General features: G+C 61.2%; 32 protein-coding genes and 2 pseudogenes (1 of these 34 cut by a window edge). 10 read left to right on the top strand and 24 right to left on the bottom strand.

Translation table 11 applies throughout. The annotated features are described in order from the left end of the window. The 3 genes and pseudogenes from AWB66_RS32895 to frc all read right to left on the bottom strand — a co-directional run. Window positions 1–146: pseudogene (locus AWB66_RS32895) on the bottom strand (oxalate/formate MFS antiporter); the annotation flags it as partial. Window positions 147–377: 231 nt separating this feature from the next. Next, complete coding sequence (locus AWB66_RS09360) at window positions 378–827, bottom strand: PAS domain S-box protein (protein WP_087629997.1); 450 nt, start codon at window positions 825–827, stop codon at window positions 378–380. An 80-nt stretch (window positions 828–907) separates the two neighbouring features. Then, window positions 908–2158 (bottom strand): formyl-CoA transferase, encoded by a 1251-nt coding sequence (gene frc / locus AWB66_RS09355; RefSeq protein WP_087629996.1) that lies wholly within the window; start codon window positions 2156–2158, stop codon window positions 908–910. Between the two features lie 225 nt (window positions 2159–2383). On the opposite strand from frc, the gene oxc reads away from it, so the two are divergent. Next, a complete protein-coding gene (oxc, locus tag AWB66_RS09350) occupies window positions 2384–4123 on the top strand; it encodes an oxalyl-CoA decarboxylase (protein ID WP_087629995.1) in 1740 nt (579 codons plus the stop codon). A 245-nt stretch (window positions 4124–4368) separates the two neighbouring features. Further along, a pseudogene (locus AWB66_RS09345) lies at window positions 4369–6012 on the top strand (alkaline phosphatase family protein). Between the two features lie 83 nt (window positions 6013–6095). On the opposite strand, the gene AWB66_RS09340 reads toward AWB66_RS09345, so the two are convergent. From AWB66_RS09340 to AWB66_RS09325, 4 genes are all read right to left on the bottom strand, one after another. After that, window positions 6096–6485 (bottom strand): hypothetical protein, encoded by a 390-nt coding sequence (locus AWB66_RS09340; RefSeq protein ID WP_125469694.1) that lies wholly within the window; start codon window positions 6483–6485, stop codon window positions 6096–6098. Between the two features lie 178 nt (window positions 6486–6663). After that, window positions 6664–8313, bottom strand: coding sequence for a cellulase family glycosylhydrolase (locus AWB66_RS09335; protein ID WP_087629993.1), 1650 nt, complete (start codon window positions 8311–8313; stop codon window positions 6664–6666). 218 nt (window positions 8314–8531) lie between these two features. After that, window positions 8532–10823 (bottom strand): polysaccharide biosynthesis tyrosine autokinase, encoded by a 2292-nt coding sequence (locus tag AWB66_RS09330; protein ID WP_087629992.1) that lies wholly within the window; start codon window positions 10821–10823, stop codon window positions 8532–8534. Between the two features lie 621 nt (window positions 10824–11444). Beyond that, window positions 11445–12341, bottom strand: a complete 897-nt coding sequence (locus AWB66_RS09325) for a glycosyl hydrolase (RefSeq protein WP_235021057.1) — start codon at window positions 12339–12341, stop codon at window positions 11445–11447. Here AWB66_RS09325 and AWB66_RS34325 point away from each other — a divergent pair, their 5' ends adjacent. Both AWB66_RS34325 and AWB66_RS09320 read left to right on the top strand, forming a co-directional pair. After that, on the top strand, window positions 12342–12599 hold the full coding sequence (locus tag AWB66_RS34325) for a hypothetical protein (protein ID WP_235021056.1): 258 nt from the start codon (window positions 12342–12344) through the stop codon (window positions 12597–12599). A gap of 844 nt (window positions 12600–13443) precedes the next feature. After that, window positions 13444–14592: an acyltransferase family protein gene (locus AWB66_RS09320; protein ID WP_087629990.1), complete on the top strand. Its 1149-nt coding sequence runs from the start codon at window positions 13444–13446 to the stop codon at window positions 14590–14592. Between the two features lie 224 nt (window positions 14593–14816). Here the strand turns inward: AWB66_RS09320 and AWB66_RS09315 are convergent, their stop codons facing one another. Both AWB66_RS09315 and AWB66_RS33660 read right to left on the bottom strand, forming a co-directional pair. Next, complete coding sequence (locus AWB66_RS09315) at window positions 14817–16019, bottom strand: hypothetical protein (protein ID WP_235021055.1); 1203 nt, start codon at window positions 16017–16019, stop codon at window positions 14817–14819. Window positions 16020–16501: 482 nt separating this feature from the next. Further along, a complete protein-coding gene (locus AWB66_RS33660; protein WP_200818955.1) occupies window positions 16502–18004 on the bottom strand; it encodes a tyrosinase family protein in 1503 nt (500 codons plus the stop codon). An 849-nt stretch (window positions 18005–18853) separates the two neighbouring features. Here AWB66_RS33660 and AWB66_RS09305 point away from each other — a divergent pair. Continuing rightward, a complete protein-coding gene (locus AWB66_RS09305; RefSeq protein WP_087629988.1) occupies window positions 18854–20107 on the top strand; it encodes a flippase in 1254 nt (417 codons plus the stop codon). A 122-nt stretch (window positions 20108–20229) separates the two neighbouring features. Here AWB66_RS09305 and AWB66_RS09300 read toward each other — a convergent pair whose 3' ends face one another. The 4 genes from AWB66_RS09300 to AWB66_RS09285 all read right to left on the bottom strand — a co-directional run bounded on the left by AWB66_RS09300 (window position 20230) and on the right by AWB66_RS09285 (window position 24125). After that, window positions 20230–21432 (bottom strand): glycosyltransferase family 4 protein, encoded by a 1203-nt coding sequence (locus tag AWB66_RS09300; RefSeq protein WP_087629987.1) that lies wholly within the window; start codon window positions 21430–21432, stop codon window positions 20230–20232. A 163-nt stretch (window positions 21433–21595) separates the two neighbouring features. Further along, complete coding sequence (locus AWB66_RS09295) at window positions 21596–22711, bottom strand: glycosyltransferase family 4 protein (protein ID WP_087629986.1); 1116 nt, start codon at window positions 22709–22711, stop codon at window positions 21596–21598. Between the two features lie 57 nt (window positions 22712–22768). Further along, a complete protein-coding gene (locus tag AWB66_RS09290; RefSeq protein ID WP_087629985.1) occupies window positions 22769–22966 on the bottom strand; it encodes a hypothetical protein in 198 nt (65 codons plus the stop codon). Window positions 22967–23150: 184 nt separating this feature from the next. Beyond that, window positions 23151–24125 carry a GlxA family transcriptional regulator gene (locus AWB66_RS09285; RefSeq protein ID WP_087629984.1) on the bottom strand — a complete coding sequence of 325 codons (975 nt, stop codon included), beginning with the start codon at window positions 24123–24125 and terminating at the stop codon, window positions 23151–23153. A 728-nt stretch (window positions 24126–24853) separates the two neighbouring features. On the opposite strand from AWB66_RS09285, the gene AWB66_RS09280 reads away from it, so the two are divergent. Then, the gene (locus AWB66_RS09280) at window positions 24854–26365 is read left to right on the top strand and encodes a mannose-1-phosphate guanylyltransferase/mannose-6-phosphate isomerase (protein WP_087629983.1); all 1512 of its coding nucleotides are present in this window, start codon (window positions 24854–24856) and stop codon (window positions 26363–26365) included. A gap of 419 nt (window positions 26366–26784) precedes the next feature. Then, on the top strand, window positions 26785–27519 hold the full coding sequence (locus tag AWB66_RS09275; protein ID WP_087629982.1) for a Crp/Fnr family transcriptional regulator: 735 nt from the start codon (window positions 26785–26787) through the stop codon (window positions 27517–27519). 99 nt (window positions 27520–27618) lie between these two features. On the opposite strand, the gene AWB66_RS09270 is transcribed toward AWB66_RS09275, so the two are convergent. After that, window positions 27619–28497, bottom strand: coding sequence for an ATP-grasp fold amidoligase family protein (locus AWB66_RS09270; protein ID WP_087629981.1), 879 nt, complete (start codon window positions 28495–28497; stop codon window positions 27619–27621). Window positions 28498–29092: 595 nt separating this feature from the next. Between AWB66_RS09270 and AWB66_RS09265 the strand changes: the two genes are divergently transcribed. Beyond that, the gene (locus AWB66_RS09265; RefSeq protein WP_087629980.1) at window positions 29093–30313 is read left to right on the top strand and encodes a glycosyltransferase family 4 protein; all 1221 of its coding nucleotides are present in this window, start codon (window positions 29093–29095) and stop codon (window positions 30311–30313) included. Window positions 30314–30380: 67 nt separating this feature from the next. On the opposite strand, the gene AWB66_RS09260 is transcribed toward AWB66_RS09265, so the two are convergent. The 4 genes from AWB66_RS09260 to AWB66_RS09245 form a co-directional block, all read right to left on the bottom strand. Further along, a complete protein-coding gene (locus tag AWB66_RS09260) occupies window positions 30381–30971 on the bottom strand; it encodes a phosphatase PAP2 family protein (RefSeq protein WP_087629979.1) in 591 nt (196 codons plus the stop codon). A gap of 75 nt (window positions 30972–31046) precedes the next feature. Then, window positions 31047–32420: a UDP-glucose dehydrogenase family protein gene (locus AWB66_RS09255; protein ID WP_087629978.1), complete on the bottom strand. Its 1374-nt coding sequence runs from the start codon at window positions 32418–32420 to the stop codon at window positions 31047–31049. 366 nt (window positions 32421–32786) lie between these two features. Beyond that, window positions 32787–33452, bottom strand: coding sequence for a response regulator transcription factor (locus tag AWB66_RS09250; protein ID WP_087629977.1), 666 nt, complete (start codon window positions 33450–33452; stop codon window positions 32787–32789). Window positions 33453–33476: 24 nt separating this feature from the next. Next, complete coding sequence (locus AWB66_RS09245; protein ID WP_087629976.1) at window positions 33477–34415, bottom strand: S1C family serine protease; 939 nt, start codon at window positions 34413–34415, stop codon at window positions 33477–33479. A 249-nt stretch (window positions 34416–34664) separates the two neighbouring features. Here AWB66_RS09245 and AWB66_RS09240 point away from each other — a divergent pair, with 249 nt between their 5' ends. Beyond that, window positions 34665–35429, top strand: coding sequence for a glycosyltransferase family 2 protein (locus AWB66_RS09240; RefSeq protein ID WP_087629975.1), 765 nt, complete (start codon window positions 34665–34667; stop codon window positions 35427–35429). Between the two features lie 14 nt (window positions 35430–35443). Here AWB66_RS09240 and AWB66_RS09235 read toward each other — a convergent pair whose 3' ends face one another. Continuing rightward, window positions 35444–36136: an aspartate/glutamate racemase family protein gene (locus AWB66_RS09235; protein ID WP_087630022.1), complete on the bottom strand. Its 693-nt coding sequence runs from the start codon at window positions 36134–36136 to the stop codon at window positions 35444–35446. A gap of 138 nt (window positions 36137–36274) precedes the next feature. Here AWB66_RS09235 and AWB66_RS09230 point away from each other — a divergent pair, with 138 nt between their 5' ends. Next, complete coding sequence (locus AWB66_RS09230; RefSeq protein ID WP_087629974.1) at window positions 36275–36913, top strand: LysE family translocator; 639 nt, start codon at window positions 36275–36277, stop codon at window positions 36911–36913. On the opposite strand, the gene AWB66_RS09225 is transcribed toward AWB66_RS09230, so the two are convergent. The 5 genes in view from AWB66_RS09225 to AWB66_RS09205 are tightly spaced (at most 11 nt apart) and all read right to left on the bottom strand, a layout consistent with a single transcriptional unit that may run on beyond the window. Next, window positions 36910–37620 carry a TetR/AcrR family transcriptional regulator gene (locus AWB66_RS09225; protein ID WP_087629973.1) on the bottom strand — a complete coding sequence of 237 codons (711 nt, stop codon included), beginning with the start codon at window positions 37618–37620 and terminating at the stop codon, window positions 36910–36912. The two genes, AWB66_RS09230 and AWB66_RS09225, sit on opposite strands and share 4 nt — an antisense overlap. Then, on the bottom strand, window positions 37621–39051 hold the full coding sequence (locus AWB66_RS09220) for an efflux transporter outer membrane subunit (protein ID WP_087629972.1): 1431 nt from the start codon (window positions 39049–39051) through the stop codon (window positions 37621–37623). Between the two features lie 11 nt (window positions 39052–39062). Beyond that, the gene (locus AWB66_RS09215) at window positions 39063–40193 is read right to left on the bottom strand and encodes an ABC transporter permease (RefSeq protein ID WP_087629971.1); all 1131 of its coding nucleotides are present in this window, start codon (window positions 40191–40193) and stop codon (window positions 39063–39065) included. A gap of 8 nt (window positions 40194–40201) precedes the next feature. Further along, window positions 40202–41146 carry an ABC transporter ATP-binding protein gene (locus AWB66_RS09210; RefSeq protein ID WP_087629970.1) on the bottom strand — a complete coding sequence of 315 codons (945 nt, stop codon included), beginning with the start codon at window positions 41144–41146 and terminating at the stop codon, window positions 40202–40204. Then, window positions 41143–41473 carry the 3' portion of an HlyD family secretion protein gene (locus AWB66_RS09205; RefSeq protein WP_087629969.1) on the bottom strand. Its footprint extends 674 nt past the window's final position, so the window shows 331 of its 1005 coding nt (coding positions 675–1005); its start codon lies beyond the right edge, outside the window; it ends in the stop codon at window positions 41143–41145. Before AWB66_RS09205 ends, AWB66_RS09210 begins: the two co-directional genes overlap by 4 nt.

The following is a 41473-nucleotide window of genomic DNA, read 5'->3' as shown; positions in this document are numbered from 1 at the left end:
TTGGCATCCATCGGCACGACGAAGAGCGTCCACGCGTATTGCAGATTCGCGACCAGGCCCATGCAGATGATGCCGATGACGAGCTGGGCCCAACGATTCGGGCTTTTGGCCGCTCGCAGGGGGTCAGGGGTAAAGGTGTTTGCCATGTCTGTACGTCTCCTTTATTGACCCGGGTCGGCGCTTTAGCGCCTTACTCGGGTCCCATGCAAGCTGCAATCGACCCGAATCGGCGCTTTAGCGCTCTGCCCGGGTCCCATGCAAGATGGTTGCATTGTTGCGCTCGATCGGCGCCCTGGATGCAATTGAGCGGGTGATCTGTCTGTGCGGCGGGTCCTCGACGTTTGGATGAGTTGAAGAAAACCGGGCCAGTGCAGCCCTTAAGAAGCGCTTGCCTTTGCTTCGAGTTCCGTGATGCGCTTGCGCAAATCGCGCTCTTGCTGGAAGCGTTCCGTCTCGTCGCGAATCACCGCGACGATGCCCGATACCGCGTTGTCCGGCGCATGCAGCAGCGCGACGGTGAACGCGATCGACATCGAACGGCCTTCCTTGTCGACGGCAGGCACGCGCAGCACGTCATGGCCGTAACGCGTCTGACCCGTCGCCATCGTTTTTTCATAACCGGCCCAGTGACGTCCGCGAAGACGTTCCGGGATAATGATGTCGAGCGACTTGCCGAACGCTTCGTCCTGCGTGAACCCGAACATGCGTTCTGCCGCCGGATTCCACAGGATGATGGCGCCGGCCGCATCGGAGATCACGATCGCGTCGCCGATGGCGTCGATCAGTTGCCCAACATCGATGGCGCTATGTTGTGAGGTGCTGGTCATATGTGGGTCGCCATGTTCTGATGCTGCGATTCAATGCATCGCACCGGCCGCCATGCTGGCCGGCCGGTGCGAGTTCCGCGTCAGACTGCCTGTGCCTCGCGCAGACGCGCGATCTCGTCGTTGCTGTAGCCGAGGCTTGCGAGCACTTCGTCCGTGTGCTCGCCGAGCAGCGGCGAACCCGTGATTTCCGGCTTCAGGTCCGAGAACTTGATCGGGCTGCCGACCGTCAGGTACGTGCCGCGCTCCTTGTGCGGCACTTCCGCGATCGTGCCGCTCGCGCGCAGCGATTCGTCGGCGGCCAGTTCCTTCATGCTTAACACCGGCGAGCAGGGGATGTCGAACTTGCGCAGGATGTCGACCGCTTCGAACTTCGTCTTGTCGGCCAGCCACTCTTCGATGGTCTTGAAGATTTCGAAGATGTGCGGCTGACGCGCCTTCGGCGTGTTGTACTCCGGATCTTCGATCCATTCCGGCTTGCCGAGCGCGCGGCAGATCGGCGCCCATGCGTGGCCCTGGATCGTGAAGTAGATGTACGCGTTCGGGTCCGTTTCCCAGCCCTTGCACTTCAGCACCCAGCCCGGCTGGCCGCCGCCGCCGGCATTGCCGCCGCGCGGTACGACGTCGCTGAACGTGCCGTGCGGATACTGCGGATACTCTTCGAGGTAACCGAGGCGGTCGAGGCGCTGCTGGTCGCGCAGCTTCACGCGGCACAGGTTCAGCACGCTGTCCTGCATCGAAACCGCCACCTTCTGACCCTTGCCCGTCTTCTGGCGGCCCATCAGCGCCGTCAGGATGCCGATCGCGAGGTGCATGCCGGTGTTGCTGTCGCCGAGCGCAGCGGCGCTGACGGTCGGAGGACCGTCCCAGAAGCCCGTCGTCGATGCCGCGCCGCCCGCGCATTGCGCCACGTTTTCATAGACCTTCAGGTCGTCGTAGTGATGGCCGTCGCTGAAACCCTTCACCGAGGCGACGATCATCTTCGGATTCAGCTCGCGGATCGTGTCCCACGAAAAGCCCATCCGGTCGAGCGCGCCCGGGCCGAAGTTTTCGACCAGCACGTCCGATTCCTTGATCAGCTTCTTGAGCACTTCCTTGCCTTCCGGCTTCTTGGTGTCGAGCGTGAGGGACTTCTTGTTGCTGTTGAGCATGGTGAAGTAGAGCGCGTCGACATCGGGAATGTCGCGCAACTGGGTACGCGTCACGTCACCGGCGCCGGGCCGCTCGACCTTGATCACGTCCGCGCCGAACCAGGCGAGCAACTGCGTACACGCCGGACCTGCCTGAACGTGCGTGAAATCGATGATCTTGATGCCTTCAAGCGGCTTCGTCATGGCTTCTGTCTCCTGACAGCTTTGGTTGAATGAGGACTTCCTGAACCTTCGTGTGATATACAATATTCCATACATCGTATTCAAATAATCAACGTTAACCCGCTTAGGGTTTCCCGTAGCGCTCGAAACTCGACAAATACGACGGATGTGATAGCTTGATAAATATTGTGTCTGTAATACTGTATATCACCACGAGACAACAACACCCGCCGACAAGGAGACGTCATGGCAGATGTGCTTGAGATCACCCCGCAGGCCGCGCAGGCGGAAGACACGCAGAAGCAAACGGACGGGTTCCATCTCGTCATCGATGCGCTGAAACTGAACGACATCGACACGATTTTCGGTCTGGTCGGCATTCCGATCACCGACCTGGCGCGCCTCGCGCAAGCCGAGGGCATGCGCTTCATCGGTTTCCGCCACGAGCAGCACGCGGGCAACGCCGCGGCGATCGCCGGCTATATGACGAAAAAGCCCGGCATATGCCTGACGGTGTCGGCGCCGGGTTTCCTGAACGGTCTGACCGCGCTGGCGAACGCGACCACCAACTGCTTCCCGATGATCCTCATCAGCGGGTCGAGCGAGCGTGAGATCGTCGATTTGCAGCAGGGCGATTACGAAGAGATGGATCAGCTGAACGCCGCGAAGCCTTATGCCAAGGCCGCGTATCGCGTGCTGCATGCAGAGGACATCGGCGTGGGCGTGGCGCGTGCGATTCGCGCCGCCGTGTCGGGCCGTCCTGGCGGCGTGTATCTGGACCTGCCGGCGAAACTGCTCGCGCAGACCATCGACGCGGTGAAGGCGCAGCAGTCGCTCATCCGCGTCATCGATGCGGCGCCGGCGCAGTTCCCCGGACCGGAATCGGTCAAGCGCGCACTCGACGTGCTGAAGGGCGCGAAGCGTCCGCTGATCCTGCTCGGCAAGGGCGCAGCCTACGCGCAGGCCGACGACGAGATCCGCGCGCTGGTCGAGCAGACGGGCATTCCGTATCTGCCGATGTCGATGGCAAAGGGCCTGCTGCCCGACACGCATGCGCAGTCGGCCTCGGCGGCGCGCTCGTTCGTGCTGGCGGAAGCGGATGTCGTCGTGCTGATCGGCGCGCGCCTGAACTGGCTGCTCTCGCATGGCAAGGGCAAGACCTGGGGCGCTCCGAAGAAGTTCGTGCAGATCGACATCTCGCCGACCGAGATCGACAGCAACGTCGCGATTGCAGCGCCGGTGATCGGCGATATTGGTTCGTGCGTGTCAGCGCTTCTGGGCGGCATCGACGCGAGCTTCCCGAAGCCGTCCGCCGAATGGACCGACGCGATCAACGAGCGCAAGAGCAAGAACCTCGCGAAGATGGCCGCGACGCTCGACAAGAATCCGTCGCCGATGAATTTCCACAGCGCCCTGCGCGCGATCCGCGACGTGCTGAAGGAGCATCCGGACATCAACGTCGTGAACGAAGGCGCGAACACGCTGGACTACGCGCGCAGCATCATCGACATGTACCAGCCGCGCAAGCGCTTCGACTCGGGCACGTGGGGCATCATGGGCATCGGCATGGGCTTCGCGATCGGCGCAGCGGTGACGAGCGGCAAGCAAGTGGTCGCGATCGAAGGCGACAGCGCGTTCGGCTTCAGCGGCATGGAGCTGGAAACGATCTGCCGCTATGACCTGCCGGTCTGCACGATCGTCTTCAACAACAACGGCGTGTATCGCGGCACCGACGTGAACCCGACTGGCGGCAAGGACGTCGCGCCGACGGTGTTCGTGAAGAACGCGCGCTACGACAAGATGATCGAAGCGTTCGGCGGCATCGGCCACCACGCGACGACGCCGGATGAACTGACGAAGGCGCTGAAGGAAGCGATTGCATCGGGCAAGCCGACGCTCATCAACGCCGTGATCGACGAAGCCGCCGGCACGGAAAGCGGACGTCTCACGAACCTGAATCCGCAAAGCGCGGCCATGAAGAAGTGATTGACGGCGCGGGCCAAGGCTCGCGCTCACATGACCGGATGGCCCGCGAGATTCACGGCTCGCGGGCTTTTTCTTTGGTATTACGCGTCCATTCACAGCACCTGCTTACGCTTGGCCTTTAGCGTAAATCGAGTGTAACGGCCGGGAAAGCGGTCGCAATGTTCCCGTAACGCGTGTGACTCGCGCACCACGCACACTGTTGCCCAGTTTTGACCACTCAACGTAGTCGAAGATACTGGAGACCGATAGTGAACGTGCGATCCCACGCTGCACCCGCCTTAAGTTTGATTGCCGCGCTGACGCTTGCCGCGTGCGGCGGGTCGAATCACAACGATACGCCTGCGAACGCCATAGCCGGCGCGCAGCACGTGCTGCTTGTCAGCATCGACGGATTGCATCAGCAGGACCTGGCGAACTGTGTCGCGGCCAAGACGTGCCCGAACATCGCGGCGCTCGCGAACAACGGCGTGACCTACACGAACGCATTCACACCGGGACTCTCCGATTCGTTCCCGGGACTTGCCGCGCTGCTCACGGGCGGCTCGCCGAAATCAGCGGGGCTCTTCTACGACGTCTCCTACGACCGCACGCTCTACGCTCCGAGCGACACGCAATGCAACGGCGCGCAAGGCTGGAACGTGGTGTTCGATGAGACCACCGGTATCGACGGGATGAACGGCGGCGCGCTCACGCACCTCGACGGCGGCGGCGCGTTCAACCCCCAGGCGATCCCGAATGCGAAGGTGAACGGCGTCTGCACGCCGGTGTATCCGCATAACTACATCAAGACGAATACGGTATTCGAAGTGGTCAAGCAGCAGGTGGCGAATGCGCGAACTGCGTGGGCCGACAAGCACGCGTGGGGCTATGACTGGGTCAACGGGCCATCGGGCAAGGGCGTCGACGATCTGGCGCGCACCGAGATCAACTCGATCGACCCCGCGACGCAATCCGACTACACAGACGTGTACACGCACACAGAGCTCTTCGACAATCTGCACGTGCAGGCGATCGTCAACCAGATCGACGGCAAGGATTCGACCGGGGCGTAGAGCGTCGCCGTGCCGACCGTCTTCGGTACCAACTTTCAGACGCTGAGCGTCGCGCAGAAGGCGACGAACGCGAGCGGTGGCGGCTACACCGACGCCCAGTTCACGCCGGGCCCGCAGGTCGCGGGCGCGATCACGTATGTCGACGGGGCGATCGGCAAGATGGTGGCGGAGCTCAAGGCGAAGAACCTGTTCGCTTCGACGGTGTTCATCGTGACCTCGAAGCACGGCCAGTCGCCTGCCGATCATACGAAGCTCGTGAAGAACGGCGACACGCTCGCTGCGCTCCTGCAGGCGAACAATTATCTCGATCCGAAGGGCAACTACGGCCAGGCCGCGACGAAGACTGGCAGCCTGAACGACGGATCGGGGTTGGTCGGCACCGGCTTCGAACAGAGCGACGACGTCGGGCTGATCTGGTTGCGCGATCCTTCGCAAACGACGAGCGCGGTCGCCACGCTGCAGGCGAACCTCGGCTGCACTAAGACGGGCATCTGCGCGGACGGCGCGCAAGCATCGATTCTTTCCGGAGCCGCGCTCACGGCGAAGTTTGGCGATCCCGCGCAGGGCCGCACGCCTGACATCATCGTGCAGCCGAATCCGGGTGTGATCTATACGAGCAGCAAGTCGAAGGACGCGGAACACGGAGGCAACGCGCCCGACGACAGCCACCTGGGCCTGCTCGTCGCGTATCCCGGTCTGAAGGCGGCGACGAACGCGACGACCGTGAGTACGACGCAGGTCGCGCCGACGATACTCAAGTCATTGAACGTGAATCCGGGCTTGTTGCAGTCGGTTGCGGCGGAGGGCACGCAGGTACTGCCGGGGCTGGGCTTCTGAGTCTGCGGGAGACGATCGACGCGCCATGCAGGCGGCCGGGCGGCCGCTTGCGTCGGCCGTTTGAGCGAAACGAATGCGTGCGCCTAGCGCGCCCGCTGGATGAGATCGCGTGCTTCTTGCGTCGCCATGCCTGCGTAGAGCTCGGCCCATTTGCCGAGCAGCGCACGGTCGTTGGTCAAGAAGAGCGGTGCAATGGCCCAGCTCACCACCTTGTCTCCGGCGCGCGCCGTTTCGAAGATGCGCAACTCTTCGTCCGTGCTGATGCCGGCCTTCACGAGTTCGTCATACGACGCAGGCGTGTCGAATTCGACTTCATGCGGCGGCGCGCCGTACAAAATGGCGAGCGTATTGCGGATCTTGCGCGACGCGTGATCGCGGCTCGGCGCCAGGACGAACACGACGCCTTCCATCGGCCCGTATGCGAACGTGCGATACAGATCTCGTTTGTTCAAAGCTTCTTGCTGAGTTGTCATCGAATACCTCCGGCTCAACGGGCCATCGATTCTGGGCTAGGATCGATCGACATCGAGTCGACGCTGCCGGGTTGAGCAAATTTGGGCGAGCCCTCAACAAACGTTAAGTAAGCGCTAAGAGGGTCTATTCTAGATCACATCCCTTACTTTCGTTCTCGCCCGCTCAACGCTCAGGCGCTCAATTCGACTGCCCCGCCGGAGTCAGGTACTTCGGCAGCGCGCCGAGTTGCCACTGAAATCCGCCGCTCGGGACCGTGACGGTCGAGGTGGCGCCCTGCCAGTCCCGCTGCGTGTACTTGCCCGGCGGAATCTGCACCGATGCCGCATTCTCGCTCGAACCGGTTTGCCAGCCGACGTAGACCGGATTATCCGTTCCATACTGATAGACCTTCACGTCGCGGCTGTCGATCAGCGCGCGCGCCCACTTTCTCGCGCCGAGCGTCTTCATGACGACGGACGCGGCCACGTAAGCGGGCTTCGGCGTCAGGTCCGCGCGCAGCATCCCGAAGTTCGACTCCTTGTTGTTCGGATCGACGCCGTCGTCGACGAAGTCATACCAGAACACGCCCTCCGTTGCTTCATCATAGCGGCGCGAGAGCAAATAGGTGCGCGCGATATTCGCCGCTTGCGAAGGCTCGCTGAGGCCGGCCGATTGCGGGCTCGACGGCCAGCCGATTTCCGTGATCCACACCTTCAGCTTGCCGTGGCCCTCCCTGGGGTTTGCATTCATCATGCGCGCAAGATGAGGCCAGACGTTGGGAATGTTCACTGGATTGACGGGCGCGCCTTTTGCCGGATAGCCGGAGTCCGGGTCGTGCGGCGACATGTACGGATGGATGCTGAAACCGTCCTGATAGTCGAGGACGCCCGCCTTGATCAGCGCCACGATGCAGTCGCCGCCGGGGCCGCCGCCTGCGCCGCCGCCGCCGCAGGAGATGACGGTCGAGTCGGGGCTCACCTTCTTGATCGCGGGATAGACATCCTTCAGCAACGCCGCGTAGTTTTCGTAGGTGACTTTGCCGAAGGCGGGCTCGTTCCAGACTTCCCAGTGCTTCACCTGCTTGCCGTACATGCCGACGAGCTTTTGCGCATAGCGTACAAAAAGATCGCGTTCCTGCTGGTTCACCGGAAAACCTTGCGGCCCCTTGAGAAGGTTCGGATACGCCTTGCGGTTGCTGTAATCGAGAATGATCAGCGGCTTGAGGTTGAGCTTGGCGGCCTGCGTGACATAGTTGGTGTAGTCGGCGGGAAAGCTGAAGTTGCCCGCCGTCTTTTCGACTTCGCTCCAGTACAGCTCATCGCGGATCCAGTTGAAACCCGCCTTCTTGACGAGCGGCAGCACGACAGCCGGATTGCCCTTGTGCTGTCCGAAGTGCGTAATGACGCCGGCGTCGGTGAATCCGGCGCCACCCGCCGTGATCGCCGCCATGTTGATCTTCAGTTCGGCGCCGGAACCGCCCGCCGATTGCAGTTTCGTGTCGAGCAGATAAAGCCCGTAGGCCGGAATCGCGACGTTGAATGAAGCTTTCCCTCCGCTCGCCGACGCCTGATAAGTCGTCACCGGCGTGTCCGACGGCTTGCCGTCCTCATCGTATCGATACAGCGTCGCGACGAGGTTCGTGCCCGCACCGGCTTGCGGCGCGACCTGGATGTCGACCCGTTTCGTGCCGGGACCCTCCATGATGAGCGACCCCGGGGCGTTCAGCACGCGCATCGCGGCATCGGCGGCGAAGGCGGACTGCGCGGTGCTGGCTAGCGCGGCGAACGCGATGACTCCGGCCAGCCGGCCGGAGCGTGACAGGGCGTGCGAGGTGAAGACCGCTGGCATCGTGGCTTCCTTGTGTATGGCGCTGCTTTGGGGGATTTGAAGCGGCAACGCTCGACCGGTGCGGACGAGCGCCGCGAAAGTGACGAAGACCCGCGTGAGCGGAGGGGCGTGAGGCCCGGTTCGTCCATTCGCGATCGAGGTCCTGCGCGAAGCATCCACGGCTTGCGTTGCAAGGTGGTGCTTCGGCAGGGCCGTCGCTTCACATGAGGCGGTCGACGTCAGGCGTCGCGCTGCGTGACGTTGGGCGCATACGCGCTCGCGTAGGCGTACGTGCGCTTCTCGCTGCGACGCTTCGGCACGGCGTTGAAGATCACGCCGGAGATGCGTGCGCCAGTGAGATCGAGACGCTTGATCGCCTGTTCCAGCTCGCTTTCGCTTTGCGCGCTCGGGCGTACCACGACGACCGTGGTGCCCGCGTTGCTCGCGATCATGTTCGCGTCGCTGACCGCGAGGACAGCAGGCGTGTCGATGATGATGAGGTCGTACTGCGGGCTCAGGTATTCGAGCAGCAGCGGCAGGCGAGTCGTCGAGAGCAACTTCGACGGATTCGGCGGGAAGCGTCCAGCCGTGATGATCGAGAGACCCGGCACATCGGATGCGCGGATCGCGTCGTCCGCTTCGAGCTGGCCGGCGAGCACTTCGGCGAGACCGCTCTGGCGCGACTGTCCGAAGATCGAGGCCATGCGGCCGCGGCGCAGATCGCCATCGATCAGAAGCACGCGCTTGCCCGACTGTGCATGCAGTGCCGCGAGGTTCGATGCGACGAACGTCTTGCCCGTACCGGGCGTCGCGCCCGCGACGGCCAGAATGTTGTTCCTTGCGCGCTCGATGTCGATCATCAGCGAAGCGCGCACGGCTCGCAACGTTTCCACGGCCATGTCGTCGGGACCGTCGTCCGAGAGCAGGAAATTGGCGCCATTGCCATCGTGCGACGCCCCGTTGGCGAGCGCGGGCTCGTCGGCGCCTCGCACCTTGCCGGGCAAGAGCGATGCAGGCGTTGCAGAACGGTCCAGACGCGCCTGTTCGTTGCTGTACATCACCGCGCCCAGAACCGGCAGGTTGAGATGGCGTTCGACGACGTGCGGACTTTCGACATTGCGCGAAAGCTGGTTGCGGAAGAACACGAAGAGCACGCTCAGGACCACACCGGCGGCACCGCCCGCCGCGATCACGATGAGGCGCTTGGGCTTCGCCGGTTCCGTCGGGAACACGGCCGTATCGATGACATGCACGTTGCCGATCGTGCCTGCGCGCGTCACGGCAAGCTCGCTCGCCTTTTCGCGCATTGCGACATAGATGTCCTCGGCGACCTTGGCATCGCGCGTCAGATCGGCCGACTTGCGCTCGGAAACGGGCAAGCCGCTGAAGCGCTTGTCGAACGCTTCCTTCTGCGCGGTAAGCGTGGTGATCTGATCGTCGATCGTGCGCACTTCGCGGCTCGACGGCATGAAGCGGCTCGCGACCTGCTGACGCTGCATCTTGAGCGCCGCAATCTGCTTCTCGAGATCGAGGCTGCCTTGAAGATACGACGCTGCTTCGGTGCCGGGCGTCATCGAGCTTGCATCCGTGCGGTACTTGCTGAGTTCGGACTCGGCACGCTTCAGCTCGGATTCGAGACGGGGCAGTTCGCCGATGATGAAGTCGCGCGTGACGCTCGCTTCCTGACGATGCTGGTCGATGTGAGCGGCAATGTAGGTTTGCGCGATCGCGTTGGTGATCAGTTGCGCGAGCTTGGGATCGTCGTTTTCGTAGAGGATCTGGACGACGCCCGAGTCCTTCGCCGACTCCTGCACCTTAAGCTTCTTCAGGAAGCGCTCGACGGCCTTGTATTCGCTAAAGCGAGTCACGGCGAATTCGGTGTCGGGGCGTGCCGCCAGATGGCTGACGAGGATCGAGATGCCGTCCGCGCTCGCGACCTGGCCGACCGTGCCGTGCAGCAGCGCATTGCCGTCATGGTCCATCAACTGGTAGGCGTTGCCCGGCAGGACGCGCAGCGTCAGTTCCTTGTTCTGCAGGCGTCCCGGTACCTGAAGCGAGTCGATCGCGACATCCTCGCCGCCCCACGCAAACGACTTCAGCCCGAAGATGGCCGGCATCGGATCGCCTTGCGTCGCGAACAGCGACGAGACGCGTCCAAAGAACGGCACCTGATGCGGCGTGACGAGAATGTCCTGCTTGTACTTCTTGATGACCGGCAAGAGCACGGTCCGGCTCTGGATGATCTGGATTTCGGCGTCGGTGGGCAGCGTGGACGGGACCATCTGCTGCTGCGTCTGCGAATTGACGCCGAGCACGTTCGGGTTCGGGTAGTCGACTTTGACGAGCGCGTCCGCCGAGAAGCTCGGCGTGGCGAGATACGCGTAAAGAGTCGCGGAGCCGGTCACCAGCACGATGATCAGAATCACGAGCCCAACGTTGTCGACGATGAGCCTCCACAGTTCCGCTGCGGAAAACCCGTCGTCGCTGTTGCGCGTGCGACCGGGATCAAAACCTAGAGCAGGTGTATTCATCTGACGCTTTCCTCATTCATTCGAGAATCGGTACGCGGCATGTCCGCATGCCGCTGCCGGTGTCACCAAGCCGTAACGCGCCAGGCTGGTGGGCTGTGGCGCGGCCTTCGACATCGACAACGGTACGGATCGGACGCCGCCTGCTAGCGACGCAAATCTGTTTTCGTCGGATTGCGCAGTGCCTTGAAAGCAATTTTCCTGCACGGATCAGAGCAGCGCGCCAAAGCGCGAAGTCTGGGCGACAGGAGAAGCGGTGTCGGCACTGCCTGGGCAATCCGTACCTTCCGGATTCGACAAGACAGCGTATGTTCACTACCGCACACGAGTAAAAAACCGGCGGAAGTGCTAGTGCCTCGATCGTTTTTATTCGATTTTTTATTTGTCTTACGTTTGAGGCCCGCTTGTGCCTTGATCTGAAACGCATTCGATTTGATGCGCAATCGTTTGGCGCGTGCCCGGGACGGCAAGAAGATCGCTAAAAGCGCCACGTCGTGCGCTCGTGCAAAAACCGCGCTTCGTTTAGGCGGCTCCAAGCAGCGTAGTAAATTTTGCGAGTAATGCAAGTCGAATTGACCGTGCGCCGGCAATCGCTGCCGGCGCACGGCGGTCGCTGATCGCTGATCAGACCGGATTCGCTCGGGTGAAATTCTTGAATGCGTCGTAAGCTGCGGTCTTCGTGACGCCATCGGTCTTCACCAGACCGTAATTGTCGTCGATGACTGCGTAAAGCATGACGCACTGGATGTTGTACTTGTCCTTGACCGACTTGTACTGCGTCATCGCGCTCGTCACATACGCCGCCGCCGATGCATTCGTGTCCTGCGAGCCCGACCAGCCGAATTCCGTCAGCCAGATCGGCTTGCCGAACGAGTCCTTGAGGATCTGCAGAACGTCGACGGAAGCCGTGCGGCCGGCGCGCTGGATGTTGTACGAGCTCTTGTACCAGTGGTACGTCGTGAAGTCCCAGCGCACGAGCGCCGCGCCGCCGCGACCGGCCGCCGTGCCATTCGGCGAGATGCCGTTCCAGAGCATCTGGAGCGCGCGATACGCCATCGGGATGCCGACGTTCACGCCAACCTGAATCGACGAGTCGATCGCCTTCACGCCGTCGATCATTCCGCGGATCACGCCACGGAACGACGGCCAATAGGACGCATTCCAGTCGGTAGTCGCGCTGCCGTCGCCGCCGATTTTCAGCGCGACGTCGAGTTCGTTGCCGCATTCGATGTACTTAACGAGGCCTTTGAGCGGCCGCGTGCAGTTCACCGCGAGGTTGTAGCCGAGCGTGTACGCCGCCGATTCCGAACTCTTGACGTCATAGCCGGCGGAGCGCGGGTTCAGCACCGGCAGGATGATGATGCCGCTGCCCTTGAACGCGCCGTTGAGTGCCGTTGCCAGGACTTGCGCCATGCCGCCGCTTGCGACGTCGGCGCGATAAACCGTGGCGCCCAGATCCTTGAGGATCTTGACTTGATTCGCCTGCGTCACGTAGCTGTAGATGCCGGAGTTGTACGCCATGTGACCATTAATGCCATAGAACAGCTTCTGACCGGTCGTTGCCGCTTTCGCCGTCGCTTCTATTTCGGCGCTCTTGGCGGTCGCGTCGGCGAGGTCGCTTTCTGCGCCGCCGCCGCCGCAAGCGGACAGGGCAACGCTACCGGCCCCAGCCGCCATTGCCGACAGGAATTTCCGACGAGGAAACTTCAGTGCGGCCTGCGATTCGATTTCAGGAAATTGTTGCTGATCTTGATGGTTTTGCTTGGTCGACATGGGTAAGTAATTACGGGTTTCTATGGGCGCTGAGTATAGTCGTACCTTTTGGCTGAAGCCTGTAACTCGATGTAACAGTTCCGGCTTTAGGGAAATTGTTCTTTACTACTATCGTATGAAATAAAAATTTTTCCGATGTTTGGTAGATTAAGCATGCATGGCCTTAATTCATCCGCGTGCAGCACGCAAAAACCGGCACTGACAGTAGGACTATTTCGAAAATGGATAAACGGTAAGCGTATTCGTAGGATGAAATGACCGGTCGATGACGTCATTTCGGTAATTGCGAAGGGGTACGAAGGGAGTTTGCAGGGATTTCCCTATGCGGTATTTATGTCTCGCTAACTGAGCGATGGACACCGCGAGCGAATTCGTTTCCAGTGCATGTTTCGTGCGGAAGCATTGATTACCGCGGCATGTCGGAAGCTATTCCAACGCGCGAGTGCACGTTGTCTGGATGACGGTTATGCTTGCGAGCGTCCGGGCCATGAGCGCTCTGGCTCGATCGCGCGTCGGACACGACAACTTTTCTAGCCCGCCTCTGGTCCTTTTGGCCGATCTTTACTCGTGTGCGCTAGTGAACATACGCGCGCTTAACGGTGCGGAAATGTAGGCGGTCGTAGAAGGGTCCGCGCGACGGCTCAGTCATGGCGTCGCAAGATGATCGTGAATGTCAGCCGGGCCGCAGGCGAGAATTCGACGTCGAGGGCAGTCTCGTAACGAATCCTTTGGCGTCATCGAATGACGGAAGCGGCCCGTTCGCGCTGGGAAGCGGGTGCGCAATCGATGACGGTCTTTCGCACCAGGAGAATAGCCATTGAAGACACCAGCCGCCGTATTGCCTAACCGTATGTCCCACATCGATGCGATCCGGGCCGTCGCGGTCTTGTTCGTGATGTGGATGCATTACGCCGAAGTCTTCTCCCGCATCGCAGGCTCGGGAGAATGGCTGCACAAGCTGCCGTATTACGCAAACTTCGGGCGCATCGGCGTCGTCGTGTTCTTTGCGCTGAGCGGCTTGCTGATTCCCAAGAGTCTGTATGGGCCGCTTGCCGCCGGCACGCGCCGGTTCGTCATCAGGCGGTTCTTCCGGTTGTATCCGGCGTTCTGGGTGTCGATCCCGTTGGGGTATCTCGCTTACCGTTTTCTCTTCGACAAGCCGACAGAAGCGGCCATGTGGCTCGCGAATGCGACGATGCTGCCCGACGCACTCGGTCATCCGGAGATGATGGGGCATTACTGGACGCTCGAAACTGAACTGGTGTTCTATGTACTGTGTCTCGTGCTGTTCTGGCAGGGCGGGCTGCAGCGGATGCGGGACCTGTGCGTCGTTTGCGTCTCGCTTGGTGCCGCGTTCGTTATCACGTCCGCGCTGAAGATGGTTCCGGCCAGCGCGCTCGGTCAGTACAAGGGCATGCTGTATCACTTGTCGATCATGTTTTGGGGCGCCTGCTTCCGGCAGGTCTATGACAATCCCGACGCGCGCGTGGTGTTCAGCCTGCCGGGTGTACGAGGATGCAAGCTCGACTGGTCGTACCGAAAGGCGTTCATCGCTGTCACCGGTGTGGTTGCCAGCATCTCGGTGCTGACCTTTGCGGTCGCGATCATCCAGCACGATCCCGAGCACGTCATCAATTCAGTGAGCTACCTCATTGGATTGGCGGTCTTCGCGCTGCTGGCGACGGTCTGGAAGATCCACCTGCGATTCTTTGCGTGGATGGGCGAGATCAGCTATTCGCTTTACCTGCTGCACGGCGTGCCGGTCTATGTGCTTTACTGGGCCTGTCAGCGATGGGGCTGGGATGGCGGCCCGCTTGGTCTCTATATGGCGATCAGTGCCGTGTTTGCGATCGCATTGTCGTGGCTCAGCTTCCGTCTGGTCGAGGCGCCTTGCATCCGGCTTGGACATGCATTGACGTCGAGTCGCCGCGCGGCGACGGCCGCGCCCGCTGGCGTTTATATCGGCGAGCCGGCGCCCGATAAAAACGGTCGCCGCTGATTGCAGGCGGCTTGCCCTGACTAACGGTTGTTAAGCGAGGTGCGCCCAACGGCGCGCCTCTTTCGTTTGCGCAGACGAATCGCGGTTGCCGCGACCCGCGTATGCTCCGCCAGAACGTCGAACGGAAATGGAAAAGCCCGGTTCGATTCGCATCATCGTCGATGCGGGCAGAACCGGGCTCGTGTGTGACTACAGCGCGGGGCGCCTATTGCGAAGGAAGCTGCTCAGGTCCTCGATAAAGCCGCTTGCCGCCCCGCACGGCGGAACCGGTTCAGCGGATTCTTCGGCGTCTGCTGCTCGTCTGCAAGCTGTTGCATGCGTTGAGCGCGATAAGCGCAGAAGCGCGGCCAGTAGAGCACGACATACGCGATCGGCACAAACGACGTCACGCTGGTAATGCTGACCGTCGACGTGATCAGCAGGAGCAGCGCCATGACGAATCCGTCGCTTGCCGTGAACGCGACGACGCCAAAGAGAAGCAGGGCGCTGAAGAGTCCCATGTCCGCGACGCTGGCAGGGAGGCCGGCGAACGGCACGCCGGCAAGCGCTTCGGGCTCGACCATACGGATGTACGGCAAATACTTGTAGTGCGCGAGCACGTCCGCCGGCGTGATCCCGAAGAGTAGATCCTCAAGCCGCGCATCGTACATGAACGGATAACCGCCGAACCGGTGGGCGAACGTCTCCGAGCCGAAGAAGCCGTGATCCGCCAGATAGATCGACATGAGGCTCACCGACCCTATGAATGCCACCAGGATCACGAGCGGATGAACCGCCCGCAACTTGTGACGGAACGGATACAGGGCCGCGAAGATGAACAGCAACATCGACGACTTCGAGAACCCGATGAAGAGGCCGAAGAAGTAGACGAAGACCATCTTCTTGTTCACCTTTTCGGTGAACAAATAGAGGACCAGCGAACTCAGCAGCAGCGACGAGAAGAAGCCCGCTTCTCTCGAGAAGCCCGACACGCGAGCGAAGTAGAAGATCTCGAAGAAGTTGGTGAATGTCTTGGTCGCGTACGGGCCCCAGATCGTCTTGGCGAGCTGCGTCGGCCCGAGTTGCCACGCGAGGCCCTTGTCCACGTAATACAGCGTGAATTGCACCAGGGCGAATCCGACGTTGATCGCCATCCAGTGATGCAGATAGTTGATGCGACGACCCATCGTATAGAGGATGTAGCCGATACAGATCGCGAGCGAAATGACGCGCACCGCCACGCTCGGCGATCCCGTCAGACTAAGGAGGACGGCAACGAGCAGCGGCACGCTCCAGCGACGGACCGTGGACGCGAGGAACCGCGAGAATCCCGGATCGAGGAACGGAATGAACAGATAGAAGTAGATCGTGAAGCCGTTCACCTCGGGATTGAAGATCACGCAGGTGAAGAACATGTAGAACAGTGCGGAGACTATCCTCGGATACATTGATTGCTCCATCTTGGAATGCACTGATTATCGCGGATCGCCAGGCGCGCGTGCTGAGCGGTCGTTAAGACGCGGTCCTTATGGACGACGTGAGGCTGGCGGTGGTGGGCGCCCGCTACGCAGATCGTCGCCCAACAAAAAGCAATGCATAAAAGGCAAATTCCCCTTTCTCGCGATCGGTAAAAGTGGGTTGTCTTGCACGGGAAGCGGTCGAAGCTACTCGACAGAGGATCGAATCCCGGCGCACGTGACGCAGCGTACTTTAGCGCAACCGGGGTCGCGCCAAAGAGTGCTGGAACATATAGATTTCAACATCGGATAGCTACGGTATGTTGACTAGCGCACACGAGAATAGATCGAGCGGAAGCGCTAGCGCCGCGTGCATAGCGTTATTTTATTTGTATTACGGCTTACCGTGGGCGGCCATCGTCGGGCGCGGGAAACAAAAAGGAAGTCCGGCAAAAGCCGGACTTCCTTTCGCTTTAGTAGGCGTCGCCCGGCTTGCGGGTACCGGCCGGTGAAACGATGTACGGCGTTTCAGTCGACAGTTCGACGCGGACTTCGCCAATCGACAGCACCTGCCCCTTCGGCGCGTTCGGACCGTCCACGCGAACGAGCGAAACGACATACTCGCGCGCGTTTCCGACACCCGCTCTCAGAAGCGCCGCCGTCGCCGGAAACTCAAGCATCATCATTCCGTGATGCGCCGCGCCGGCGAGTTCGAAGGCCCCGAACGTCCCGATGAAATACCTCGAGCGTGCGGAATCGATGTCGATGCCTTCGGGCAGATTCAAGTAGACGTTATAGAAGTAGCCGCCGGAAGCGCCGGCACGCGTTATCGCGATGTCGTCGAATACGATCTTGATGGACTTGTATTGACTCGTGCTCTTCTGCGCCAGTGCAGATGCCGCCGCCGACCCCTGCGCCGCCGCGTCGAAGCTCTGGGCGGTTGCCGACAGCATGTCCTGCAGCGGCTTGACCGAATTTGCTTCTCCCGTCACGCGAGCGCTCACCGACTCTTGTGCCAGTGCGAGGCCTTTGACACCGCCAATCGAACGCTGGCCGGCCGCGATTGTGCGTGCGGGTGTGGCGGCAAAGGACCTGATCGCCGGGCGTGTGCGGATCGGCGAAATCTGCGCCTGGACGCGGATGATGCGACCCGCTTCCGCTTGGCGCGGCAACGCCGTCGGCCTCGTGGTATTCGCGTAGTCATAGCCGAGCCGACTGCGGTTCGAATACGTTTGTTCCTTGTTGATGGTCAGGCCATTGGCGTAGGTGAACGTTCCGGCCCAATACGGATCGCTCGGAACGGGCATCGTCCTTCCGTCCGGAAGCGACCATGCGTGCCACAGCCTGTCGATGTTGGCGTGATGCAGATAGAAGATCGGATCGCGCGGCGACTGCATCGTCGCCATCGAGATGCCGATGATGTTGTGCACCGGATTATGCGGAGCGGTCTCGAACTTCTCTTCGAAAGAATTTGCGGTGCCGCGTTGAAAATTCACCGTGGTGGCAGCGAAAGGCGACAGATCGAGTGCGCTGTAGACATTCGTATTCAGCCGCGGGCAATAGAGCGGGTTGCCGGTTGCGCTATCGGTGAACTCGCTCGGTATGTTGGGGTTTGCGAACCAGTCCCAGTACGGAAGCGTGAATGTTTTGTCGCCTGATACGAGCCTGATCTGCCGCTCGAGATAGTAGAGATAACCCCGGTGCCAGGCCAGGAAATACGGCTGCTTGTGCGGACAGTAGTTGACATGCACATTCGTCCAGTATTGCCATGAATTCGGATCGTTCGCATTGGGGTTGGCCAGCATCGTGGCTACCGCTCTATAAAACGCCTCGTAGTGCGTCGTCGATTTGAACTGCTGCCATTCGAGGCGAACGACCGGAGTGGCGGCCGCCGCCATATACGGAAACGAGGCCCAGGAAATTGCCGTAGCAGCGCCCCCCAGAAAAGCTCGCCGGTTGATTTTCGGATAAGTCATGAATTTCCCCATTATATAGATGTACTAATGATTGAAATCTGTATGTGAGCGCCGTTGAGATACAGACCGATCTTGAAGGCCGCTCAGATAGTCCAGGCCATTGCTCGGGTGGCGAGTTCGCACCCGGCCGGATGTTTAACGATTGCGCTGCTGCGCAGCGTCGTATATTGAACGGTACGCAAATCGTGGAACGTGACTGCGCCCGTCGGTTGACAAGTTGAATCTACTTCAACCACTGTTATTTTCATCGTGCGCTTTCGCACGCAAAAGCAGGATATGCTCTGCTTATTAAATGGTAACGGAACGTGGCTCATCAGCGAATCTCTTTTCATCGCTATTCGCGGCCACACTGGCCGATATGACGGGCAGCGCTCAAGGCGAGCGGCCATCGCGGCCATCAATGACGTGCCGGTAAAATGAAATAGTCCAACATCCTTGTTTCGGCCCCAGTTTATGACGGCCGGGCGGCGGGGAGCTTTTGTCCACGTCTGCGAACCGCTCCTATTCATCTATAAGTGGCGCACCGCACTGAGTACTCTTCGCAATTTATTTAATTTGTCTTCAGAATAATAGCGCTTCAAGCGCCCCGCGATTTTGTCTGCAAGAAAGCTCGCGATCGGGGCAATTGTGCGCGGCTCATGTTCAGGGTGATGTACATCGGCACGTCATACACTCTCTGTTCTCCGATGCGCCTGCGGTGCAGGTGCGCGGTACCTTTTCCTGCTGGAGAGCGGTTCGAGGCGGTTTTTGCCGCCTGAAATCGTTCCTCCATTTTGCGGTTCGTTTCGTCGAGCACTTCAGGCGTTTCGCGATACCCAGGCCACTGCTCCAAGCGAGGATCATCTGTTTATGGCGTCATTCAAGAAGAACTTTGCGGTCTTGATGATGCTGCAGGTATCGACCTACGCGGTCCCCCTGATCACGCTTCCGCTGCTGACACGCGTGCTCTCTCCGGAAGGCTATGGACGCCTGGCGTTCGCGATGGCCTTCGTTCAATACTTCATCGTGCTGACGAACTACGGATTCGGTCTGACCGCGACCCCGCAGATTTCGATCAACCGCAGCAACCGCCCTGAGCGTTCCCGCGTTTTCTGGGAAACCTTTCTGGCGCAGGGTCTTATCACCGTGGGCGGTTTCGTGTTGCTCACGGCGCTGACGTTTGTCTTTCCCCGTCTTGCCGCCGAGCGCGACCTGCTGATGCTCGGCTTCGGTATGGCGGTCGGCGCGATGCTGATTCCAACATGGTACTTCCAGGGCGTCGAGGATCTCCGGATCATCAGCTTGATCGTGTTCACCAGTCGCGTGCTGAGCATCCCTGCGATGTATCTTCTCGTGCGTGAGCGCGACGACATCTACTGGGCGATGGGTGTGAATGCGTTCGTCCCGTTGTTGTCGGGCCTTGCGATCATCACTCACTTGTACTTTCGCCGCGAACTCGACTTCGTGCCGACGTCCCTGCGTTCCATCATAAAAGCGCTGAAGGATGGTTCAAGCGTTTTTATGGCGACTGCGATCACCGACTTCTACGCATCGACGAATATCGTGTTGCTCGCGCTCATTTCGGGCAACGTCGCGGCCGGCTATTTCGCCGCCGGCGACAAGCTGATCCGCGCGGCCCTGGGCATGATGAGCCCGCTGAAGACGGCCGCCTATCCGAGGATCAGCTACCTCATGCACCACTCGCGCGAGGACGCGTTCGCTTTCCTGCGAAAGATGTTGGCATTTCAGGGTACGGTCGTCGCGATCATCTCGCTCACCATCTTCGCGGGCGCGCCGATCGCCGTGAATATCCTCTATGGCCCGCAGTTCCTTCCCACCGTCGAGGTGTTGCGCTGGATGGCGTTCGTGCCCTTCATGTCAGGTATCGCGGACGTATTCGGCGTACAGACCATGCTTCCGCTCGGGATGAAGGCGCATTTCAGCCGCGTGCTGATCGCCTCGGCGACGCTGAATTTCATCTTGCTCGCTGTGCTCTCGAAGCTCTTTGCAGAGCAGGGCGCCGCCGCCACGGTGCTCGTCGTTCAAACATGTGTCGCGGTAGCGATGGCGATGACGCTGTATCTTCAGGGCGTGCCATTCCTCAAGCGCAGGGTTGCCGAGTGAGTCCAGGCGAAGGCGCGCGTGCGGCCGGTTCGAGAGCGGTCACGCGAATCTGATCGTCGACCAGAAAACGAAATGCCCCGGTTTTTCCGGGGCATTTTGCGTTTCTCGTGACCGCTGCCGGTTCACATCGCTTTCTTCATCGCACTCTGATACACGTCGATATACGCGTCGACCATCGTTGCGGGGCTAAAGCTCTTCGCGTGGTTGAGCAGCCGGTCATGCACCGAGGAGCACTTCAAGAGTTCGATCGCATCGCGGATCTTTTCGATGACGGTATGCGGCTTTTCGATGTCGAAGATGAGATGCGAATCCGGCTCGATGACTTCGGGAATACCGCCGGTGTTTGCACCCACCACCGGAACGCCGTGCGAATAGGCTTCGACCGTCACGCGGCCGAACGGCTCGTTCCAGATCGAAGGTACGAGGAGGATGTCGATGGCATTGAGGAACTCTGCGGCTTTTACACGCCCTAGGAATTCGACGCGCGGGTCGCGATATTTGTTCTGTAAGCTCTCCATGTACTCGCGATCGCCCGTGCCGCCTATCGCGAGCGTCCAGTCGATCGTGTTGTCGCCGAGCAATTGATCGAGGACGATTTCCAGACCTTTCTCCGGCGAAACGCGCCCGAGCAGTCCCAGACGCACCGGCCCGCCGCCATAGCGCCGCGCGCGCTGCGCGGGCGGTGCATCACCGAGCGGCACGTAGCAGTTGTTGATGACCGCGGTGCGCGATGCGCCCGCAAAGAAGCCGTTGTCGAGGTGCTTTTGCAAAACGAACTGGCTTACGCCCACCGCGACGTCGACGCGCGCTGAAGCAGCCTTCTTCGGTCCCGCGTAGAAGGCGCAGACGCCGCACTGACGCTTGCACGCCTTCTCGTGCGAGAACATCGTCGAACCCGGGCACATCAGGTAGTAGTCACGCGCGGTGTGCACGATCGGCACGCCGGCGTTGCGCGCCACGCGCCAGATGTCGATGGAAAGGCAAGACAGGTTGCTTGTGTTGATGACGTCCGGCTTCTCGCGCGCGATGATCGCCCTCAACTTGCGCGCCATGACGACGTTGTGCAGGTCGATTGCGTGCCACATGAGCTTCGCTACGCGCGAATGGTTCTTCGGTTGATGCGGCCAGTAAAGATTGACGGATCGCAGGTGGTAGACCTTGACGCCATTGAGTTCGCTAAGACGATCTGCACCCGTGCCGGTCGCGCACACGACGCAGACTTCCATGCCCGCCTGGGCGAGCCCCTCGGCCAGGATGCGTGTCGATACCTCAGCCCCGCCCACCGAATCGGGGTGGTACAACGTGTTTGCGATGAGTATTTTCACGGCGTCCGTTTGGTTTGAGTTCTTCGATCCAGGAGCCCTCGCGCCGTTCTGCGACGGGCGCACTCCGAGGGCAATGGAATGAGGCGATGCAATTGCGACGCCCAGAGTGGACGCGAGCCACGATGTTCGCGGGCAATTGATCGGAGCGGGCGCTGCCTATAGTCTACTCGGTCGTCGACTGCACCTCCAGATAGGGCGCGCCGCCGTGGCGTTCGCCGTACAGGACCTGCGCAAGCCTCGTTGCTGCGTGGTCCCAACGATACTGCCTCACGTGCTGCAAGCCCGTCTTGCGATGATGCTCGCGCAAGTCGGGCCGGGTCGTCATCAGCGTGATCTTTGCGGCGATGTCCTCGACTGACTCGGGGTCGCAATACATCGCTGCGTCGCCGCACACCTCGGGCAAAGACGCAGCCGTCGAGACGATCACGGGGCATCCGCAGTACATCGCTTCCAGCGGCGGCAAGCCGCATCCCTCGTAAAGCGAGGGGAAGACAAGACACGCGGCGTCGGTGTAGAGCGCCTTGAGTTCCGCATCGGAGACGAACCCTGCCCAGATCACGCGGTCATCCACGGCTTGCGGCGTCGTACCTTGCGCCGCAAAGACGCGTGCGTTCGCGCCGCCCGCGATGACGAACTTGATGTTCGGAATATGCCCGAGCTGCCGAATCGCGTCGAGCACGCGTTGAAGATTCTTGCGCGGATCGAGACTGCCGACGATCACGCAATAGGCGTCTCTTGTGAGCGCAAGACGGCCGATGATCGAATGATCGGCGACGATACGATCGAGATGGTCGGCGCCGGGACGGATGACCTCGACGCTCGACGGATCCATCTTCAGATGATGGCAAATGCGCGCCTTCGAGAAGTTCGAAACCGTCAGGATGAGCCGGCTTTGACGCCGCAGGATCGAAAATTTGCTGCGATACCAGAACAGAAACTTCTTCGAGAATGCATGCGGAACGTCGTAGACTGCCATATCGTGAACCATGACGACCTGGCTGCGCTTGAGAAGCGGACCGGTGTTGCAAAGGCTGATCAGCGTATCGCGTGCGGTCGCGATCGGCAACGAGATCTGCTCCCACAGATTGCCCTTGAGGCCCGAGCCGATGCGCACTTGCCGTGTCGCGAGACCCAGATCAGCCGCATTGTGCGGTACGACGACTTCGAGTTCGTCCGGCGAGTGCGCGCGCGCCTGCACTGCGCGCGTCAACTCGTAGGCGACTCGCTGGACGCCGGTGATGCGTTGTGAAGCAAACTTGCCGTTGATTGCAAACCCCATGACGTCCTCAGGTAAGGCGGCCCGCCAGTCTTCCGGCGAGGCCGCGGCAATGCTTGCTTATTCTTCGCGTACTGCCGGCTCGTCGATGACGTATGAATCGTCGCGCGCCACGCCTGCGTCGAGGTGAATGCTGTCGACGATGTCGAGCAATACGTGCAAATCCGCGACCAGTACGGCAGACGAGCGCATGTTCAGCGCGTCCGCGGTATTGATGGACTTGCGAATACGATCTATTGCTAGCTGCGGCTCTTTCATCCGTGGTTCTCCAAAATCGTTGTCAGGAAGACTCTGACCGGGTACGCGCGTCTTCGTGAACAAGTTCAATAAGCGATAGGTACAAACCTGTACCCCACTGGTAAGTTATTTCGCACACTAAGCAAGACTCTGTGCGGAAGATCACATATCGCTACGGCGTTTCAAACCGCAAGCGAGGGCGTCATCAGGATTCGCTTAAGTCTTCAGCGCCCAGGCCGCCTTCCGCGCGATATGACGTGGGCGACATCCCGTAACGCCGGCGAAACAGCCTTCCCAGGCGATCACCGTTACCCATGCCGCATCGCCGCGCGATCTTGTCGACGGGCAGATCGCTGTCGAGCAGGAGGCGACAAATCAGTTCGAAGCGCACATTCATCAGGTACTGCTGAGGCGTCACGCCGTACTCCGCCTTGAAGCGCCGGAGATAGTTGCGGTTGCTCATCGCGGCGACTTCGGCCGCATCGGAAATCGAAATCGAGTTGCTGAAGTTTTCCTTGATCCAGCTCGCCGATGCGTGAATCTTGTCCGTCGTCGTAGTAATGGACAGGTCATCCGCCATGACGTTCGGATGATCGAGAGGCTGCGGCTGCAATTCGCTCACGACGCGCCGCGCGATATGCGTGCCGAAGTCCGCTTCGATCTTCGCAAGCGCGAGATGCACAGGCGCTTCGACGCCCGACCACGCGGCCATCGGAATGTCCTTGAACCAATAAATGGGAACCGTGGCCGGCCGCGTCCTCGCGCCATCCACGGTTGTCTCGCTCGTGCGGTCACGCGCGTCGTGTAGCGATCGCTCGCCGCCGAACAACCAGCTCAGCAGGTGCGGATCGCGGTCGGCCATCGCTTCACTTTTGCTGCAGGCCACAAAGAGCGCGTCGAAGTCCGTCACTGCATATTCATGCAGATGATGGGTCCAGATCGAAATGGACGACGACGTCGCTATGTTCCCGCCGCTCTTCGACATGAGCGACAGGCGATAAGCCGGCTGACCGCCCGAGCCGGGCTGCAATTCGTTCGCAAGGCGGAAGGCTTCGCTGATGACGCCGGCGTTGTATATGCAGCATCGTTCGAACAGGAGGAGTCCGATATGACGAGACGCTCTGGTGGACGTCTCTTGTCGCTTGCTTTCCGATAGTGCAGACGCAGTCGACAGATTCATTGGTGTTCCTTCTTCATCTCGCGTTTTCAGGTTGTGCGATGCATCGTAGAAACATTCGAGGGCCGGCGAAAATTGGGAGGCTGATATCGCCAGTGTTTTGGCCGATTTGTCGGCTGTTCATTTCGCTTTTCCAATTAATATTAATAATAGAGATAGGACGCTGAACCGTCAGTGAGCCGTAATATAGCGATAAATTTCTTTTCGGAATGTCACTTAGCTTTTTAATTCGATGTCTTTCGGCGAGTTTCACGGAGCGTTGCCGACTGACTCCTGTTCACTGCTCAAGACCCTTACTGTATAAGGCTTTGGCGAATATTGGAAATGTTTCCTGCGCTTTCTGCATGGTAATAATGACTCACTTTCTATAATCGGGAAGATATTGCTTCGCGTTGAAACATTTCAATCTCGCTTGTTACAATTGCATCCCACATTAAGAAATGTCGGTCCGTGACCTCACACATTTCGGACAAGACCACGCCAATTTTCGCCGCCGCTATTTTTTTGGCGTTTCGACGCGCCTATGCTTCACCGCAGCAACATTTTTTGCAGGTATAACCGTTCATATCGGCCAGTTCCCACGCCGAAGCGCGCGGAGGACGGCTGCCTTCCTCCGCCGATCGAACAGCGATCGGTGATGGGATCGTTCGTGTCGAGCCCGCATCGCTGACCAGGCGACAGTCAAGCAACGATATATATCGGAGTGCAAATTGAGTGTTCATCCTGAAGCCATGGACGCTGCTGCTCGCGACGTTTCGGATCGCCTTTCTGATCCAGTGACCACGTCCGACGCTGCATGCGTCTTGCCGATCCGCCCGGTCATCCTGGCGGGCGGAGCCGGAACGCGCCTTTGGCCGATTTCCCGCAAGCAGTTCCCGAAGCAGCTCGCCGGCATGTTGGGCGCGGGCTCGCTTCTGCAAATGACGATTCAGCGCGTCGCAGGACTCGCGCGCGACGGCGTCGACGCGTTAGCGCCTGTCGTCGTGTGCGGCGACGAGCATCGCTTCATGACCGTTCAGCAACTCGAAGAGATTGGCGTCGACGCCCGTCTCATCGTCGAACCGAGCAGCCGCAATACGGCTCCCGCGCTTTCACTGGCGGCACTCGCTTCACGTTCGGAGGATGACGACTGCGTGCTCGTCGTGATGCCGGCCGATCACCTCATCCGCGATACCGAGGCATTTCAGCGCTCCGTGCTGAAGGCGGCCCGCTACGCGGAACGCGGGGCCATCGTGTCGCTCGGCGTGCGTCCCACGCGAGCGGAGACGGGCTTCGGCTATGTCAAGCTGGGCGCCTCGCTCGAAGACGGTGCGCATGAGATCGAACGCTTCGTCGAAAAGCCGGACAGCGAATCTGCAGGCGAATACCTGAACTCAGGCGCCTATTGGTGGAACAGCGGCATCTTCGTCGTGCGGGCCAGCGTCTGGCTCGGCACCCTGGAGCGCTTGCAGCCCGCCATGCATGCCGCCTGCGTCGCGGCATTCGATGCAGGCCGCGCGGACGGCGCGTGCCATCTGCCGGACCGCGAGTCGTTCGAGGCCGTGCATGGCGATTCGATCGACTACGCTGTGATGGAGCATCTCGCGCGTGAGCAGGGGACGCAAGGCGTCGTCGTGCCGCTAGACGCGCCGTGGTCCGATCTCGGTTCCTGGGATGCCATCTGGGATGCACTCGACAAGGACGACGACGGCAATGTTGCGAAGGGCCGCGTCGTGTTCGAAGGCTCGACATCCTGCTACGTGCAATCGGAAGGGCGCCTCATCGCGTGCGTCGGCGTCACCAACCTCGCAGTGATCGAAACGGCAGATGCGGTGCTGGTTGCCGATCGGTCGCGCGTTCAGGAAGTGAAGAACGTCGTCGGACGGATTGCAGACGAGCACAGTCCCGAAGTCGATGCACATCGCAAGGTGCATCGGCCGTGGGGCACATACGACTCGATCGACAAGGGCAGTCGCTTTCAAGTCAAACGCATTGTCGTGCGCCCGGGCGCCCGGCTCTCCCTGCAATTGCATCATCACCGTGCCGAACACTGGACCGTCGTGAGCGGCACCGCCATCGTCACTCGGGGGGAGGAGAGCTTCTTGCTAAGTGAAAACGAGTCGACTTACATTCCGCTGGGCGTCAAGCATCGTCTGGAGAATCCCGGGATGGTTCCGCTCGAGATCATCGAAGTGCAATCGGGCTCGTATCTCGGCGAGGACGACATCGTTCGCTTCGACGACAAATACGGCCGCGTGAATTAGAGCGCCAGGCACGCTTCCGTAATCCTGTTACGGACGTTCGTGCTGCAGCGCTCGCATGTCGCCACGGTAGTGCAGGAGATGTTGCATGGGAACCCCCGGAGCACGCCCTGTCAAATATCGGGTGTATCCGAGCTGTCAATGAACGCGTCGTGCTTGCGCATCGCCGACGCAATGGTCGATGCATGTCGACCATCAGGCGACGCATGTACTCGTGCACCGACGCCAAGCAAAAGAATTTAAGCCTCAGCCGAGGCCGCCAGAGAGCACGAGTATTGAGAACCAGGGGCCTCCTTCGGGCACCGCCGTCGCGATCAGCGACCAGCGGTCCGGAGCAGGTAATCGTTGTTAACAACTTCAAGTGTCAAGCCCGCGTGGCAAGCAAAGCGCGGCTCACTGCGCAACATCGCGAGAGCACATCTATGTTGAATCTACAATCCGACCTGCACGGAAACCATCTGCTACGAGCGCTGCCGTCTGACGAATGGCAGGCGCTCGCCCCCGATCTGGAACTGGTGCAGTTGCGCGGCGCACAGCTGCTGTGCCATGCGAGCCATCGCTTCCGGCACGTTTATTTTCCTACCACCGCCATCATTTCGTTGTTGCACACGATGGAAGACGGGCGCTCGGTCGAGATCGCCGCAGTCGGCCGTGAAGGCATGTCGGGTGTTCCCGTTCTGACCGATGGCGAAACCATGCCTACCACGGTCGAAGTGCAATGCGCGGGCTCGGCTTACCGGATGGAAGCGCAGGTGCTGCGCGAACATCTGCGCCGCTCCGACTTCCTTCGCCGCATGATGATGCTTTACATGCAGGCGCTCTTTACGCAGGTTGCGCAGACGGCTGCGTGCAACCGACATCATTCGCTCAGCAAGCAACTGTGCCGATGGCTCCTCATCGACATCGACCGCAGCTCGTCCAATCAACTTCAGGTCACGCAGCAGCACATCGCGGATCTGCTCGGCGTGCGCCGCGAAGGCGTGACCGAAGCGGCTGGTCAGTTGCATGCGGCCGGCATCATCTATCAGACGCGCGGCTGCATCAAGGTGCTCGACCGCGCAGGGCTCGAAGCGCGCGCGTGCGAATGCTATGGGCTCGTCAAAGGTGAATTCAGCCGCTTGCTGCCACCGCGCGTGCGCATGACCGAGGCGGCGTGATGCAAGATCGTGGACTTTAATAGCGAGGCGCCGGAGAAGACAATGTCCGGCGACAATCGAGTCCGTCGCCGGGCATTAGAGGGCGTAGCGCGAGACGTGCTAGACGCGCTTCATCTCCATCAGTTGCCCCCATTCATAGTCGACGACATCCGGGCGCATCGGGAATACGCCCGCGCCCGGTGTGAACGTCAGTTCGCCGAAATAGATTTTGTCATCGGGTGCGTACAGATCGACGCGCACATACTCGAAGTCGCGCGCCAGCGACGTGGCGACGCTCAGGAGTTCGTCGAGATTGTGCGGACGCGGAGCGGGCGTCTCGCTGCGCGGATAGTGGCCGATGGCGATCTCGAGGCGGTTCCATTGCGCGTCGTACATGTCGCCGCGCGAATGCTCGCCGAAGCGGTCGGAAATCACCGCGATGTAGATCGTCGGCTTGGCCGAGCCTTCGCGAAAGAAGCAATGCACCTTCATGTCGGCGGGAATGCTGCCGCTGCTGTCGGCGAGCAGTTCTTCGAAGAAGATGCGCGGCTTGATCGTGCGGTAGTGACGTTCGCGCGCGACGCGATAGAAGTCCGTCACGAGCCATTGTCTTGCGAGGCGGTCGAGCTCGGCAAAGGAAGTCTCAGACTTGTCATGAACGATCTTGACGAACCCGCTGCCGTGATTCGCCTTCATCACGAACGTCTTGGGCAGCGCGTTGAACACCTGCTCGTCGAAGTGGTCCGGATCGGCGATCAACGGAATCAGATATTGCTCGCCCACTTTCCGGCGGACGTAGTCTCGAACGGTGAGCTTGTCCGTGAGGTCGACGAAACGCGGGTCCGGATAAAGGCAGCGATGCAGGATCTTTTCGTTAAAGGTTCTCGGCGACTTGACGTTAGGAAAGCGGCCCACCTTTTGACGATGCGAAATGCTCAGAAATACGCTGTCTGGCAGCCACTCCTTGGCTCCATCGATCAGCCTCTTGGAAAGCGACATCGTTCTTCTCCTGTAAGGACGCAATGCTACGTATTCACGCTAAGGCCAGTGAAACGAAGTCAATCACTACTTCCAATGGCATCCCCGTGGGGCACAAGGCCGCGCAGGCAGGTACGGAAGGCAGCGACGGAAAAACGCTCCGGCTTGGCAGCCTGTACCGTCTTGCGAGCTCGTCGAGCGCGGTTCAAGGAACCTCGCATCGTTCGGCAGGCTTTCAAGTTTATAAACCATTATCGACGACCCGAATCGGAGTTGTCGTGCGCTAGGCAACAGACAGAATTACCCGTCGGGCTTTTAGCGGTGTCAGCGTCTAATACTACGGCTAATCCGGGTGTAGTTCGTGGGTTTGTTGCAAAAGAAGTCATGCTCGCGCGTTTGCGTGGCGCGTCGAACGATTCGTTTCGTCCTCTTGATTTGTTTAGCGGGTGTGCGCGGGACCGGCAAAGTAAAGGCGCAATTAGAACTATTGCTCCTTGCGGTTCGATCTCGGATGTCGATATGTACGCCACACCACCAAACTCAGCAGTCTTCGCCCCGACTATAAGTCGGTCCCGTTGGATTTCGTCAACCAACCGTCTATAGCGAGAGAGTTAACGTGAAAGTTGCCATTGTCCACGACTGGCTAGTGGTTTCAGGGGGCGCCGAGAAGGTGTTGGAGAGAATCATAGAGTGTTTTCCGCATGCTGATATCTTTACACTCGTCGATTTTCTGGAAGACCGAACGTGCGTGAAGGATCGGCCTGTCCACACTTCGTTTATCCAGAAGCTGCCGATGGCGCGCAAGCGCTATCGGGGCTATCTTCCTTTAATGCCGCTTGCGATCGAGCAGCTCGACTTATCGGCCTATGATCTCGTGATTTCGAGTTCCTACGCAGTCGCCAAGGGCGTCCTTACAGGACCCGATCAGCTGCACGTGAGCTATGTGCATTCCCCGATACGCTACGCGTGGGACTTGCAGCATCAATACCTCAAGGAATCGGGGCTCGCATCGGGGTTCAAGTCGGCGCTCGCGCGCCTTCTCCTGCATTACATCCGCGGCTGGGATGCACGTTCCGCTAACGGCGTCGATCATCTGATAGCGAATTCGCATTTCATCGCGCGTCGTATCAAGAAGGCGTACCAGCGCGAATCGACCGTCATCTATCCGCCGGTCGACGTGCGCTCATTGCAGGTTCGCACGCAGAAGGACGACTTCTATCTGACCGCGTCGAGAATGGTGCCGTACAAGCGCATCGACCTGATCGTGAAGGCGTTCTCAAAGACGCCGGAGCGGCGTCTCGTCGTGATCGGCGACGGTCCCGACATGAAGAAGATCAAGGCGCAGGCAGGCCCTAACGTCGAGATCATGGGCTACCAGTCGTTCGAGGTGCTCCATGACCACCTGCAGCGCGCTCGCGCCTTTGTGTACGCCGCCGAAGAGGACTTCGGCATCTCGATCATCGAAGCGCAGGCATGCGGCACGCCGGTCGTTACGTTCGGCAAGGGTGGTGCGCTGGAGTCGGTCATCGGTATGCCGAACGAGCGGCCGACGGGCGTTTTCTTCAAGGAGCAGACTGAGGAGTCGCTGTTGATGGCGGTGGAGCGCTTCGAGCGCAACGCGCATCTCTTCGATCCGAAGGTCATTCGCGAGAATGCGGAGCGTTTCTCGACCGAGAAGTTCAAGGCCTCGCTAAGCGCATTCGTCGAAGTGGCGCTCGCCCGCTTTCGCGCAGAGTCGACGATGGCGCCGAGGCTCGCACGCGCCGAAGCAACAGCAAAGGCACGGATCGGCGATGCAGCGATGGTCGAGGAAAGAGAGACCGCGCGGCATCAGTGATCGTGTCGAATCGGTAAACGACGAATGGCCCGGCAATGCCGGGCCATTCGTCTTAGAGCGATGGCAATCAGAAGAAGCGCGTCAGTTCCGCCCCGACAAGCGCACGCAGAGCCGGTGAGTGAATGTCGATCATCATTTCGAACGGGGCGCGATGCCCGTAAGCAAGCATTGCGACGAGCGCGAATCCGGCGATGGCACCCATCGGATAGCGCGGCCGGGCGTCGCTTCTCGCGTAGGCACGCAGGAACAGAAGCGCCACAGTCGCTCCTACGATCCAGCCTGAAATGACTTCCGCGAGCGAATGCGAATGATCCACGACGCGGGCCGCCGCGGTGACCGCGCCGATGGCAAGCCCCGCTGCGATGCCGAGTCCCTTGCCGAGTTCGAGCCGGTCGCTAAGCAGCGCGAGTACGACGGTCAGGATTGCAGTGGCGAGCATCGTGTGGCCGCTCACCATGCGAAATCCGATCGGCTCGATCTCGGCGCCCCAGCCGGCGTGAATGATCTTGGTCGCGCCGACGAAGCACATGCCGACGCCAAGTGTGAGAATCCAGCGCAATGCGAGTTGCCAGCGCGAGGTCGCGATCCATACGGCGAGCGCGAGTGCGATGGGGAGGGTAAAGCCGGCGTCGCCGACATTCGCGAGGATATGCGTCATAGTTCTCCACTGGATGAGGCGGTGCTTAGGAATCGCGCCGGCTGCCTGGCGACGTAGCCGGCGCGTTTCCGCCGCCTACATCGGCTCGACGCTGCGCCGCCCGATGGCCTCGTACACGAAGCCCAGTTCCGCCATGTTTTCCGGTTCGTACAGGTTACGTCCGTCGAAGATCAACGGGTGTTTCATCTTCGAGTGAAGCGTGCCGATGTCGGGGCTCTTGAACGCCTTCCATTCGGTGACGATCACAAGCGCATCGGCGTTCGTCACGGCGTCGTACTGCTGTGAGCAAAAATGGAGCCGCTGCCGCTGCGCCGGCTCATTCTCCAGATCGAGCGCGAAAACGCGTTCCGCTTCGTCTGACGATACCGGGTCGTACGCCCGGATCGTCGCCCCGCGCGCGAGCAACGCCGTGATGAGCGCGCGGCTCGGCGCTTCGCGCATGTCATCGGTATTCGGCTTGAAAGCGAGCCCCCACACCGCAAGCGTCTTGCCCGTCAGATCTTCACCGAGCCGCGCGCAGACCTTCCGGACCAGGACGCTCTTCTGCGCGTCGTTCACCGATTCGACCGCGTCGAGTATGCGAAGGTTCTGTCCGCGTTCCTGCGCTGTGCGGATCAGCGCACGTACGTCCTTCGGGAAGCACGAACCGCCGTAGCCGCAGCCGGCATAGAGAAAGTGATAGCCGATGCGCGGATCGGACCCGATGCCGCGTCGCACCGCTTCGATGTCCGCGCCCACCATGTCGGCGAGATTCGCCATTTCGTTCATGAACGAGATGCGCGTCGCGAGCATGGCATTGGCCGCGTACTTGGTGAATTCGGCGGAGCGCACGTCCATGTACATCGTGCGCTCGTGATTGCGGTTGAACGGCGCGTAAAGGCGCGTGAGTATCGCGCGGGCGCGTTCGCCCGCGGCGTCTTCCGCGCAGCCGATCACGATCCGGTCCGGCCGCATGAAGTCGTCGACCGCCGCGCCCTCCTTCAGGAACTCGGGATTCGACACGACGGAAAAGCCGTGCTTCACGCCGCGTCGATCGAGTTCTTCCTGCACAGCGGTTCGCACGCGATCGGCGGTGCCGACGGGAACAGTCGACTTGTCGACGATCACCTTGAAGCCTTCCGCGTACTTACCGATCTGCTTCGCGGCGCTGAGGACGTACTGAAGGTCAGCGGAGCCGTCTTCGTCGGGCGGCGTGCCGACGCAGATGAACTGCACGTCGCCGTGCTCCACGGCTTTCGCGATGCTGGTCGAAAAGCGGATGCGGCCCGCTGCGACGTTGCGCTGGATGAGTTCCTTGAGCCCCGGCTCGTGAATCGGCACGCCGCCTTGATTGAGGATGTCGATTTTCTTGACATCCACGTCGAGGCACAGGACGCTGTTGCCGATTTCCGCCAGACAGGCTCCCGTTACCAAGCCTACGTAACCCGTGCCAACTACCGTAATTTTCATTGTGTCTCGCCTGTCGAGAAGTTGAAGGATGCTTGTCGAAGCCACCGTTCGACACGACCGCCGCCACGGCGCCGCGCGTAAGCGGGCTGGCCGGGCAAGTCGTCTCGAATGTTGGAAGCCTTCGGGATTCTTCGATCGAAGGTCGAATGGCGCCGGGCGGTGCAACCGCCGGCGGCTGCCATCGAAGCTGCGCATGCTGAACGCGATGCGTGAGGCGCGGTCTGGCGTCCTCGACAGCATCCTAACGTGGCGTAATGTTCGCTATGTGGGGCAGGCAACCAAACGGGAGAAGTCCGCGTTGGTCAAGGCCATCGCGGCAGACTATGTGGTCCAGGCCGCTTGCGTCTGTCGGAGTGGCGCGTCGAGCTACATCATCACGAGCCCGTATCGCATGCCGAGCATCACCGCTTCGGTACGGTTGTTCGCGCCGAGCTTGCCGAAGATCGACGAAAGATGGAACTTCACCGTGTTCTCGGAGATGACGAGGAGCCGCGCGATGTCCTTGTTGCCGAGCCCTTCGGCAAGCATCGCCAACACTTCCATTTCACGCGCGCTCAGTGCTTCGGGCGGCATGGGCGCGCCGTCATGACGCTGCGGCTTGCGTGCGTCGAGCAGCCGCGCGAGCGTCTCGCGCGACAGCACGCACAACCCTGCAGCCGTCGCTTCGATGGCCGCGGCGATGTCGGCCCTTGAGGCGTTGCGTGAAAGCAGTGCGATTGCGTCGTTAAGATCGAGGTCCGGAAGCGCGTCGCTGTCGGGGTCGCCGGTGAGGAACACGAAGGCGTCGATGCCGAGCGTCGCCGTCGAAAAGTCGGCTGGCTCCGCTTCCATGTCGATCACGAGCACGTCAACCGTCGCACCGTCGAGACGCCCGGCCAGTGTCGCTAGGTCACTCGCGCTCGCAACGAGACGGAAGGCTTCATGCGATGCAACGAGCGCCTCGATTCCCGCGCGCACCTCCGCCGACAGGGCGATCACCGCGACGCGGATCGGCCCTGCTCGGGCGTTGCGTGCAAGCGGTTCATCGGACATGCGACGTGTCCTTGGCGCTCACGCTCAGCGGCAACCGTTGCGCTGCGGCCGCTCGCCGAGCGTGATCGTGCATTCGACGCGTTCGCCGCCCCGGATCAGCGCAACCTTCATCGGCTGCCCGATGGCTGCCGAGGCGAGTGCTGCATGCAGTTCGTCGAAGCCGCCGCATGGGTCGCCCGCTATTTCGACCAGCACGTCGCCGATGAGAACGCGGGCCCGTTCCGCCGGACCATCCGGCGCGAGCGAGTTCACGAGCAAGCCCCGGTTCGACGCGAGTTGCATCTTCGTGACCCACGATTCGGACAGGCTCACGGGCTGCGTTCCCACGCCGAGATAGGGGCGCGCGACGCGTCCGCGCGTCAGCAGTTCTTCGGTGACGCGGTCGATCGTTGCGCGCGGAATCAGCATGCCGACGCCTCGGGCGAGCGCCGATGTACAGATGCCGACGACTTCCCCGCGCATGTCCGCGAGCGCCGCGCCCGAGAATCCCGGATGCAGGCCGCCGTCGAGTCGCACGAACGCGTCGAGCTGACCGCCGCGCCACGTTCGCCATGGGCCGCCGACGCTGCCGATCACGCCCGAATCGGCATGGCTTGCCGCATCGTCGCCGCGCGCGACGGCGAGCACGAAGTGACCTGCTTTGAGCGACCGCGCGTCGCCGACGGCGGGCGGCGTCAGGTCGATGTTGGCAAGTCGCAGCACGGCGATATCGGTGCCTGCATCGCGTCCGGCGAGCGTTGCGCCGACTGTGCGTCCATCGTGGAGCGTGACTTCGATACCTTCGTCGCGCCGCAGCGTATGCGCCGCCGTCACGACGACGCCTTGACGCCAGACCACGCCGCTCGACGGGATGCGCCTGCGCCCATGCACCGCGACCACGCCTCGACCGACTTGCTCGACGATCTGCGCGAGGCTTTCTGAAAACTGCACCAACGGACTTGCATTGGACGATGTGCTTTGCATGTGAATCTCCTGCCGGTTTGCTGCCGCTCTTTAGCGGAGCGCGTGGAGCGCCTGCGCATCGCGCTTCGCACGCGATGCGTATCGAATGGATTCAGCATGACAGAAGGGCCTGACACGCGCACCACCCGAAAGGGTGGCGCGGCAACGGCGCGTTCGCGTCTTGCGACATTCTTCTGCATTTCACCGCTGGCGTCCGTGTAGACTGCGCACCGCATCGACTGTCGCCTGAGACTTTCCACCGTATCGATCATGTCCATTCCAGCCGTCTCCATCATTACACCGACCGCGAACCGCGAAGCGTTCCTGCCTGCAATAGCTCAATGCGTGATGCGCCAGACCGTCGACTGGGAATGGCTCGTGCACGATGACAGCGCGCAGCCGAGCGCGTTCATGCAGGCGTTGTCGGCGCGCGACCCGCGTGTGCGCTATTTCCATAACGAAGGCGAACGCCTGTCGATTGGCGCAAAGCGCAATTTCCTGATCGATGCGGCGCGCGCGGAAGTCATCGCCCATTTCGATGACGACGACCACTACGCGTCGCACTATCTCGCGCGCATGATGGGCTTGCTTGCGGAACACGATGCCGAACTCGTCAAGCTATCGGAGTTCTACATGTACGCGCCGCAGACAGGCTTCTTCGGCTACATGGACCTGAACGCGAAGACGGGCACGCACTACATGCTGGGCGGCGCCACGGTCGAGCAAGTCGAGTTTCACGAGAAGTTGCAGATCGGCGCGGACTTCATCCTGTTCTACGGATTCTCTTACGTGTACCGCCGACGCCTGATGAAGCTGTCGTCATTCGACGACCTCGATCTCTGCGACGACGAATCGTTCATCAAGAAAGTGGTGGCGGCGGGCTGCACGACGATTGCCGTAGACGATCGCGATGGATCGTGCCTGCACGTCATTCATCCGGCGTCGACGTCACGCTGCTTTTCGCGGTACATGATCCCCGCCTTCATGATGCCAAGGATATTTACGCAGTACGAAGGTTTTCCGGACGTCGCATAGGCCGTCGCACGGCGTCAAAGCAGCGCGCTCGACACCGCTGCCTGCGCATGCAGTGCGGTGGTATCGAAGACGGGGATCGGAACGTCCTCCTGCGAAATCAGCAAGGTGATTTCGGTGCAGCCGAGGATCACGCCATCCACGCCTTCGGCGCGCAGTCCGTCGATGATACGACGGTACGCTTCGCGCGATTCGTCGCGCACGATGCCATGACACAGCTCGTCATAGATGATGCGATGCACGAGCGCGCGCTCGGCCGCTCCGGGCACGACGACTTCGATGCCGTGCCGCTCCTGCATCCGGCCGCGATAGAAATCCTGCTCCATCGTGAACGCGGTGCCGAGCAATCCGACGCGACTCACGCCCGCATCGCGCAGCGCGTGCGCAGTCGGATCGACGATATGCAGGAGGGGAATGTCCAGCGCGGCCTCAAGCACGGGCGCCACGCGATGCATCGTGTTCGTGCACAGCAAAACGAAATCCGCGCCCGCGGCCTGCACCTGCAACGCGGCCGATTTCATGCGCTCGCCGAGTTCGTCCCAGCGCGCTTCGTGCTGCAACGCCTTGATTTCCTCGAAGCTCACCGTGACCATCACGCTTTGCGCGTTGCAATGTCCGCCGCGCCGCGCTTTCATCTCCTGATTGACGATGCGGTAATACTCGGCCGACGATTCCCAACTCATCCCGCCAATCAACCCGATTGTTTTCATGTCGATGTCCGTTGCGTGCACCGGACGCACTATAGCAACCGGTCGTGCAGTCGAGCATGGACAGTTGATCGGCGCGCGACCGGGACACCTCCCGCCCATTCGTGCCATCATGCATCCTGCTGGTTCAGGAGACGACCCATGAACGCATCGGCTGCGGTATTCGCCATCCTCGTCGCGTTGTTGCTTGGCGCGATGATTCCCGGTCCGAGCTTCGTGCTCGTGGCGCGCAACGCGATCAGCCTGTCGCGGCGCGACGGCCTTGCCACCGCGCTCGGCATGGGCGTGGGCGGTATCTTCTTCGGCGGCATCGCGCTCGCCGGGCTTTATACGCTGCTACTCGCCGTCGAGTGGCTGTACATCGCGCTGAAGATTGCCGGCGGCCTGTATCTTCTCTATATCGCCTCGAAGATCTGGCGCGGCGCATCGCAGCCGCTTTCGGTCGATGAAGGCGCGAGTGCCGATGCACGCAACGCACGCAAGTCGTTCTGGGTCGGGCTCACCACGCAACTCAGCAACCCCAAGACCGCGATCTGGTACGGCAGCATCTTCGCGGCGCTGCTTCCGCAGCATCCGCCGCTCTGGTGCTATATCGCGTTGCCGCCGCTCGTGTTCTGTATCGAAGCGGGGTGGTACACGATCGTTGCGCTGGGGTTTTCGAGCCGTCATCCGCGTGAGCTCTATCTTCGCGCGAGGCGATGGGTCGATCGCGTCGCCGCCTGCGCCATCGCGGCGCTCGGACTTCGGCTGATTTTCACTGCTGGAAAGACCGGCATCTAGGCGCGCGATGCCCCCGGCAATTGCCGCCCGACTTTCTTGCGCGCAGCGGGCGTCAAGACGCCGAGAAAGAACAGATCCAGCGCCTTTTCGAGCGCCGCGTGCGGCGTGAGGCCCGTGCGTGCGAGCATCGCCGTGTCGTGCACGCCTTTGGCGACCTGCAACCAATATTCGGCGAGATAGGTCACGTCGATATCGGCGCGAATCATGCCCTGTTCGACGCCTAGGCGCATCACGCGGCCGAACACCGTCGGAATATTGCGTTCCTTGATGGCCTGGATTTCGTCGAAGAGATGCGGCGCGTAGCGATTCAGGTCCTGCAGGAAGTCCGGCGACATCACGCCCACGTGATCCGCGACAACGCGCAGCAGTGCTTCGAGCTTCTCGGGAAAGCCGCCGGGGCCATCGAGTATGGCCGTCACCTGGCGACGGATCGAGACGCCCGTCGCGGCGATGATCGCGGCGACCATCGCGTCCTTCGACGAGAAGTGCACGTAGAGCGTCTTCTTGCTCATGCCGAGCGCGAGTGCGAGGCGGTCCATCGTGAGCCCGCTGTAATGCTCGCGCAGCAGGATCTCGCGTGCGGCCGCGAGAATGGTGCCGGACGGCCCGTCGTCGAAGTCGACCGGGGGAAAGGCAGATTGCGCAGCGATTTCGTGTGCTCCTGTCGAAGCGGTCGACCGGTCCGATGGCTCGTTCTCGCGCGGCATCTAGCGCTCCTGTGCGAGCGCTTCGGCCTGCGTTGCGCCGCCGAGGGATTGAAAGAGTGCAGCCGTATCGGCGAAGCGGTCCGCTTGCGCGCGCGTGCGATCGAGCGCTGTCTGCAAGGTCTGGCGCTCTGCATCGAGCAGGCTGAACTGACTAACGCCGCCAGCTGCGTACTGCGCATGAGCGATATCGAAGCTCGCTTGCGCCTCGCGTGCGGCATCCTCGCGCGACTGCATTTCTCGTGCGTCGTTTTGCAAGGCGGTGAGCGTATCCGCGACCTGCTGGAGTGCCTGCAAGACCGTCTGTTGGTAGGTCGCAAGCGCGGCGTCGTATGCCGCCTGCGCCGAGCGTTTCTTCGCACGCAACTCGCCTCCGTGGAAGAGCGGTTGCGTGATATTCAATCCGATGTTCCAGACGTTCAGGCCACTCACCACGTCCTGAATGCTGGTTCGCTGCGAACCGATGCCTGCCGAGAGCGAAAACTGCGGATAGAGATTGGCCGTCGCCACGCCGACATTCGCGCTCGCCTGATGCAGCAACGCTTCCGACGCGCGGATGTCGGGCCGTTCGCGCGCGAGCGTGGAGGGCAACGTGAGCGGCACATCGGCGGGCAGTTGAAACGAGTCGAGCGTGAGCGCGTCGAAGCCTGCTTTCGACGGCGGCCGCCCGACGAGAATCGCCAGTTGATGATCGGCCTGGGCGAGTTGCGTTTCGAGCGGCGGCAGCGACGCGCGCGTTTGTGCGAGCAGCGTGCGTTGGCTGCGCACGTCGAGTTGGGAGACGCCGCCTGCCGCATGGCGCGCGTCGACGATCGCAAGCTGCTCTGCCTGTGCATCCGCGAGACGCCGGGTCAGCGAGACCTGCTCGCGAAGCGATGCGCGCCGCACGGCGGACGCCACCACGTTCCCCGCGATCGAGAGCCGCGCCGCTTCGAGTTCGAAGCGTTCGTAGTCGACCTGTGCCATCGTCGCTTCGAGTGCGCGACGATTGCCGCCAAAGATGTCGAACGTATACGACACGCTGACTGACGCGTTGAACAGCGAGAACGGTCCCGGGTTAGCCACGTTCGGAATGCCGAAGGAAGCAAGATCGACCTGCTGGCGTGTGGCCGACATCGTGGCGTCGACGGAAGGAAACGCGGTGGCGCCCGCTTGCGCGTTGTAGTTCTCGCGTGCCTCGATCAGCCGGGCGCGCGCCTGATCGAGCGTCGGGCTTTGCCGCAGTGCTTCGTCGACGAGACGATCCACCGCATCCGAGCGGAACCGCTTCCACCACATCGGCGTCGCGGTGTCGATGGCTGGGAAGGTTTGCGCCGCGCTGGCGGGCGCGTCGCGGGTATAGCGCTCGGTATCGGGTGGCGCGGGCGTCTGAAAGTCTGGACCGACCGCGCAACCGGACAACGCCATTAAGGACACGAGAGCGAGGTGCTTCATGGCAGTGTTTCCTAGTCGAGCGTGCGACGGTAGAAGCGCAATGCGATGCCCATCACGATCAGCGTGAAGATCATCATCGGCCATACCGAAGGCCAGAGGTCCATCCAGCCGTTTCCCTTGAGCAGGATGCCGCGTATCAGACGGTTGAAGTACGTGAGCGGCAGCAGGTTGCCGATCATCTGTGCCCACTTCGGCATGCCGGCAAAGGGAAACATGAAGCCCGAGAGCAGGATGTTCGGAAGAAAGTAGAAGATGGTGAGTTGCACCGCTTGCAACTGGTTCTGAGCGAGCGAGGACAGCGTGATGCCCACCGTCAGGTTCGCCGCGATGAAGAGCAACGCGGCGAGATAGATGGCGACTAGGCTCCCGACGAACGGAACGTGAAAGACGAAGTACGTCGCCGCGAGGATGATCGTCGCCTGAACGAGGCCGATGATCACGTAAGGCACGATCTTGCCGGTCATCACTTCGATCGGCAGGACGGGCGTCGCAAGGAGGTTCTCCATCGTGCCCCGCTCGCGTTCGCGCGTGATCGCGAGGCCGGTCATCATGACGAGCGTCATCGTCAGGATCACGCCCATCAGGCCCGGCACCACGTTGTATTGCGTGATGCCTTCGGGGTTGTAGAGGCTGTGGATCTGCACGCCGAAGGCCGCCGGGCTGCCGTTCAGATGCGCGAGCGCCCCCGTGATGTCCTTGTCGGCGACGGGCTGCACGAGGCTCGGTAGCGCGGCAACGGCGGTGTTCGTCGCGGTAGGGTCGGTGGCATCCGCTTCCACGAGCAGCGACGGGCGCTTGCCTCGCAAGAGATCGCGCGAGAAGCCGACCGGTATGTTCAGCACGAACTGCACGCGGCCTTGCGCGAGTGCGCGCCGGCCGGCTTCCTCGTCGGGCAGCGTGCCGACGAAGTCGAAATAGGCCGAGTTCTTCATCGCCGCGATGAAGCTGCGGGAGAACGCACTCTCGTCGCCGACGATGACGGCGGTCGGCAAGTGCTTCGGATCGGTATTGATGGCGAACCCGAAGAGCGCGAGCTGGATGATCGGCAAGCCGACGATCATCCCGAATGTGACGCGGTCGCGCCGCAATTGCAGGAATTCTTTAAGCACGATGCTCCACCAGCGCGTGAGCGAGAAGACCATGCGCGTGCTCAAGATGGCGCTCCGAAGTTGTCCTGCGAGTGGCTCATCAGATAGATGAATACGTCTTCCAGACCGGTATTGATTTCTTCGATAGTGAGCGGCGAGCCTTCGGTCGCGTTTCTTATCGCGCGTTCGAGCGCTGCGTGATCGCGGCCGCTTGCATGCAGCGCCGAGCCGAACACGACGGTCTGATCGACGCCGGGCGCCGAGCGCAATTGCTCGGAGAGCTTGCTCAACTGTTCGCCGTGGATCGCCCACGTGCGAAGGTCTTGCGCTTCGATCACTTCTCTTGCCGTGCCCTTCGCAAGCAGCTTGCCGTAGGCGATATACGCGAGCTTGTGACAGCGCTCCGCTTCGTCCATGTAGTGCGTGCTGACGAGCACGGATATGCCGCGCGCCGCGAGCCGGTGCAGTTCTTCCCAGAAGTCGCGCCGGGCGGTGGGATCGACGCCAGCGGTCGGTTCGTCGAGCAGCAGCAGTTTCGGTTCGTGCAGCATGCAGGCGGCGAGCGCGAGCCGCTGCTTCCATCCGCCCGAGAGCGAGCCGGTGAGCTGGTTCGCGCGGCTTTGCAGACCGAGACCTTCGAGCGAGCGGTCGACCGCCTCGCGCCGGTTTCGCATTTGGTAGATACGCGCGACGAAGTCGAGGTTCTCGCGGATAGTCAGGTCTTCCCAATAGGAAAAGCGCTGCGTCATGTAACCCACGTTGCGCTTGATTTGCGCACTCTCGCTGCGGATGTCGTAGCCAAGACAGGTGCCGGTGCCCGAATCCGGCGTGAGCAGGCCGCACATCAGGCGGATCGACGTCGTCTTGCCGCTGCCGTTGGGTCCGAGAAAGCCGAAGATTTCGCCGCGCGCGACTTGCAGCGAGACGTCGTTGACGACGTGCTTGTCTCCGAAGCGCTTGTTGAGGTTTTGGACGTCGATGACGTTGTCGGTGACGGGTGCGGTCATTGCAGTGTCACCGTGACGGGCTGGCCGGGATGCAGCTTGCCTGCATCGGCGACCGAAGGATGCGCCTCGACCATGAAGACGAGTTTCGAACGGCTCTCGTTGCTGTAGATGACGGGCGGCGTGTATTCCGCCTTGTTCGACACATAGGTGACCTTGACGGGGACATCCGCCGCGCAGCCGTCGCAATGCACGGTCATCGCGCGGCCGGCCGCGATATTCCCCACGATGCCCTCGGCCACGAAGAGGCGAACCTTCACGTTCTGCGGCGGCAGCATCTGTACGACGGGGCTGCCTGCCTGCACCCATTCGCCGGCACGATAGAGCGTG

This window comes from Caballeronia telluris (genome assembly GCF_001544495.1).
GTDB lineage: Bacteria > Pseudomonadota > Gammaproteobacteria > Burkholderiales > Burkholderiaceae > Caballeronia > Caballeronia telluris.
This window is presented reverse-complemented; position numbering and strand designations above follow the sequence as displayed.

Excerpts from the sequence above, each read along its gene's own strand:
- AWB66_RS09360 (WP_087629997.1), bottom strand. The coding sequence starts at position 827 with ATGACCAGCACCTCACAACATAGCGCCATCGATGTTGGGCAACTGATC.
- frc (WP_087629996.1), bottom strand. The coding sequence starts at position 2,158 with ATGACGAAGCCGCTTGAAGGCATCAAGATCATCGATTTCACGCACGTT.
- oxc (WP_087629995.1), top strand. The coding sequence starts at position 2,384 with ATGGCAGATGTGCTTGAGATCACCCCGCAGGCCGCGCAGGCGGAAGAC.
- AWB66_RS09340 (WP_125469694.1), bottom strand. The coding sequence starts at position 6,485 with ATGACAACTCAGCAAGAAGCTTTGAACAAACGAGATCTGTATCGCACG.
- AWB66_RS09335 (WP_087629993.1), bottom strand. The coding sequence starts at position 8,313 with ATGCCAGCGGTCTTCACCTCGCACGCCCTGTCACGCTCCGGCCGGCTG.
- AWB66_RS09330 (WP_087629992.1), bottom strand. The coding sequence starts at position 10,823 with ATGAATACACCTGCTCTAGGTTTTGATCCCGGTCGCACGCGCAACAGC.
- AWB66_RS09325 (WP_235021057.1), bottom strand. The coding sequence starts at position 12,341 with ATGGCGTACAACTCCGGCATCTACAGCTACGTGACGCAGGCGAATCAA.
- AWB66_RS09320 (WP_087629990.1), top strand. The coding sequence starts at position 13,444 with ATGTCCCACATCGATGCGATCCGGGCCGTCGCGGTCTTGTTCGTGATG.
- AWB66_RS09315 (WP_235021055.1), bottom strand. The coding sequence starts at position 16,019 with ATGTATCCGAGGATAGTCTCCGCACTGTTCTACATGTTCTTCACCTGC.
- AWB66_RS33660 (WP_200818955.1), bottom strand. The coding sequence starts at position 18,004 with ATGACTTATCCGAAAATCAACCGGCGAGCTTTTCTGGGGGGCGCTGCT.
- AWB66_RS09305 (WP_087629988.1), top strand. The coding sequence starts at position 18,854 with ATGGCGTCATTCAAGAAGAACTTTGCGGTCTTGATGATGCTGCAGGTA.
- AWB66_RS09295 (WP_087629986.1), bottom strand. The coding sequence starts at position 22,711 with ATGGGGTTTGCAATCAACGGCAAGTTTGCTTCACAACGCATCACCGGC.
- AWB66_RS09290 (WP_087629985.1), bottom strand. The coding sequence starts at position 22,966 with ATGAAAGAGCCGCAGCTAGCAATAGATCGTATTCGCAAGTCCATCAAT.
- AWB66_RS09285 (WP_087629984.1), bottom strand. The coding sequence starts at position 24,125 with ATGAATCTGTCGACTGCGTCTGCACTATCGGAAAGCAAGCGACAAGAG.
- AWB66_RS09280 (WP_087629983.1), top strand. The coding sequence starts at position 24,854 with ATGGACGCTGCTGCTCGCGACGTTTCGGATCGCCTTTCTGATCCAGTG.
- AWB66_RS09275 (WP_087629982.1), top strand. The coding sequence starts at position 26,785 with ATGTTGAATCTACAATCCGACCTGCACGGAAACCATCTGCTACGAGCG.
- AWB66_RS09270 (WP_087629981.1), bottom strand. The coding sequence starts at position 28,497 with ATGTCGCTTTCCAAGAGGCTGATCGATGGAGCCAAGGAGTGGCTGCCA.
- AWB66_RS09260 (WP_087629979.1), bottom strand. The coding sequence starts at position 30,971 with ATGACGCATATCCTCGCGAATGTCGGCGACGCCGGCTTTACCCTCCCC.
- AWB66_RS09255 (WP_087629978.1), bottom strand. The coding sequence starts at position 32,420 with ATGAAAATTACGGTAGTTGGCACGGGTTACGTAGGCTTGGTAACGGGA.
- AWB66_RS09250 (WP_087629977.1), bottom strand. The coding sequence starts at position 33,452 with ATGTCCGATGAACCGCTTGCACGCAACGCCCGAGCAGGGCCGATCCGC.
- AWB66_RS09245 (WP_087629976.1), bottom strand. The coding sequence starts at position 34,415 with ATGCAAAGCACATCGTCCAATGCAAGTCCGTTGGTGCAGTTTTCAGAA.
- AWB66_RS09240 (WP_087629975.1), top strand. The coding sequence starts at position 34,665 with ATGTCCATTCCAGCCGTCTCCATCATTACACCGACCGCGAACCGCGAA.
- AWB66_RS09235 (WP_087630022.1), bottom strand. The coding sequence starts at position 36,136 with ATGAAAACAATCGGGTTGATTGGCGGGATGAGTTGGGAATCGTCGGCC.
- AWB66_RS09230 (WP_087629974.1), top strand. The coding sequence starts at position 36,275 with ATGAACGCATCGGCTGCGGTATTCGCCATCCTCGTCGCGTTGTTGCTT.
- AWB66_RS09225 (WP_087629973.1), bottom strand. The coding sequence starts at position 37,620 with ATGCCGCGCGAGAACGAGCCATCGGACCGGTCGACCGCTTCGACAGGA.
- AWB66_RS09220 (WP_087629972.1), bottom strand. The coding sequence starts at position 39,051 with ATGAAGCACCTCGCTCTCGTGTCCTTAATGGCGTTGTCCGGTTGCGCG.
- AWB66_RS09215 (WP_087629971.1), bottom strand. The coding sequence starts at position 40,193 with ATGGTCTTCTCGCTCACGCGCTGGTGGAGCATCGTGCTTAAAGAATTC.
- AWB66_RS09210 (WP_087629970.1), bottom strand. The coding sequence starts at position 41,146 with ATGACCGCACCCGTCACCGACAACGTCATCGACGTCCAAAACCTCAAC.